This window comes from Ideonella benzenivorans (assembly GCF_020387415.1).
GTDB lineage: Bacteria > Pseudomonadota > Gammaproteobacteria > Burkholderiales > Burkholderiaceae_C > Ideonella > Ideonella benzenivorans.
Genome location: NZ_JAGWCB010000008.1, coordinates 196,272 through 250,922 on the forward strand (window position 1 = coordinate 196,272; position 54,651 = coordinate 250,922).

50 protein-coding genes and 1 pseudogene (2 of these 51 running past the window's edge) are annotated in these 54,651 nt (G+C 70.6%); 26 read left to right on the forward strand and 25 right to left on the reverse strand.

What is annotated here, in order from left to right:
- The 3 genes in view from KGA65_RS06630 to KGA65_RS06640 are tightly spaced (each overlapping or abutting the next) and all read left to right on the forward strand, a layout consistent with a single transcriptional unit that may run on beyond the window.
- Positions 1 to 2,035, forward strand: partial view of a circularly permuted type 2 ATP-grasp protein gene (locus KGA65_RS06630; RefSeq protein WP_225862357.1) — the 3' portion only. The gene continues 599 nt to the left of window position 1, outside the view; the window shows 2,035 of its 2,634 coding nt (coding positions 600-2,634); its start codon lies off the left edge, out of view; it ends in the stop codon at positions 2,033 to 2,035.
- Positions 2,032 to 3,024 (forward strand): transglutaminase family protein, encoded by a 993-nt coding sequence (locus KGA65_RS06635; protein WP_225862358.1) that lies wholly within the window; start codon positions 2,032 to 2,034, stop codon positions 3,022 to 3,024. Before KGA65_RS06630 ends, KGA65_RS06635 begins: the two co-directional genes overlap by 4 nt.
- Complete coding sequence (locus KGA65_RS06640; RefSeq protein ID WP_225862359.1) at positions 3,021 to 3,665, forward strand: hypothetical protein; 645 nt, start codon at positions 3,021 to 3,023, stop codon at positions 3,663 to 3,665. The genes KGA65_RS06635 and KGA65_RS06640 overlap by 4 nt, the downstream gene beginning before the upstream one ends.
- A 16-nt stretch (positions 3,666 to 3,681) precedes the next feature.
- Here KGA65_RS06640 and KGA65_RS06645 read toward each other — a convergent pair whose 3' ends face one another.
- Positions 3,682 to 4,668 carry a helix-turn-helix domain-containing protein gene (locus tag KGA65_RS06645; RefSeq protein ID WP_225862360.1) on the reverse strand — a complete coding sequence of 329 codons (987 nt, stop codon included), beginning with the start codon at positions 4,666 to 4,668 and terminating at the stop codon, positions 3,682 to 3,684.
- A 163-nt stretch (positions 4,669 to 4,831) separates the two neighbouring features.
- Between KGA65_RS06645 and eat the strand changes: the two genes are divergently transcribed.
- Genes eat through eutC form a run of 3 tightly spaced genes read left to right on the forward strand, consistent with a single transcriptional unit; the run spans position 4,832 to position 8,403 of the window.
- Complete coding sequence (gene eat / locus KGA65_RS06650; protein ID WP_255650466.1) at positions 4,832 to 6,226, forward strand: ethanolamine permease; 1,395 nt, start codon at positions 4,832 to 4,834, stop codon at positions 6,224 to 6,226.
- A 16-nt stretch (positions 6,227 to 6,242) separates the two neighbouring features.
- Entirely contained in the window at positions 6,243 to 7,634 is a 1,392-nt protein-coding gene (locus tag KGA65_RS06655) for an ethanolamine ammonia-lyase subunit EutB (RefSeq protein WP_225862361.1), read from the forward strand.
- A 1-nt stretch (position 7,635) separates the two neighbouring features.
- Positions 7,636 to 8,403 (forward strand): ethanolamine ammonia-lyase subunit EutC, encoded by a 768-nt coding sequence (gene eutC / locus KGA65_RS06660; RefSeq protein WP_225862362.1) that lies wholly within the window; start codon positions 7,636 to 7,638, stop codon positions 8,401 to 8,403.
- 6 nt (positions 8,404 to 8,409) lie between these two features.
- On the opposite strand, the gene KGA65_RS06665 is transcribed toward eutC, so the two are convergent.
- The 4 genes from KGA65_RS06665 to KGA65_RS06680 form a co-directional block, all read right to left on the reverse strand.
- On the reverse strand, positions 8,410 to 8,997 hold the full coding sequence (locus KGA65_RS06665) for a GNAT family N-acetyltransferase (protein WP_225862363.1): 588 nt from the start codon (positions 8,995 to 8,997) through the stop codon (positions 8,410 to 8,412).
- 29 nt (positions 8,998 to 9,026) lie between these two features.
- Positions 9,027 to 9,401 (reverse strand): hypothetical protein, encoded by a 375-nt coding sequence (locus KGA65_RS06670; RefSeq protein WP_225862364.1) that lies wholly within the window; start codon positions 9,399 to 9,401, stop codon positions 9,027 to 9,029.
- An 8-nt stretch (positions 9,402 to 9,409) separates the two neighbouring features.
- Positions 9,410 to 11,536, reverse strand: coding sequence for an FUSC family protein (locus KGA65_RS06675; protein WP_225862365.1), 2,127 nt, complete (start codon positions 11,534 to 11,536; stop codon positions 9,410 to 9,412).
- 63 nt (positions 11,537 to 11,599) lie between these two features.
- On the reverse strand, positions 11,600 to 13,282 hold the full coding sequence (locus KGA65_RS06680) for an electron transfer flavoprotein-ubiquinone oxidoreductase (protein WP_225862366.1): 1,683 nt from the start codon (positions 13,280 to 13,282) through the stop codon (positions 11,600 to 11,602).
- A gap of 304 nt (positions 13,283 to 13,586) precedes the next feature.
- Between KGA65_RS06680 and KGA65_RS06685 the strand changes: the two genes are divergently transcribed.
- From KGA65_RS06685 to KGA65_RS06695, 3 genes are read left to right on the forward strand one after another with little or no spacing between them, the layout of a single operon-like run.
- Positions 13,587 to 14,369 carry an SDR family oxidoreductase gene (locus KGA65_RS06685; protein WP_225862367.1) on the forward strand — a complete coding sequence of 261 codons (783 nt, stop codon included), beginning with the start codon at positions 13,587 to 13,589 and terminating at the stop codon, positions 14,367 to 14,369.
- Positions 14,353 to 15,042 carry a YceH family protein gene (locus KGA65_RS06690; RefSeq protein WP_225862368.1) on the forward strand — a complete coding sequence of 230 codons (690 nt, stop codon included), beginning with the start codon at positions 14,353 to 14,355 and terminating at the stop codon, positions 15,040 to 15,042. Before KGA65_RS06685 ends, KGA65_RS06690 begins: the two co-directional genes overlap by 17 nt.
- A 12-nt stretch (positions 15,043 to 15,054) precedes the next feature.
- Positions 15,055 to 15,486, forward strand: a complete 432-nt coding sequence (locus KGA65_RS06695; protein WP_225862369.1) for an acyl-CoA thioesterase — start codon at positions 15,055 to 15,057, stop codon at positions 15,484 to 15,486.
- Positions 15,487 to 15,517: 31 nt separating this feature from the next.
- On the opposite strand, the gene KGA65_RS06700 is transcribed toward KGA65_RS06695, so the two are convergent.
- Positions 15,518 to 16,069, reverse strand: a complete 552-nt coding sequence (locus KGA65_RS06700; RefSeq protein ID WP_225862370.1) for a PAS and helix-turn-helix domain-containing protein — start codon at positions 16,067 to 16,069, stop codon at positions 15,518 to 15,520.
- A 111-nt stretch (positions 16,070 to 16,180) separates the two neighbouring features.
- On the opposite strand from KGA65_RS06700, the gene KGA65_RS06705 reads away from it, so the two are divergent.
- The 4 genes from KGA65_RS06705 to KGA65_RS06720 all read left to right on the forward strand — a co-directional run bounded on the left by KGA65_RS06705 (position 16,181) and on the right by KGA65_RS06720 (position 19,307).
- Complete coding sequence (locus KGA65_RS06705) at positions 16,181 to 16,879, forward strand: CoA transferase subunit A (protein ID WP_225862371.1); 699 nt, start codon at positions 16,181 to 16,183, stop codon at positions 16,877 to 16,879.
- A gap of 19 nt (positions 16,880 to 16,898) precedes the next feature.
- On the forward strand, positions 16,899 to 17,537 hold the full coding sequence (locus tag KGA65_RS06710) for a CoA transferase subunit B (RefSeq protein WP_225862372.1): 639 nt from the start codon (positions 16,899 to 16,901) through the stop codon (positions 17,535 to 17,537).
- Positions 17,538 to 17,717: 180 nt separating this feature from the next.
- Complete coding sequence (locus KGA65_RS06715; RefSeq protein WP_225862373.1) at positions 17,718 to 18,146, forward strand: Hsp20/alpha crystallin family protein; 429 nt, start codon at positions 17,718 to 17,720, stop codon at positions 18,144 to 18,146.
- A 75-nt stretch (positions 18,147 to 18,221) separates the two neighbouring features.
- Positions 18,222 to 19,307 (forward strand): S1C family serine protease, encoded by a 1,086-nt coding sequence (locus KGA65_RS06720; RefSeq protein ID WP_225862374.1) that lies wholly within the window; start codon positions 18,222 to 18,224, stop codon positions 19,305 to 19,307.
- A gap of 19 nt (positions 19,308 to 19,326) precedes the next feature.
- Here KGA65_RS06720 and KGA65_RS06725 read toward each other — a convergent pair whose 3' ends face one another.
- From KGA65_RS06725 to KGA65_RS06735, 3 genes are all read right to left on the reverse strand, one after another.
- On the reverse strand, positions 19,327 to 19,764 hold the full coding sequence (locus KGA65_RS06725; protein WP_225862375.1) for a hypothetical protein: 438 nt from the start codon (positions 19,762 to 19,764) through the stop codon (positions 19,327 to 19,329).
- Between the two features lie 80 nt (positions 19,765 to 19,844).
- Positions 19,845 to 20,300 carry a LapA family protein gene (locus tag KGA65_RS06730; RefSeq protein WP_225862376.1) on the reverse strand — a complete coding sequence of 152 codons (456 nt, stop codon included), beginning with the start codon at positions 20,298 to 20,300 and terminating at the stop codon, positions 19,845 to 19,847.
- Between the two features lie 80 nt (positions 20,301 to 20,380).
- Complete coding sequence (locus KGA65_RS06735) at positions 20,381 to 21,595, reverse strand: YbfB/YjiJ family MFS transporter (protein WP_225862377.1); 1,215 nt, start codon at positions 21,593 to 21,595, stop codon at positions 20,381 to 20,383.
- A 61-nt stretch (positions 21,596 to 21,656) separates the two neighbouring features.
- Here KGA65_RS06735 and KGA65_RS06740 point away from each other — a divergent pair, with 61 nt between their 5' ends.
- A complete protein-coding gene (locus KGA65_RS06740) occupies positions 21,657 to 22,493 on the forward strand; it encodes an AraC family transcriptional regulator (protein ID WP_225862378.1) in 837 nt (278 codons plus the stop codon).
- 15 nt (positions 22,494 to 22,508) lie between these two features.
- Here KGA65_RS06740 and KGA65_RS06745 read toward each other — a convergent pair whose 3' ends face one another.
- The 4 genes from KGA65_RS06745 to KGA65_RS06760 all read right to left on the reverse strand — a co-directional run bounded on the left by KGA65_RS06745 (position 22,509) and on the right by KGA65_RS06760 (position 27,462).
- Positions 22,509 to 23,060, reverse strand: a complete 552-nt coding sequence (locus KGA65_RS06745; RefSeq protein ID WP_225862379.1) for an NADPH-dependent FMN reductase — start codon at positions 23,058 to 23,060, stop codon at positions 22,509 to 22,511.
- Between the two features lie 74 nt (positions 23,061 to 23,134).
- Positions 23,135 to 24,346, reverse strand: coding sequence for an efflux RND transporter periplasmic adaptor subunit (locus KGA65_RS06750; protein ID WP_225862380.1), 1,212 nt, complete (start codon positions 24,344 to 24,346; stop codon positions 23,135 to 23,137).
- Positions 24,347 to 24,351: 5 nt separating this feature from the next.
- Positions 24,352 to 26,733, reverse strand: a complete 2,382-nt coding sequence (locus tag KGA65_RS06755; protein ID WP_225862381.1) for an ABC transporter permease — start codon at positions 26,731 to 26,733, stop codon at positions 24,352 to 24,354.
- 6 nt (positions 26,734 to 26,739) lie between these two features.
- Positions 26,740 to 27,462, reverse strand: a complete 723-nt coding sequence (locus KGA65_RS06760; RefSeq protein ID WP_225862382.1) for an ABC transporter ATP-binding protein — start codon at positions 27,460 to 27,462, stop codon at positions 26,740 to 26,742.
- Between the two features lie 118 nt (positions 27,463 to 27,580).
- Between KGA65_RS06760 and KGA65_RS06765 the strand changes: the two genes are divergently transcribed.
- From KGA65_RS06765 to mtlD, 7 genes are all read left to right on the forward strand, one after another.
- Entirely contained in the window at positions 27,581 to 29,440 is a 1,860-nt protein-coding gene (locus tag KGA65_RS06765) for a gamma-glutamyltransferase family protein (protein ID WP_225862383.1), read from the forward strand.
- A 259-nt stretch (positions 29,441 to 29,699) separates the two neighbouring features.
- The gene (locus KGA65_RS06770; RefSeq protein ID WP_225862384.1) at positions 29,700 to 29,885 is read left to right on the forward strand and encodes a hypothetical protein; all 186 of its coding nucleotides are present in this window, start codon (positions 29,700 to 29,702) and stop codon (positions 29,883 to 29,885) included.
- A gap of 77 nt (positions 29,886 to 29,962) precedes the next feature.
- Positions 29,963 to 30,361 (forward strand): hypothetical protein, encoded by a 399-nt coding sequence (locus tag KGA65_RS06775; RefSeq protein ID WP_225862385.1) that lies wholly within the window; start codon positions 29,963 to 29,965, stop codon positions 30,359 to 30,361.
- A gap of 169 nt (positions 30,362 to 30,530) precedes the next feature.
- Positions 30,531 to 30,830, forward strand: coding sequence for a helix-hairpin-helix domain-containing protein (locus KGA65_RS06780; protein ID WP_225862386.1), 300 nt, complete (start codon positions 30,531 to 30,533; stop codon positions 30,828 to 30,830).
- On the forward strand, positions 30,827 to 31,012 hold the full coding sequence (locus KGA65_RS06785) for a VOC family protein (protein WP_225862387.1): 186 nt from the start codon (positions 30,827 to 30,829) through the stop codon (positions 31,010 to 31,012). Before KGA65_RS06780 ends, KGA65_RS06785 begins: the two co-directional genes overlap by 4 nt.
- 42 nt (positions 31,013 to 31,054) lie before the next feature.
- A complete protein-coding gene (locus KGA65_RS06790) occupies positions 31,055 to 31,330 on the forward strand; it encodes a hypothetical protein (RefSeq protein ID WP_225862388.1) in 276 nt (91 codons plus the stop codon).
- Positions 31,331 to 31,448: 118 nt separating this feature from the next.
- Positions 31,449 to 33,608, forward strand: a complete 2,160-nt coding sequence (gene mtlD / locus KGA65_RS06795; RefSeq protein WP_225862389.1) for a bifunctional mannitol-1-phosphate dehydrogenase/phosphatase — start codon at positions 31,449 to 31,451, stop codon at positions 33,606 to 33,608.
- A gap of 15 nt (positions 33,609 to 33,623) precedes the next feature.
- On the opposite strand, the gene KGA65_RS06800 is transcribed toward mtlD, so the two are convergent.
- The 4 genes and pseudogenes from KGA65_RS06800 to KGA65_RS06815 form a co-directional block, all read right to left on the reverse strand.
- Positions 33,624 to 33,986, reverse strand: coding sequence for an FKBP-type peptidyl-prolyl cis-trans isomerase (locus KGA65_RS06800; RefSeq protein ID WP_375142615.1), 363 nt, complete (start codon positions 33,984 to 33,986; stop codon positions 33,624 to 33,626).
- Positions 33,981 to 34,328, reverse strand: a pseudogene (locus KGA65_RS06805) (FKBP-type peptidyl-prolyl cis-trans isomerase); the annotation flags it as partial. The gene KGA65_RS06800 and the pseudogene KGA65_RS06805, both read right to left, overlap by 6 nt.
- A gap of 93 nt (positions 34,329 to 34,421) precedes the next feature.
- Positions 34,422 to 35,339 (reverse strand): tRNA glutamyl-Q(34) synthetase GluQRS, encoded by a 918-nt coding sequence (gene gluQRS / locus KGA65_RS06810; protein ID WP_225862390.1) that lies wholly within the window; start codon positions 35,337 to 35,339, stop codon positions 34,422 to 34,424.
- On the reverse strand, positions 35,329 to 36,351 hold the full coding sequence (locus KGA65_RS06815) for a LysR substrate-binding domain-containing protein (protein WP_225862391.1): 1,023 nt from the start codon (positions 36,349 to 36,351) through the stop codon (positions 35,329 to 35,331). Before KGA65_RS06815 ends, gluQRS begins: the two co-directional genes overlap by 11 nt.
- Positions 36,352 to 36,465: 114 nt before the next feature.
- Here KGA65_RS06815 and KGA65_RS06820 point away from each other — a divergent pair, with 114 nt between their 5' ends.
- On the forward strand, positions 36,466 to 37,167 hold the full coding sequence (locus KGA65_RS06820; protein ID WP_225862392.1) for a pirin family protein: 702 nt from the start codon (positions 36,466 to 36,468) through the stop codon (positions 37,165 to 37,167).
- Between the two features lie 76 nt (positions 37,168 to 37,243).
- Entirely contained in the window at positions 37,244 to 38,491 is a 1,248-nt protein-coding gene (locus KGA65_RS06825) for an HD-GYP domain-containing protein (RefSeq protein WP_225862393.1), read from the forward strand.
- A gap of 13 nt (positions 38,492 to 38,504) precedes the next feature.
- On the opposite strand, the gene bcsG is transcribed toward KGA65_RS06825, so the two are convergent.
- From bcsG to KGA65_RS06865, 8 genes are all read right to left on the reverse strand, one after another.
- On the reverse strand, positions 38,505 to 40,073 hold the full coding sequence (bcsG, locus tag KGA65_RS06830) for a cellulose biosynthesis protein BcsG (RefSeq protein WP_225862394.1): 1,569 nt from the start codon (positions 40,071 to 40,073) through the stop codon (positions 38,505 to 38,507).
- Positions 40,070 to 42,703: a UDP-forming cellulose synthase catalytic subunit gene (gene bcsA, locus KGA65_RS06835; RefSeq protein WP_225862395.1), complete on the reverse strand. Its 2,634-nt coding sequence runs from the start codon at positions 42,701 to 42,703 to the stop codon at positions 40,070 to 40,072. Before bcsA ends, bcsG begins: the two co-directional genes overlap by 4 nt.
- Complete coding sequence (gene bcsQ / locus KGA65_RS06840) at positions 42,700 to 43,479, reverse strand: cellulose biosynthesis protein BcsQ (protein ID WP_225862396.1); 780 nt, start codon at positions 43,477 to 43,479, stop codon at positions 42,700 to 42,702. The genes bcsA and bcsQ overlap by 4 nt, the downstream gene beginning before the upstream one ends.
- Positions 43,476 to 43,667 carry a hypothetical protein gene (locus KGA65_RS06845; RefSeq protein ID WP_225862397.1) on the reverse strand — a complete coding sequence of 64 codons (192 nt, stop codon included), beginning with the start codon at positions 43,665 to 43,667 and terminating at the stop codon, positions 43,476 to 43,478. Before KGA65_RS06845 ends, bcsQ begins: the two co-directional genes overlap by 4 nt.
- Positions 43,657 to 45,471 (reverse strand): BcsE family c-di-GMP-binding protein, encoded by a 1,815-nt coding sequence (locus tag KGA65_RS06850; protein ID WP_225862398.1) that lies wholly within the window; start codon positions 45,469 to 45,471, stop codon positions 43,657 to 43,659. Before KGA65_RS06850 ends, KGA65_RS06845 begins: the two co-directional genes overlap by 11 nt.
- A 23-nt stretch (positions 45,472 to 45,494) precedes the next feature.
- Positions 45,495 to 48,572: a cellulose biosynthesis protein BcsC gene (locus tag KGA65_RS06855; protein WP_225862399.1), complete on the reverse strand. Its 3,078-nt coding sequence runs from the start codon at positions 48,570 to 48,572 to the stop codon at positions 45,495 to 45,497.
- Between the two features lie 2 nt (positions 48,573 to 48,574).
- Positions 48,575 to 50,896, reverse strand: a complete 2,322-nt coding sequence (gene bcsB / locus KGA65_RS06860) for a cellulose biosynthesis cyclic di-GMP-binding regulatory protein BcsB (protein ID WP_225862400.1) — start codon at positions 50,894 to 50,896, stop codon at positions 48,575 to 48,577.
- 255 nt (positions 50,897 to 51,151) lie between these two features.
- On the reverse strand, positions 51,152 to 51,859 hold the full coding sequence (locus KGA65_RS06865; protein ID WP_225862401.1) for a TetR/AcrR family transcriptional regulator: 708 nt from the start codon (positions 51,857 to 51,859) through the stop codon (positions 51,152 to 51,154).
- Positions 51,860 to 51,983: 124 nt separating this feature from the next.
- Between KGA65_RS06865 and KGA65_RS06870 the strand changes: the two genes are divergently transcribed.
- From KGA65_RS06870 to KGA65_RS06880, 3 genes are all read left to right on the forward strand, one after another.
- On the forward strand, positions 51,984 to 53,312 hold the full coding sequence (locus tag KGA65_RS06870) for an aspartate aminotransferase family protein (protein ID WP_225862402.1): 1,329 nt from the start codon (positions 51,984 to 51,986) through the stop codon (positions 53,310 to 53,312).
- Positions 53,313 to 53,455: 143 nt separating this feature from the next.
- Positions 53,456 to 54,196 carry a c-type cytochrome gene (locus KGA65_RS06875; protein WP_225862403.1) on the forward strand — a complete coding sequence of 247 codons (741 nt, stop codon included), beginning with the start codon at positions 53,456 to 53,458 and terminating at the stop codon, positions 54,194 to 54,196.
- A 29-nt stretch (positions 54,197 to 54,225) separates the two neighbouring features.
- On the forward strand, positions 54,226 to 54,651 hold the beginning of the coding sequence (locus KGA65_RS06880; RefSeq protein WP_225862404.1) for a c-type cytochrome. The gene runs 513 nt beyond the window's last position; only the first 426 of its 939 coding nucleotides appear in the window; its start codon is at positions 54,226 to 54,228; the stop codon falls past the right edge of the window.

Sequence of the window (54,651 nt, forward strand, 5' to 3'; positions counted from 1 at the left end):
GTCGCAGCGCACCCAGGCCCCTTCCGGGCTGGGTTACCTGATCGAGAACCGGCTGATCGTCTCGCAGCAGTTCCCGGAGGCCTTCCGCGACCTGCATGTGCAGCGCCTGGCGGCCAGCTTCCAGATGCTGATGGAGGGGCTGATGCGGCTGTCGCCGGCGGGGGCGACCTCGCGCGCGGTGCTGCTCACCCCGGGGCCCCACAACGAGACCTACTTCGAGCATGTCTTCCTGGCCCGCTACCTGGGTCTGACACTGGTCGAGGGCGGTGACCTGACCGTGCGTGCCAACCGGCTCTACCTGAAGACCCTGCGCGGCTTGGAGCGGGTCCACATCGTGCTGCGCCGGGTGGATGACGAGTACCTGGACCCGCTGGAGCTGCGACCCGATTCGGCGCTGGGCGTGCCCGGCCTGGTGCAGGCCATCCGGGCCGGCGAGGTGGTGGTGGCCAACGCCCCCGGGGCGGGCTGGCTGGAAAGCCCGGGCCTGGCCGCCTTCTGGCCAGGCGTGGCCCGCCACCTGCTGGGCGAGGAGCTGCTGCTGCCCGGGGCCACAAGCTGGTGGTGTGGCGAGAAGACCGTCTGGGACAGGCACAAGAGCCGGCTGGAGGAGTTCGTCGTGGCGCCGACCTTCCCGGCCAGCGACACCACCCGCAGCTTCGCGCCCGTGCTGGCCGCGACCCAGGCGCCCAGCGCCCGGGCCGGGTTGGCAGCGCGCATCGAGGCCGAGCCGGCCGCGCACACGCTGCAGTCCCGCACCCGGCCGTCGGAGATGCCGGTCTGGCACGAGGGGCGGCTGGAGCCGCGCCCGGCTGTGGTCCGCGTGTTCGCCATTTCGGACGGGCAGGGCGGCTGGTCGGTGCTGCCGGGCGGCATGACCCGGGTGGCCACCCGGCGCGAGGCCATGCACGACCCCTGGCTGTCCATGCAGCGCGGCAGCGCCAGCGCCGACACCTGGGTGCTGACCCATGGCCCGGTGGACCCGACCTCGCTGCTGCCCAAGCCGCTCAGTGCGGCCGATCTGGCGCAGATGCACCGCAGCGTCACCAGCCGCTCGGCCGAGAACCTGTTCTGGCTCGGCCGCTACACCGAACGGGCCGAGAACTCGGTGCGCCTGGCGCGGCTGGCGCTGGAGTCGCTGTCCGGCGCCGCCCTGCATGAAGCCTCGCCGGCCGTGCTGACGGTGCTGGACCTGCTGACCCGCCGACACGGGCTGGTGGGCGGCAGCGTGCCCTCGCCGCTGCAGTCGCAGCGGGTGTTCGAGCGTTCGCTGGTGCATGCGCTGGGCGATGCCCGCGGCAGCGCCAGCGTGGCCTTCAACCTGCAGGCGCTGGCGGGCTGCGCCCAGGCCCTGCGCGAGCGCCTGTCCCAGGACCACTGGCAGCTCATCCGCGAGGCCAGTGAACAGTTCCAGGCCCAGCTCTCGGCGGTGTTCGAGTCCGGCTCGGCCGATCCACTCACCGAGGTCATTGGCGTGCTGACCCAGGCTGACAATGCGCTGGCCGCGATCACCGGTGGTCAGACCGACCGGATGACCCGGGACGACGGCTGGCGCCTGCTCAGCGTGGGCCGCCAGATCGAACGTTTGGACTTCCTCTCCCATGCACTGGCCTGCTGTTTCGAACACGGGTTGCAGGAGCGCGACGACGGTTTCGCGCTGATGCTGGGTCTGTTCGATTCCACCATCACCTACCGGGCCCATTTTCAGGCCCGGCGCGAGGCGGCCCCTCTGCTGCACCTGCTGGTGTTCGACACCGACAACCCCCGCTCGCTGGCCTGGGTGGGGCGCACGCTGCGCGACCGGCTGGTCAAGCTGGCCCGGCACCAGCAGGCCTGGGCGCAGGAGGTGGTGGCCGGCCTGCCGCGGCCGGAGCAGTGGTCGCTGGAACAGCTGTCGGCCGAAGGCACGGACTCCGGGCACCCGCTGCTGATCGCCTCGCTGCAGGCCTGCAGCGTCCAGGCCCAGGCCGTGTCGGATGCGATCGGCCGCAAGCTGTTCTCGCACGTGGGGGCGACCGACCGGATGGTGTGGCAATGACGACCCTGCGCTGGCTGCGCGTGCAGCATGAAACCCGCTACGACTACGACGCACCGGTCGAGCTGGCCCACCACGTGGCCTACCTGAGTCCGCGTGCCACCGATTCCCAGCGGGTGCGCGACTGGACGCTGACCATCGACCCCACGCCGGACGAATGGCTGGAACTGCACGACGGCGTGTCCGGCCCCGACCTGGCAGCCTCCGCGCTGGTGGTGCCGACGGCCCAGTCCAGCGTCGACAGCTGGGGCAACCGGCGCATGGCCTTCAGCCATTCCCGGGTGCACGAGCAGCTGACGGTCATCTCCACCTTCGAGGCAGGACTGACCACGCCCGAGCTGCCCGATGTCTCGCGCAGCCCGGCCTGGGAGGACGTGGCGGAATCGCTGCGCTACCACGCGGGGGCGGTGCATTCGGAGGCGGTCGAGTTCACGTTGCCGTCGCCTTTCGTGCCGCACTCGCCGCAGCTGGCGGCCTTTGGCCGGCTGGCCTTCACGCCCGGGCGCAGCGTGGTGGACGGTGCGCTGGCGCTGATGTCGCTGGTGCACGAGCGCTTCGAGTACCAACCGCTGGCCACCTCGGTCAACACCCGCGCCACCGAGGCCCTGAGCCTGTCGCGGGGGGTCTGCCAGGATTTCGCCCATGTGATGATCGGCGCCTGCCGCTCGCTGGGCTTGGCGGCGCGCTATGTCAGCGGTTACCTGTTGACCCAGCCCCCGCCCGGTCAAGCGCGCCTGGTGGGCGCTGACGCCTCCCATGCCTGGGCCGTGGTCTGGTGCCCGGAGAACGGCTGGCTGGCGCTGGACCCGACCAATGATGTGCCGGTGGGGCTGGACCATGTCACCCTGGCCTGGGGGCGCGATTATGGGGATGTGGCGCCGCTGCGCGGCGTGATCCGCGGGGGCGGCCGGGCCGTGCCGCGCGTGGCCGTGACCGTGGAGCCGCTGGAGGAGCCGCCCGCGGTCCGGCCGGTGGTGAAGGGGAAGTCATGAGACAGAACAGCGCGCGGCGCAGCTGGTTGAAGCAGGTCAGCGGCTGGAGTCTGGCCTGGTGTGCCAAGGCGGCCACCGCCGGCACGGCCCCGGCTGGTCTGAAGCCGCTGGGCCAATGGGATTTCGCGCAACCGCAGGCCGGTCGCGCTTGGCGTTTCACCGCCAAGCCAGCGGCCGCCACCAAGGCCGGCGTGCTGCAGGCCCAGCTGGCGCTGGATGCGCAGCTCTACGAGCCCACGCCGGGGCACCCGGCCTGTCCGCTGGCGGCGGCCGAGCTGCCGCTGACGGACGCCCGTTGGCGCCAAGGGCGGTTCCAGCGGCTGCTGATCGAGCTGGACGTGAGCCGCTGGGCCCTGGGCCTGGGCCGTTTCGACGACGACGTGCCCCGGCTGGAGCTGGTCTACCGCGGCCAGCGCCATCAGCTGGGCCTGTCCGGCTTCAAGAAGATGCCCGGCACGGTGCAGGTGAGCTGGACGGCGGCCGACGGTCTGCAGGCCCGTTATGACGGCGTGGCCAGTGGACGGCGCTCGCGCAGCACGGCCGATGCGGGAGCTCCGTCGCTGCGGCTGTGGATCGATGGCTGCTCCGAGGCTGGCGCCCAGTCGCTGCGCATCGACCGGCTGACGCTCTGGGGGGCCTGAGCCGCTCGGCGGGGCGTCAGTGCAGCGCCGGGCCGTGCAGGCGGCGCCAGGTCAGCGAGGGCAGCTCACCATAAAGCTCGCGGTAATCCTGGGCGAACAGGCTCAGGTGCCAGAAGCCCCATTGGGTGGCGGCCTCGGCCACCGAGCGGGCCTCGCGCAGCGCGCGGCGCGCGCCGGCCAGCCGCACGGTACGCAAAAAGGCGGCCGGCGCCAGCCCCGTCACCTGTTGGAAGGCGGCCTGCAGGGTGCGCCGGCTGACGCCCAGGGCCTGGCACAGCGTGGCCACCGTGTGCGGGGTTTCCGGGTCGGCCCGCACGAAGGCCTGGGCCTGGGCCACCAACTGGGCGGCCCGGTGCGGCGCCGGTGACGCCGGATGGGCGTCGCTGCCCGGCAGCAGCGCCAGCACGTTGGACATCAGGGCCTGTTGCAGCCGTTCGCAGGCGGCACCATCGGCCAGCCGGCCGGGCAGGGCGTTCATCAGCTGCAGTGCCTGGGCCAGTTGTTCGCGCAAGGCGTTCAGCCGGGCGGGATCGGCCTGGTGCAGGCCGGCCTGACCGGCCAGACGCCGCAGGGCCGGGCGCTCGTCCTCATCCGCCAGGGCCAGCAACGGGGCCAGCGGCAGGTCCACCCCGGCCATGGACAGGCCCTCGGGGGTCATGAACTCGAAGCCATCGCGGCCGCTGAAGCAGCAGAACAGGGCGTCACGCATCGGCCCTTGCCAATCGGTGCGGCCGCAGAAGCTCACCGCGCCCTGGCCCAGCGACATCGGCACGCCCAGGGCCAGCCGCTCGGCCGGCCGTGCACCACGCTGCAGCAGGCGCCGGCTGGTGTCTTCCACAAACAGGTGCATCGACGCCGAGCGTGCCTCGATCACCTGGCCGCAGAACGGCCCGGCGGACAGCTGCACATAGTCTTGTTGCCAGCCCTGCAGCAAGGTCGCCTGCTCGTCCACATCCGAGGACGAACGGTGATGCACCAGGGGGGCGGCGGAGGGCAGGCTCATGGCATGAGGCTTGGGGGAATGCCGTGTCCACGCAAACCACGTGCCATGCCTGGCGCCGGCGCGCCCCAAGGGCCCGACAGAACCCTGGTTGCCAATTTGCGATAGACCCCGACCGCCGCGGTGCGGACCATCACGCCATTGCATCGAGCGAGGAGTGAACGCAATGAGTCAACCTGGGCAACTGAAGCCGGCGCTCAACGCCTGGCACCTGTGGGGCCTGGCCGTCGGCCTGGTCATCTCCGGCGAGTACTTCGGCTGGAGCTACGGCTGGGCCAGCGCCGGCACGCTGGGCTTCCTGGTGGCCACCATCCTGGTGGCGGCCATGTACACGACCTTCATCTTCAGCTTCACCGAGCTGACCACCGCCATCCCGCACGCGGGCGGCCCGTTCGCCTATGCGCAGCGCGCCTTCGGCCCCACCGGCGGCTTCATCGCCGGCTTTGCCACGCTGGTGGAATTCGTCTTCGCGCCGCCGGCCATCGCGCTGGCCATCGGCGCCTACCTGAACGTGCAGTTCCCGGCGCTGGACCCGAAGTGGGTGGCGGTGGGGGCCTACCTGGTCTTCATGGCGCTCAACATCGTCGGCGTGAAGACGGCGGCCACCTTCGAGCTCTTCGTCACCATCCTGGCCATCTTCGAGCTGCTGGTCTTCATGGGCGTGGTGTCGCCGGGCTTTTCGATGGCCAACTTCGTGGCCAAGGGCTGGGCCGGTTCGGACACCTTCAGCCCCGCCGCCTGGTCGGGCATTTTCGCGGCCATCCCGTTTGCGATCTGGTTCTTCCTGGCCATCGAAGGCGTGGCCATGGCCGCCGAGGAGGCCAAGGACCCGCACCGCACCATTCCCCGCGCCTACATCGGCGGCATCCTGACCCTGCTGGTGCTGGCCCTGGGCGTGATGTTCCTGGCCGGCGGTGCCGGCGACTGGACCAAGCTCTCCAACATCAACGACCCGCTGCCCCAGGCCATGAAGATGATCGTGGGCGAGCACAGTGGCTGGCTGCACATGCTGGTCTGGATCGGCCTGTTCGGCCTGATCGCTTCCTTCCACGGCATCATCCTGGGCTACTCGCGTCAGATCTTCGCGCTGGCCCGTTCGGGCTACCTGCCGGGCTTCCTGGCGGCGGTGCACCCGCGCTTTGGCACGCCCTGGGTGGGCGTGCTGGCCGGCGGCGTCGTGGGCATCCTGGCCATCTTCAGCGACCAGTGGATCGTCATCGGCGGCCAGCCGCTGACGGCCAACATCGTCACCATGTCGGTGCTGGGGGCCATCGTCATGTACATCATGTCCATGGCCAGCCTGTTCGCGCTGCGCCGCAAGGAGCCGGGCCTGGCCCGTCCCTTCCCGGCCATCGGCTACCCGGTGCTGCCGGCCATCGCCCTGGTGCTGGCGGTGGGCTGCCTGATCACCATGGTCTGGTTCAACACGCTGCTGAGCGCCATCTTCCTGGGTGCCATGGCCGTGGCCTGGGTGTACTTCCACTTCTTCACCGCCCAGCGGCGCGCCGCAGTGGCCGAGCTGACCGTGGTCAGCGTCGAGGTGGTGCAGACCCAGGGCTGAGTGGATACTGGCTGGCATGGCATACACCCACACCCTGGGCGGGCAGGTCTGGTCCTTTGCGGATCTGAAAACCCTGCTCGCCAAGGCCAGCCCACTGCGCTCGGGCGATGTGCTGGCCGGCCTGGCGGCCAGCAGCGCGGCCGAGCGCATGGCGGCCCGCATGGCGCTGGCGGATCTGCCGCTGCGCACCTTTCTGAACGAGGCGCTGATCCCCTACGAGGCCGATGAGGTCACGCGCCTGATCCTGGACCGCCACGACGAGGCCGCCTTCGCCGAGATCGCCCACCTCACCGTGGGCGACTTCCGCGACTGGCTGCTGATCCAGGCGGTGGCGCCGGACGGCGAAGCGGCGCTGACCCGGGTGCGGGCCGGCATCACGCCCGAGATGGCGGCGGCCGTCAGCAAGCTGATGCGCAACCAGGACCTGATCCTGGTCGCTCAACGCTGCCGGGTCATCACCCGCTTTCGCAACACCCTGGGCCTGCCGGGCCGCATGGCCATGCGCCTGCAGCCCAACCACCCGACCGACGACGCCCGCGGCATCGCCATCTCCACGCTGGATGGGCTGCTCTACGGCGTGGGCGATGCGGTCATCGGCATCAACCCGGCCGGCGACGGCCTGGGCCCCTTGACCGGGCTGATGCAGCTGATGGACGAGGTGATCCAGCGCTTCGAGATCCCGACCCAGTCCTGTGTGCTGACCCACGTCACCAACCAGATCCAGGCCATGGAGCAGGGCGCGCCCGTGGACCTGGTGTTCCAGTCCATCGCCGGCACCGAAGCGGCCAACCGCAGCTTTGGCATCGACCTGGCGGTGCTGCGCGAGGCGCGCGAGGCGGCGCTGAGTCTGAAGCGCGGCACGCTGGGCGACAACGTCATGTACTTCGAGACGGGGCAGGGCTCAGCCCTGTCCGCCAATGCCCACCATGGCGTGGACCAGCAGACCTGCGAGGCCCGCGCCTACGGCGTGGCCCGCGCCTTCGAGCCGATGATCTGCAACACCGTGGTCGGCTTCATCGGGCCGGAGTACCTCTACGACGGCAAGCAGATCATCCGCGCCGGGCTGGAGGACCATTTCTGCGGCAAGCTGCTGGGCCTGCCGATTGGCTGCGACGTTTGCTACACCAACCACGCCGAGGCCGACTCGGACGACATGGACACGCTGATGACCCTGCTGGGCGCGGCGGGCGTGACCTTCCTGATCGGTGTGCCGGGGGCGGACGACGTGATGCTCAACTACCAGAGCACCTCCTTCCACGACGCGCTGATGCTGCGCCAGGTGCTGGGTCTGAAGCGGGCCCCGGAATTCGAGGCCTGGCTGCAGCGCATGGGGCTGACCGACGAAGCAGGTCAGTTGCTGCCGGTGACGCCGGCGCACCCGCTGCTGCAGCACTTCGGAGGGTATTGAGATGGCCAGCGATCTCGTCCGCCCCGACCCCTGGGCCGGTTTGCGGGCCCAGACCCCCGCGCGGGTGGGGCTGGGCCGCGTGGGCGGCAGCCTGCCCACACGCGAGCTGCTGGCTTTTGGCGCCGCCCACGCCCAGGCGCGCGATGCCGTGCACCTGCCCCTGGACGTGCCGGCGTTGACGGCGCGCCTGGCTGCCTTGGGCGACCCCGAGGTGCTGGCGGTGCAGAGCGCGGCACCCGACCGGGCTACCTATTTGCTGCGGCCGGACCTGGGGCGCCGGCTGTCGGCGGCCAGCGCCCAGATGCTGGACGGCCGAGCGGCCGTGCCCTGCGACCTGCTGCTGGTGATCGGGGACGGCCTCTCGGCCGCCGCCATCGAGCGCCAGGCGGTGCCGCTGGTCGAGGAACTGCTGGCCCTGCAGCCCGAGGGCTGGACGCTGGGCCCGCTGGTGGTGGCCACCCAGGCCCGCGTGGCCTTGGGCGATGACATCGGCGCGCGCCTGGGCGCGGCCCAGGTGGCGATGTTGATCGGCGAGCGGCCGGGGCTCAGCTCGCCCGACAGCCTGGGCATCTACCTGACCCACGCCCCCCGGGTGGGCCGCAGCGACGCGGAGCGCAATTGCCTGTCCAACGTCCGGCCCGAAGGCCTGCCCCCGGCCGAGGCGGCCCGCAAGCTGTGGTGGCTGGCCCAGGCGGCGCGGCGGCTGCAGCTGACGGGGGTGGGCTTGAAGGACCGCAGCGACGAACGGGCGCTGGCCGGCGAAGGCTGAGCGGCTTCAGACCGGTGTCAGCCGCACCACCGGCCGTTCCGGCTTGCGCCGGGCCACTTCGGTGAAACCGGCTTCGGTGTAGAGCGAGGCCGGGCCGAACCACAGGGTGTCATCCTCCAGCGGGCCGGGCTTGTCGACCGGGTAGGCCTCCAGCGTGACACCGCGTTGGCGGGCTTCCTGCACGGCTGCGGCCAGCAGGGCCCGGGCCACGCCACGGCCCCGGTGCGTGGGGCGCACCACGAAGCAGATCAGCGACCAGACGGGCAGATCGTCGACCGGTTTCATGACCGGCGAGCGTGCCAGCTTGGCGAAATCCTCGCGCGGGCCGAAGGACAGCCACCCGACCGGTAGCGAGCCTTCGTAGGCCAGCAGGCCGGTGAAGTGACTGGTGTCGACCAGGGCCTGGAAGGCGTCGTGGTTCAGGTCGGCCCGGCGCTGTCCGGCCGGGACGACCGGCTCACCGCTGCGCCGGTAGTACATGCACCAGCAGGTGCGTGCCTGGGCGCAGCCCCGGGCCAGGAACAGGTCTTCCAGGTCCGGCCAGCGGGCCGGAGTCAGGGGCGCGGTGCGCAGCGGGGGCAAAGGGGTTGGCATTAGCCGCCATGCTGCCACGCCCGCGGCGCTCAGGCCAGTGGAGGCTTGCCGGCACCCAGCTGGATGGCCTTGAGCAGGGCGCTGGCCGCCATCTCGGCGTTGAGCGAACGCTCCAACGGGGCGCGGCACAGGCCCGCCTGCTCGTAGTGCAGGTTCTCGTAGACCATTGAGGCCGCCGGGAAGGCCTGCAACAGCTTGTCGAGCGCGTCGTCCATGGCCACATCGGCCAGCTGGCGCTGCAGCTGTTGCACCACCAGCCGGTACTGGGCCGGGCTGACCTGCAGCGGTTGCGCCTCCAGCCGCTGCAGCAATGCAGCGCTCTCAGCCACCGCCTTCAGGCGTTGAGGAAGAACAAGCACATGCGAGGTGTCCATGCCACCCCAGCTGGGGGCACCGCGCGGCATTTCAAGGCTCAAGGTGTGCGGTGGAGGGCATGCGCCGCCCGTGTCAGCTCATGGTCGGCATGGGCGACGCGGCAGGCGGCCAGGCTGGCCAGGGTCAGGCGGCGCAGCAGCCACTCGTCGAGGGTGCCGGCCACCTCGGGTTCGATCGGCGCGGGCCAGGCTGCGGGCAGGTCTTCATCGTGCCGGCTGCTCAAGCACTGGGCGATTTCGGCGGCTCGGGCCTGCAGGGCCGGCTCCAGCCGGGCCCGGTCCAGCTCGGTTTGACGATGGCTGAGCAGGCGCCGCACACCGGAGAGCTGGGCCAGCAGCACATGGCTTTGGACCAGCAGGCCAGCCAGGGTGCGCAGCGGCAGTTGCGCCGAAGCGGGTTCCACCGCGGTGCGGCGCGCGGCCAGGGCCAGTGCGCCGATGGCGTCATAGGCCTGCCGGCGCGCCAGCCGCAGCGGCAGGTCCGATTGCGTTGGGTCGGGCCAGCGCAGCACCTGTGCGGTGAGTGCCGCCAGGGCCCGGCGCGCCCGGGCGGTCAGCATGGGCAGGCTGCGGTATTCCCACCAGGGCCACAGGTAGCTGGCCCCCCAGGCCAGCGCTGCGCCCAGCACGGTGTCCCCCAGCCGTTCGCTGACACCAAAGCCGCTGTCGGGCGCCATCAGGTGGGCCTGCAGCAAGGCCATCACCGTGGCCGCTGCGGCCGTGACCAGGTAGCGTCGATTGACGAAGGCGTGGGCCGTTCCCGCGGCCAGCAGGAAGATCACGTCGCTCAGCACGGTGATGTGGGTGATGGCCAGGGCCAGCACCAGCAGGCAGCCCAACACGGTCCCCAGGATGCGGGCATCCCGGCGCGACAGGGTTTGCTCCAGGTTGCCGCGCAGCACCACCGCCACGCTCAGCACCAGCCAGTTCGGGTGCGAGGCCCAGGGCAGCCACAGCGCCAGGCTGTAGGCTGCCGTCAGGGCCAGCGCACTGCGCAAGGCATGGCGCAGCACCGGTGAACGCCAGTGCAGCTGAGAGGCCAGCGAGGCCCACGGCCAGCCCTCCGGGGTGACGAAGCGCAGCAGCTCGTGGCGCGGCGGCAGCGGCTGGCCGGAGCCCTGCACCAATGCGTTGTGCAAGTTGTCCAGGTCCTGCAGCAGGTGTTCGCCCCGGTCCAGCAGGATCTGGCCCAGGCGGTTCAAGGCCTGGCCGTCCTCCCCGGCCAGGCTGCCACGCAATCGGTTGTGCAGGGCTTGCTGCGGCAGGGGCGGTGGCGGTGCGGCGCCTTCCAGGGCCTGTGCCTGGTGGTCCAGGGCATCGCCCAGGGCCCCCAGCCACTGGCCCAGGGCCTGACGGGTGTGCTGTGCGGCGGGGTCGTGCCCCAGGGCCCCCAGGTCCAGCTCACTGACCATCAGCGCATCGCGCAGTTCGATGGCCTGCAGCAGCGCGTCGGTCAGGCGCAGTGCGGCGGGGACATCCTGGGCTTCGAACAGCAGGTCCCGTGCCGCCTGGATGTGTTCATCCAACGTGGCCTGGTGGGTGATCCAGTGGGCCAGCGCGCTCTGGGCGTCAGCCGTGTCGGTGGCGGGCAGGGCCAGCAGATGGCCACGCGCCCGCAGCAGCGCTCCCAGAGAGTGAAAGGCCGAGGCCACGGCCAGTTCGCGCAGGCGCGGCTGCAGCCGGCGGGACACCTGCCAGGCCCAGAACCAGTACAGGGCGGCGCCGGTCACCGTCCACAGCGTGTGGCGGGCGATTTCACTGCCGTCGGCGGTGGGCGCATGGGCCAGCGTGAACACCAGCGCCAGAATGGGCACGAAACTCAGCGGCCCGGCGCGGGGCCCCCAGGCCATGGCCATGGCCGAGGCCGCGCCAACCAGGGCGACCAAACCCGCCAGGGCGACCGGATGGGTGCTGCAGCTGAGCGCGAGCACGCTGGAGAGCGTGCCGATCACCGCGCCCGTGGCCACCCGCAACCGGGTGCGCGCCGGCGCCAGCGGCGTGTCGGGCAGGCTGGTGAAGATGGCACCCGACACGGCGGCCAGGGCGGCGGTGTTCGCCCCCAGGGCCCAGCCCAGCAGGTGCACGAGACCGAGCCCGACAAGCACGGTCAGACCGTTGAGGCCGTGAGCGGGGAGGGCCAGGCTCCAGCGACGCAGAAACGACATGGCGCGCATTCTCACCGAGTGCGCGCCATGTCGGGAGCCGGCCACAGGCAGCCGGCAGGGGCGTCACATGCCCGCGTAGTTCGGGCCGCCGCCGCCTTCCGGGGTGACCCAGACGATGTTCTGCGTCGGGTCCTTGATGTCGCAGGTCTTGCAGTGCACGCAGTTCTGCGCGTTGATCACCAGCTGGTCCGCGCCGTCCTTGTTGACGAACTCGTACACCCCGGCCGGGCAGTAGCGGCTCTCGGGCCCCGCGTACTTGGCCAGGTTGATGCGCACCGGGACCGTCGCGTCCTTGAGCGTCAGGTGCGCCGGCTGGTTCTCCTCATGGTTGGTGTTGCTGATGAACACCGAGGAGAGACGATCGAAGGTCAGCTTGCCATCGGGCTTGGGGTAGTCGATCTTCGGGCACTCGGCTGCCGGGCGCAGGTAAACGTTGTCCGGCTGGGTGGCGTGCAGGGTCCAGGGCGGGGTCTGAACGCCCAGCTTGGGCAGCAGCCACTGCTCGATGCCCGTCATCATCTGACCGACGAGCTTCCCCTTCTTGAACCAGAGCTTGAAGTTGCGGGTCTGGTGCAGTTCCTCGGCCAGCCAGCTGGCCTCGAAGGCGCTCGGGTAGGCCGAGAGCTCATCCTGGGCGCGGCCCGCCTGCACGGCGTCAAACGCGGCTTCGGCGGCCAGCATGCCGCTCTTGATCGCAGCATGGCTGCCCTTGATGCGTGCCGCATTCAGGTAGCCGGCGTCGCAACCCACCAGGGCGCCGCCCGGGAACACCGTCTTGGGCAGGGCCTGCGGCGTGCCATTGTTGATGGCGCGCGCGCCGTAGCCGAGGCGCTTGCCGCCTTCCAGGTGGGCGCGGATGGCGGGATGGGTCTTCCAGCGCTGCATTTCCTCGAAGGGGCTCAGGTACGGGTTCTGGTAATCCAGGCCGATCACGAAGCCCAGGGTCACCTTGTTGCCTTCGAGGTGGTAGAGGAAGCCGCCGCCAAACGTGGAATCGGTCATCGGCCAGCCGGCGGTGTGCACCACCAGGCCGGGCTTGGCCTTCTCGGCCGGGATCTCCCACAGTTCCTTGATGCCGATCGCATAGCTTTGCGGATCCTTGCCGGCGTCGAGCTTGTACTTGGCAATCAGCTGCTTGCCCAGATGGCCGCGGGCACCTTCGGCGAAGATGGTGTACTTGCCCAGCAGTTCCATGCCGAGCTGGAAGTTCTCGGTGGGCTCGCCGTCCTTGCCGATCCCAACGTTGCCGGTGGCAATGCCCTTGACGCGGCCTTGCTCGTCATAGAGCACCTCGGCGGCGGCAAAGCCCGGGAAGATCTCCACGCCCAGCGCCTCGGCCTGTTCGCCCAGCCACTTGGTGACCGCACCCAGGCTGATCACATAGTTGCCGTGGTTGTGGAAATTGCGCGGCACCAGCCAGTCGGGTGTGCGGGTGCTGTCGGTCTCGGACAGGAACAACACGTCGTCGCCGGTGACCGGCTGGTTCAGCGGCGCGCCCCGCTCCTTCCAGTCCGGGAAGAGCTCTTGGATGGCGCGGGGGTCCATCACCGCCCCCGACAGGATGTGCGCGCCGGGCTCGGAGCCCTTTTCCAGCACCACCACATTGACCTCGGAGCCCTTCTCGGCCGCCAACTGCTTCAGGCGGATCGCGGTCGACAGCCCGGCCGGGCCACCGCCGACGATCACCACGTCGTATTCCATGGATTCGCGGGGGCCGTATTGGGCGAGAAGCTCGGCGGGGGTCATGGTCTGTCCTTGGGTGGGATATGAATCGTTGTTGCAACCCCGGTGTGTCTGGTGGCCACGACCAGTCCAGACAGGCGGGGAGGTTGTCAGCGCAGGGATTCTAGCGATCTGTACGTAAAAATAGCACGATCGTTCGTTTTTTGGAATGCTGAGATGTCCCGAGACCCCGTGACGGCGGCACCCGGGAACGTGCGTGCTATTGTTTCTGCAGCTGGCGGGGCGTGTGCTCTGCCATTTGGCGGCCTCGGGTGCATTGCCCTGGGGACGCCCTCCGACACTACAAGGGCTCCGTGCCCGCAACGCCATGAGCTACAACATCGATCTTTCGGGCCGCGTGGCCCTCGTCACCGGCGCCTCCAGCGGCCTGGGCGCCCAGTTTGGCAAGACCCTGGCCCGGGCCGGCGCCGCCGTGGTGCTGGCCGGCCGCCGTCTGGACCGCCTGAAGGCCTTGCGGGCCGAGATCGAGGGCGACGGGGGCGACGCCCATGTGGTCGAGCTCGACGTGACCGACCCGGACAGCATCAAGTCGGCCGTGGCCCATGCCGAGACCGAGACTGGCACGATCGACATCCTGGTCAACAACTCCGGCGTGAGCACCACGCAGAAGCTCACCGAGGTCACGCCCGAGGACTACGACTTCGTGATGAACACCAACGCGCGCGGCGCCTTCTTCGTGGCGCAGGAAGTGGGCAAGCGCATGATCGCCCGCTCGCGCGGCGCGGCGCCAGGCACCTTCACCGGCGGGCGCATCGTCAACATCGCCTCGATGGCCGGCCTGCGGCCGCTCAGCCAGATCGGCGTCTATGCGATGAGCAAGGCGGCCGTGGTGCACATGACCAAGGTGATGGCGCTGGAGTGGGGCCGTTACGGCATCAACGTCAACGCCATCTGCCCGGGCTACATCGACACCGAGATCAACCACCGCCACTGGAGCACCGACGCGGGGCAGAAGCTGATCCAGATGCTGCCGCGCAAGCGCGTGGGCCAGGCGCAGGATCTGGATGCGGTGCTGATGATGCTGTGCGCCAACGAGAGCCATTTCATCAACGGCGCCGTGGTGCAGGCCGACGATGGATTCGGACTTTGAACCGCTGAGCGCGCTGCAGGCGCGCGTGCTGGGCGTGCTGGTCGAAAAACAGCACACGGTGCCCGACACCTACCCGCTGTCGCTCAACGCGCTGGTGGCCGGCTGCAACCAGAAGACGGCCCGCCTGCCGGTGATGGAGGCCACCGAGTCGGAGGTGCTGGCGGTGCTGGACGAGCTCAGGCGCCGCAGCCTGGTGGTGGAGGTCAGCGGCAACCGGGTGCCGCGCTTCGAGCACAACCTGGCCCGTGGGTTGAATGTGCCGGGGCAGGGCGTGGCCCTGCTGGCGGTGCTGATGCTGCGCGGCCCGCAGACCGCGGCCGAGCTGCGCCTGAACAGCGAGCGCCTGCACCGGTTTGCCGACATCTCCTCGGTCGAGGCCTTCCTGGACGAACTGGCCGCCAAGACCCCTGCGCGGGTGCTGCGGCTGCCGCGCGCGCCCGGGGAGCGCGAAGCCCGCTGGGCCCATCTGCTGTGCGGTGAGCCGGTGGTGGTGGCAGGCAGTGCCGCAGCACCGGCACCCCCGGCCACCGAGAGCGAGCAGGTGGCCGAGTTGCGGGCCGAGCTGGCCCGGCAGGCCGCTGAGCTGGTCGAACTGCGCGTGCAGCTGAACCAGCTGCGCGCGCAATTGCAGTCTGTGCAGTCTGAACTGGGGCTGAGCGCCCCCACCCCTTGAGAAGAGTCTCCGATGCGATTTGAACTGCCCGCCGAAAAGACCCAGGTCTTCGACCTGGTGCTGCCGATGCGCTGGGGCGACATGGACGCCTACGGCCACATCAACAACACGGTCTACTTCCGCTACTTCGAGAGCCTGCGGGTGGACTGGCTGCTGAGCCTGGGCCGCCCCCTGCAGGATGGCGGCAGCGGGCCGGTGGTGGTCAACGCCTTCTGCAGCTACCTGCGCCAGGTGACCTACCCGGGCGAGCTGCGGGCGCGGCTCTATGTCGGCCAGCAGGGCCGCAGCAGCATGGAAACCTTCTTCACGCTGGAGCGCGCCGACGAGCCGGGCGTGACCTGTGCCGAAGGGGGCGCGACCATGGTCTGGATGGACTTCGCCACCGGCCGTTCCGTGCCCATGCCGGACTGGCTGCGGCAGGCCGCCTGTCCGGCCGCGGACTGAGCCGCCCGCCGTCTCAGCGGCGGGCGCGGCCTCAGTGCTCGCCCGCCAGCAGCCGGTGCACCAGCTCGGCGGTGGTGCCGGCGCTCATCTTGCGCATCAGTCGCGCGCGGTAGACATCCACCGTGCGCGGGCTGATGTCCAGCTTGCGGCCGATCTCCTTGCTGGTCAGCCCATCGACCAGCAGCGCGGCGATCTCGCGCTCGCGGCCGGTGAAGTCCACCTTCAGCACCCGCCGGGCGGACAGGTCCTGGAAGCTCCAGATGCCTGCGGCGTGCGGGTCTTCAGCGTCCAGCGCGCGGCCGGCCACGTGGCACCAGAACAGCTCGCCGTTGGCCCGCTTCATGACCCGGTCGTCGGCATAGCGGCCTTGCTCGTCGAGCGCAGCCAGAATGCGGTCGCCGGTGCGCTCGAACTCGGCCGTGCTGGGGTAGAGCACCTCGAAGGACTGGCCAAGCAGCTGTTCGCGCCGCGCATCGAAGATCGTCAGCAGCTGGCGGTTGCAGTCCACGATCAGTCGGTTGCGGGACAGGACCATCCCAATCGGGGCCATGTCGAAGGCGGTGCGGTAATCCAGTTCCAGCATGACGGCGAAGCTTAAGGGGGGGACCCTTAGGGAATTTTGCGTAACGACTACTTAATGCCTTACGTAGTACGCTGGCGGGATTCCAGACCGAAACGACCGGAGGCATTCCCGATGAACAAGATCTACCCGAGTGCCGAGGCTGCGCTCGAAGGCATCATCCACGACGGCCAGTTGCTGGCCGTGGGCGGCTTCGGATTGTGCGGCATCCCTGAAGCGCTGATCGACGCACTGCAGGCCACCGGCAAGAAGGACTTCACCGTGGTCTCCAACAACGCGGGGGTGGACGGCTTCGGTCTGGGCAAGCTGCTGGCCACCCGGCAGATCAAGAAGATGATCTCCAGCTACGTGGGCGAGAACAAGGAGTTCGAGCGCCAGTACCTGAGCGGCGAGCTGGAGCTGGAGTTCACGCCGCAGGGCACGCTGGCCGAGCGCCTGCGCGCCGGTGGCGCCGGCATCCCGGCCTTCTTCACCCGCACCGGCGTGGGCACCGTGGTGGCCGAGAACAAGCCGACGCAGGAGTTCGACGGCAAGACCTATGTGATGGAGCGCGGCATCGTGCCCGAGGTCTCGCTTGTGAAGGCCCACATGGCCGACACCAGCGGCAACCTGCGCTTTCGCCGCACCGCGCGCAACTTCAACCCCAATGTCGCGATGGCCGGCAAGATCACCGTGGTCGAGGTGGAAAAGATCGTCGACAAGGGCGCGATGGACCCGGACGACGTGCATCTGCCAGGCATCTTCGTGCACCGCATCGTGCTGAATGCCACCCCCGAGAAGCGCATCGAGCAGCGCACCACCCGCAAAGCCTGAGCCGCGAAGGAGAACGACCATGGCATGGACCCGTGACGAGATGGCGGCCCGCGCGGCCAAGGAGCTGCAGGACGGCTACTACGTGAACCTGGGCATCGGCCTGCCCACGCTGGTGGCTAACCACGTGCCGGCGGGCATGGAGGTGTGGCTGCAGAGCGAGAACGGCCTGCTGGGCATCGGCCCCTTCCCGACGGAAGAGGAGGTGGATGCCGACATGATCAACGCCGGCAAGCAGACGGTGACCACGCTGCCGGGCTCGTCGATCTTCAGCAGCGCCGACAGCTTCGGCATGATCCGCGGCGGCAAGATCAACCTGGCCATCCTGGGCGCGATGCAGGTCAGCGAGAAGGGCGACCTGGCCAACTGGATGATCCCCGGCAAGATGGTCAAGGGCATGGGCGGCGCGATGGACCTGGTGGCCGGCGTGAAGAACGTCGTCGTGCTGATGGAGCACGTGGCCACCAAGAAGGATGGCAGCACCGACATGAAGATCCTGCCGGCCTGCACCCTGCCGCTGACCGGCCTGGGCGTGGTGGACCGCATCATCACCGACCTGTGCGTGCTGGACGTGACGCCGCACGGTCTGAAGGTGGTGGAACTGGCGCCTGGCGTCACCTTCGAGGAGGTGCAGACCAAGACGGGGGTGCCGGTGCATTGAGGGCGTCCATCGGCGTTCGACACCGGGAAGGGGGCCATGTGGCCCCTTTTTTTCATGCCCACGGATCTTGATGCAGCACAAGTTGCTCCTATGTAGGCTTCAGGATGATTTCGGCGGTTCCGGGTGGCGTCACCCGCCGTCCGGGATCATGTTCATGTGAACCGAGGGAAAGGAAAAACCATGGCCAATCTGCCTGTCAGCCGTACCAATCTGTTCGATGAATTCTTCCGCGACATGGCGCCCGGCTTCTTCGTCCGTCCGCTGCATGGCGAAGGCCTGCCGCAGCAGATCAAGGTGGACGTCAAGGAAGACGCCGAGAACTATGTCGTCCACGCCGAGATGCCCGGGGTGTCCAAGGACGACATCCACGTCACCATCGACGGCCCGGTGGTCTCGCTGAGCGCCGAGATCAAGCAGACCGACGAGAAGAAGGACGGCGAGCGCGTGCTGCGCAGCGAGCGTTATTTCGGCTCCGTCTCCCGCAGCTTCCAGCTGCCGATGGACATCGACGAGGCGCGTGCTGCGGCCAAGTACGATGCGGGTGTGCTGACACTCACGCTGCCGAAGAAGGCGGCCGGCGCGGGCGCACGCCGTCTGCAGATCGACTGAGCCGCCGGGGCCGCCTGCCGGCCCCGACCCCTCCGTGACACCTCACGCGGGCTTCGGCCCGCGTTGTCGTTGCCCATGCGCACCTTTCTGACAATCTCCCTGCTGGCCTTGGCGATGACGGGCCTGGTGCCCGCTGCCGAGGCCGCCCGGCCGGCCGCCGTGCCGCGGGCCGTGACCCCGCGGGCCCCGCTGGATGCCGAGGAACAGAACAACATCGCGGTCTTCCGCACGGTGTCACCCTCGGTGGTCAACATCACCGCGCTGGGGCTGGAGCGGGACTTCTTCTCGCTCAACGTTCAACAGGTGCCGCAGGGCACCGGCACCGGTTTCGTGTGGGACACGGCCGGCCATGTGGTCACCAATTTCCACGTCATCCAGGGCGCCAACGCGGCGCGGGTGACGCTGGCCGACCAGTCCAGCTACAAAGCCGAACTGGTGGGGGCCTTTCCCGACCGGGACCTGGCGGTGCTGCGCATCGCCGCTCTGGCCGCTCAGCTCAAGCCGGTGCCGCTGGGCACCAGCCGCGATCTGCAGGTCGGGCAGAAGGTCTATGCCATCGGCAACCCGTTCGGCCTGGACCAGACGCTGACCACCGGCATCATCAGCGCGCTGAACCGGGAGATCGAGTCCGTCACCCGCCGGCCGATCAAAGGCGCCATTCAGACCGACGCGGCGATCAACCCCGGCAATTCCGGCGGGCCCTTGCTGGATTCCGCCGGCCGGCTGGTGGGGGTCAACACGGCGATCTACAGCCCGACCGGCGCCAGCGCCGGCATCGGCTTCGCCATCCCGGTGGATGAGGTGAACCGGATCGTGCCGCGGCTGATCCGCGATGGCCGGATGGTGCGACCTGCCCTGGGCGTGACGACTGCCCCGCCCGAGTGGAACCGCACCCTGGGTCTGCCCCGCGGCGTGGCCATCGTGCGCGTGCAGGCGCAGGGCCCGGCGGCCAAGGCCGGCCTGAAGCCCTTTGCCCGCGGCGAGGGCCGCGTCATCCCCGGCGATGTGATCACCGCCATCAACGGCCAGCCGGTGGCCACGCTCGACGACATGCTGACCGCCCTGGAGCGGCTGCAGCCAGGCGATGGCTGTGTGCTGACCCTGTGGCGCGCCGGCCAGACCCGGCAGCAGCGGGTCACGCTGGCCGAGTCCGACGACTGAGGCGGTGGGGTGCGCCGGTTCAGCCAGCCTGGAACAGGCTGCTGATCGGCCGCACCGAGGCGCGCGCCATCTGGGCGCCTTCGACCGCCTTCAGGCGCAGCACCTGGTGCGGGGCGGCGTGGGCGGCCTTGGCGGGCAGCTGCAGACCGTCGTGGGTGCAGCGGATGGTGTCCGGGGCCACGCCCAGGGCCACCAGGTGCTCGGTCAGCACGTCCAGGGCCTGGGCCCGCTGTTCGCTGGAATCCGGGGCACAGGAGCCCAGCACCAGGTAATGCCGGCGGTCGGCACGCAAGGTGTCGGCCAACCAGTCCCGCAGCGCGGTGAGATCGGCCTCGGGCAGTTCGGGGCTGGGGCTGCTCACAGTGAGGATGAACTCGTCATCCTGCGGGACCGAGGGGGCCGGGGTGGCAGCAGAAGCGGAGCGGGGCGCCTGGGGCGCGACGGCGTTTCTGGTCATCGTGCAGTCTCCTTGTGTCGGCTTGAAGCGGGGTGATTATAAATTTGCACCAATGCATTGCCGACGCGGCCCCCCAGATTTCAGGAGGCCGGACCCTGCAGGCTGCGGTCGAGCTTGTCCTCCATTTCCGCCAGGTGGGCGGACAGTTCCCGCACGGCTTCCTCGGTGCGGGCCAGCAGGCGCTGCTCGCCCGCCTGGCGGGCCGTTTCCTGCTGCTGCACCAGGGCTTCCAGCCGGCTCTGCAGGGCGGTGAAGCGCGAGGCCTCGGCCTGATCGGCCAGCTCGCGTTGCGACTGCAGTTCCTTGGTGAAGCGGCGGGTTTCGACCAGCAAATGGGCCTGTTGGAACACGATGTAGAAGAGGAACAGGCCGGAAATCAACACCGTGGCCCCCAGCAGGATCAGCCCCAGCGGGGCCTGGATCTGCATCAGGCCCAGGGAGAGGGCGGTCGGTGCACTCAGGGCCTGCCAGTTCAGTGCTGCAAACAAGCCCAGCAGCAACCAGACGGCGAGCAGGGTGAGGGTACGGATCTTCATGCGGTCCTTTCGCGTGCGGCCCCGGGCCGTCCCGGGCTGCCGATCCCGCTGAGTATGCGCGCCGTCGGCGGCGGGGCGGCTCAGGCCGGCTGCAGACGTGCCAGGCGCTGCTGCTGGCGGTCCAGGGCCAGCAGCAGGCCCATGCCGATCAGCATCACCGCCGCGGCCAGCCACAAGGCGCCTTGGTAGCTGCCGGTGCGTTGGGCGATCTGGCCGGCCAGCGCTGGCGCCAGGATCTGGCCCGCGCCGTAGCTCAGTGTCAGACGGGCCATGGCCCGGGCCGGGTTGGCGGGCTCGTGGCGGCCAACATAGGCCAGCGTCAGGCCGACGATGCCGATGAAGGTGGCGCCGTACAGCACCGCGCCCACCAGCGCGGCGGCCAGGCCATCGACCGCCAGCGGCAGCAGGAAGGACACGATCTGCACCGCATAGGCGGCCAGCAGGGCCCGCACATCGCCTGCCCTTCGGGCCAGCCGGTCCCACCAGAGCACCGCGGGGGCGGCGGCCAGGCCCACCACCACCCAGGTCAGGTTGCCCCCGCCGGCCATGCCGGGCTGGCGCACGATGATGGCCACCAGAAAGGTGGCGCTGATCACATAGCCCACCCCGGCACAGAAATAGGCCGCCGGCAGCAGCAGGCTGCCGCGCGGCGCGGTGGGCGCGGGCGGTGGGGCCGTGGGCGCCGCGTCGGCCGGCCGCGCCGCCGGGGCCGGCATCCAGTGCCAGGCCGGCACGGCCAGCAGCACGGTCAGCCCGCCCAGGGCCAGCCACTGCTGGGCCCAGTCCAGGTGCCCGGCCATCAGCATGGCGGCCACGCCCGACACCGCCAGCCCCAGGCCCAGGCCGATGAAATGGATGCCCAGTTCCGGCCGCCGCCCGTGGGCAACCAGCCAGGCCAGCACCATGCCTGAGCCCAGCAGCATGCCGCCCACCGCCGCCACCCCGGCGATGAAGCGCAACACGCCCCACAGCAGCAGCGACTGGGTCAGCCCCATGCCGGCGGTGCCCACCACGCCGGCCACCAGGCACAGCCGGTAGGCGGCAAAGCGCCAGCGCGGGGCGTGCAACTGGGTGGCGACCCAGCAGCCCGCCATGTAGCCGGCGTAATTCCAGGACGCCAGCCAACCGCCGGCGGCGGCGCTCAGGCCGGCCTGGTCCTGCATCACCGGCAGCAACGGGGTGTAGGCAAAGCGGGCCAGGCCCACGGTGAGCAGCAGGGCACAGACCCCGGCGGCCAGCACCTGCCAGGGCTGCAGCGTGGACGGGGCGGTGGGCGTGGAAACGGGGGTGGCCATGTGGCCGATTCTGGAAAGCCCGGGGCCTGTCTGTCTGTCGATGGGCAGACAATGACTGTCGATGAAACGACAACCCGGCCCGCCGATGCCCTGGCAGCCGCTGCGTCTGCCGGAGGACCAGGCCCCGCCGCGGCCGCTGGCCGTGCGGGTGCAGTCGCTGCCGGCCCACCACCATTTCCCGGAGCACCGCCACCCCTGGCACCAGTTCGTCTACGCCAGCAGTGGCGTGTTGACCGTGACCGCCGCCGGGCAGTGTTTCGTGATCGCGCCGCAGCAGGCGGTCTGGGTGCCGGCCGGGCTGCCGCACCGCACCGCCTCGCTGCTGGGCGCGGAATTCCGCAGCCTGTATGTGGATGCCCAGGCGCTGGCCGGCCCCCAGGGGCAGTGCACGCTGCTGGCGGTCACGCCTTTTCTGCGGGCGTTGATCCTGGAGGCGGGCGAACTGCTGCCAGCCGATCCGGCCGGGCCCCCGACCCCGGCGGCGACGGACGAAGAAGCCCGCCATCTGACGGCGCTGATCCTGGCCCGGCTGGCCCGCCTGCAGCCGCTGCCGGCCTCCTTGCCCTGGCCGCAGGCCGCCGGTCTGGGGGAGATGTGCGAGGCGCTCTATGCCAACCCCACCGATGAGCGCGATCTGGCCGCCTGGGCGGCGCAGCTGCACCAGAGCGGCCGCACGCTGAGCCGCCATTTCCAGCGCGAGACCGGCATGACCCTGCGCGCCTGGCGCCAGCGGCTGCGCCTGTTCAAGGCGGTGGAGCTGCTGGCCGGTGGGCAGGACGTGACGCAGGTGGCGTTGGCGCTGGGTTACGCCAGCCCCTCGGCCTTCACCGCGATGTTCCGGCAGACGATGGGGCAGCGCCCCAGCGCCTACCGTCAGCAGATGCGCGAGATGCGCTGAGCCGCTTCCGCTGCTTTAGCCGTGCGCGGCCGCCACGGCGGCGCTCAGGGCCTTCATCTGCTCGCCGACCAGGCCCTTGAGTTTCTCGTCGACCAGGTTGCCCTCGCTGTCGAAGGCGCCGGCAAAGGCATTGGCAAAGACCTCGGGCTTGTTGAGCGGCCGCAGGTCCAGGAACACGCAGACCTGGCGCAGGTGGTATTGGGCCCGCGAGGTGCCCATGCCGCCGCCCGCGCCCATCAGGGCCACGTGCTTGCCCGCCAGCAGGCCGTTGTTGGGCTCGCGCGAGGCCCAGTCCAGGATGTTCTTCAGCGCCGGGGCCAGCGAGTAGTTGTACTCGGTGCAGGCCAGCACCAAGGCGTCCGCCTGGGCCAACTGGGCGAAGACGCGCTGCACGCTGGCCGGCTTCTCGGTGATGTCGGCGTTGTAGAAGGGGATGTCGTTCAGATCGGCGATCTCCATCGTGGTGCCGGCCGGCAGGGCCGCCTGGGCCGCGCGCAGCAGGCCGCGGTTGGTGGAGGCGCGGCGCAGGCTGCCGGCGATGCCGAGAAACCGAAGGGATGAGCTCATGTCTGTTCCTGTGAAGGTCCGCAAACGGCGGACGACGCCCCCATTCTGGGCCGCTGCGGCTGGCCCCGTGGTGCTCAGGGTTGGCGCGGGGCCACGCGCGCACCATCGCGCACCGTGTCGGGCGGGTAGATGATCACCTGCGTGCCCTCGCGCAGGGTCTCGCCCACCCAGGCCTGCTGGGCGTTGCGGGCCTTCAGGCTCACCGGCTGCAGCCGGGCCTGGCCGCCATCCACCACGAACACACCCCAGCCGGCCGCCGCGCCGCCCTGGCTGGCCGGCAGCGGAAACAGCGCGCCCACGGGCACCGTCAGCGCATGGGCCTGCTGGCGGGTGAGGATGCGCACGCCCACGCGGTAGCCGTCGCCCAGGGCCGCCCACTGCGCGGGCGGGCTGGTCAGGTCCATCAGCACGTTCACCCGCTGCTCCTCCACCCCCAGGGCGGACACCTTGGTGAAGCCGCCGGGCTCGATCAGCCGCACCCGGGCCTGCAGGGGCTGCGGCCTGCCCCAGCCCTCGATGCGCACCGGGCTGCCGGGATGCACCTGCAGCGCATCGGTGGTCAGCAGCTCGGCCAGCACCTCCAGGCGCCGGGTGTCGCCCAGTTCCAGCAGCGGCGTGCCCAGCGCCACGGTGGTCTCGCTCGTCTGGTTCACCTTCAGCACGCGGCCGCTGATGGGCGCGTGCACGGCAAAGGGCTCGCCCGGGGTGGCCCGGCTGGCGGCCTGCAGCGCGGCCTGGGCCTGTTGTTGCTGGAAGCGGGCCGTTTCCTCGGCCGCGCGGGCGGCCTCGTGTTCGGCCCGGGCCTGGTCGGCGGCCAGGGCATCGCTGTCGCGCTTGCTGGCCGAGACAAAGCCCTGGCGGGCCAAGGCCTCGCTGTGGCGCAAGTCGTTCTCGGTCTGGGCCAGATGGGCCTGGGCGGCCCGGGCCTGGTGACGGGCCGTCTGCAGCGTGGCCTGGGCGGCCGACAGCGCAGCCTGCAACTGGGCCCGATCCCGTGCGCCCAACAGCGGGCTGAGCGTGGGCTGCAGTGTGGCCAGCACCTGGCCGGCTTGCACGCTGTCGCCCTCGCGCCAGGCGATGCGCTGCAACTGCCCGGCCAGCGGTGCAGCCACCACGAAGCGATCGCGCAACCGGGTGCGGCCGTCCTCGTCCACCGTGGTCTCGAAGTCGGCAAAGCGGGCCGGCGCCACCTCCACCTCAACGGGGCGGGGCCGGAAGGCCCAGGCCAGCAACAGGACGGCGGCCGTGGCCGCCAGGCTCAGGGTGATCCAGGAGCGTCGTGTCATGGGGTTCACTCGCGGGTTTTGAGGGCGCCGACGATGTCGAGCCGGTCGATGCGCCGGCGCACCACCAGCGCACTGGCCAGCCCGGCCGCGGCCACGCACAGGGCCGCCCAGGCGTAGCTGCGGGGCTGCAGGGCCACCGGGAAATGGAATTGGTCGCTCTTGAGCAGTTCGGTCACGGCGTGCACCAAGCCGCTGCCCAGCAGCATGCCCAGCGGCAGCGCCACCGCGATCGACAGGCCCAGCTCGCCCAGCAGCAGGGCCGAGACCTCGCCCCGGGTGAAGCCCAGCACCCGCAGGCTGGCCAGCTCCCAGGCGCGCTCGGCCAGCGCGATGCGGGCGTTGTTGTAGACCACCCCCACCGCGATCACCGCCGCGAAGGCCGTCAGCACCGCGCCCATGATGCGCACGTTGCGGGCGCTGACCTCCTGCATGTTGCGCAGCATGCTGGCCTTGCTGAACGCGCCCGCCACCTGCGGCAGGGCGCGGGTGGCGGCCAGGAAGGCGTCCTCCTGCCCGCGCGCCACCTGCACCAGGTAGGCGTTGGCCAGGTCGTCGTCGCCCAGCAGGCGGTTGAGGGTGTGCAGGTCCATGTAGGCGTTCAGACCCATCATCTCGTCCACCACCGCGTCCACCGGCAATTGCAGCACCCGGCCGCGGCCTTCCAGCACCTCCACCTGCACTGTGTCACCCACGCGCAGGCCCAGCTTGGTGGCCAGCCGGTCAGTCAGCAGCAGGCCCTGGCCCGGCACCGTGTGCACGCGGTCGTCCAGGTCCACCGCGCGCAGCAGCTGCGGGTCCGGCGGCTGGCCCAGGATGCCGGCACGCTCGCGGTGGTGGCCGTTGACCAGCGTCACCGCCACCTGGCGGGCCGGCTCCACCGCCAGCACGCCGGGCAGGCGGGCCAGCTCCAGGCCGGCCCGTTGCGGGCCTGGTTCATAGAGCCAGACCTGCACATCGGCCCGCATGCGCACATGGAACTGCATGTCCACGATGCGGTCCATCGCGTCGCGGAAGAAGCTGCCCATCACCACGATGGCCACCGCCGCCGCCACCCCGCCGATGGACAGCGCGGTGCGCAGCGGCCGGCGCTCCATCTGGCGCAGGATCATGCGCAGCGTGGTGTTCATGCGGGCCAGGCCCAGCCGTTCCACCAGGGTGCGGCGGTAGTGGCCCGGGGCCGGCGGGCGCATGGCCTCGGCCGGGGCCAGCCGCACCGTGGCCGCGATGGCGTTGAGCGTGCCCGCCACCGCGGTCAGCAGCGCGGTGCCCACGCTCAACAGCACCAGCCAGGCCGGCAGCACATGCTCGAAGCGGGGAAAGCGGAAGAACTCGGCGTACAGACCGGTGAGCATGCGCCCCAGCGCACTGCCCAACCCCAGGCCCAGCAGGCAGCCCAGCGCGACGATGGCCAGCACCAACTTCAGGTAGTGCGCGCCGATGCTGCTGTTGGGGTAGCCCAGGGCCTTGAGGGTGGCGATCTGCTCGCGCTGGGTGGCCACCAGGCGCGAGACCACCACGTTCAGCAGAAAGCTGGCCACGCCCAGGAAGATGGCCGGCAGCACGCTGCCCAGCACATGCTGCTCCTTGATCTCGTTGTCCAGCATGGCGTGGGAGGTCTGGTCCTCGCGGGCGATGGCCTCGCGCCCACCGTAGCGGGCCAGCCGGCGCTGCAGCGCATCGCGCACGGCCGGCAGGTCCGCCCCGGGGGCCAGCTTCACCGCCACGTGGTTGAAGGCGTCGGCCATGTCGTAGGCCGCGGCCAGGGCCTCGCCATCGACCCAGAACACGCCGAAGCCGCGCTGGTCGGGGATGCCGAACGGCCCCGCGAAGATGTACTCGGGCGACAGGGCGGTGCCGGTCACCTCCAGCGTGCGTTCGCGGCCGTTGATCAGCGCGGTGAGGTGGCTGCCGGGCCGCAGCCCACGGGCCTCGGCGAAGGCTTCGGAGACCCAGACGGGCAGGGTGCCGTCGGTGCGCGGCCGGCCGGGGTGGTCGGCGGCGTCGCCCGCGTGCGGCCCCCGCAGCGTGGTCAGGTTCAGGCGCGGTGGGCGGCGCACGTCCAGGCCGATCAGGTGGCCGATGATCGGGTCGCTCTGCCCTTCGATCTGCACCCGCACATCGGCCTCCACCGTGGTCTGCACATCGGCCACGCCCGGCAGGGCCCGCAGGGTGTCGGCCAGCGACAGCGGCGCGCGTTTGAGGCTGACGAACACATCGGCGAAGTGGCCCTGGGCGTAGAACGCATCGCGCGCCCGCGCCAGCGAATCGACCGCCGACAGCGTGGTGATGAAGCCGCCCACACCGCTGGCCACCACCAGCGCGATGGTCAGCGCCTGGCTCCACATCAGGCGCAGGTCGCGCAGCAGCTTGAGGTTCAGGGCCTTCATCGCGGGCTACCAGGCCAGTTCCGACGGCGACAGCTTGTGGCTGTTCTCGACGATCTTCTGGATGCGCCCATCGCCCAGGTAGACCACCCGGTCGGCCATGCCGGCAATGGCGGCGTTGTGCGTGATCACCACCGCCGTGGTGCCCAGCTCGGCGTTGATGCGGGCGATGACCTCCAGCACCAGCTTGCCGGTCTGGTAGTCCAGTGCGCCGGTGGGTTCGTCGCACAGCAGCACGTCCGGCCGCTTGACGATGGCGCGGGCGATGGCCACGCGCTGCTGCTCGCCGCCGGAGAGCTGGGCCGGGAAGTGGTCCCGGCGCGGGCTCAGCCCGACCCGGTCGATGGCTTCGTCGATGTCCATCGGCGCGGCCACGATGTCCGTCACCAGCGCGACGTTCTCGCGCACCGTCAGGCTGGGGATGAGGTTGTAGAACTGGAACACGAAGCCCACGTGCTCGCGCCGGTAGCGGGTGAGGGCGGCCTCGTCGGCATGCGCCAGGTCGTGGTCGGCAAAGCGCACCTCGCCCTGGCTGGGCGTGTCCAGCCCGCCCAGGATGTTGAGCAGCGTGCTTTTGCCACTGCCCGAGGCGCCCAGCAGCACCAGAAACTCCCCCCGGCGGATGTCCAGCGAGACATCGCGCAAAGCCGTCACCGCCACGGCACCGCTGCCATAAACCTTGGCGAGGTGGTGGATCTGGAAGACGACCGGGGCCGGGGTGGGAGGCGTCATGGGCAGGGGATGGGCAGCGTTGCGGCCATTCTTGGCGGCGGGGGCGGTGTGACGCTTGACTGACATCAAGCCAGGCCGGCGCTAGCATGGGCCGGTCCTCCAGCTTCCGGGTGCTCCGATGAACGGTCTTTCCCCTGTGCTTCTGCGGTCTGGTGCCCACGGTCGGTGGGGGCGCCTGCGTTGGGGGGGCGCGCTGCTGGCGCTCAGCCTGGCGGCCTGTCAGACGGCGGTGCCGGTGGCGCCCGCACCGGCCAGTGTGGCGCCAGAGCTGGCCACCGGCTGGCAAGCCAAGCCCGGCTGGTGGTTCGACCACCAGGCCGTGGCCGCGGCCAACCCGCTGGCCGCGGCGGCTGGGGCTGAAATGCTGCGCGCAGGCGGCTCGGCCGTGGACGCCGCGGTGGCCGTGCAGATGGTGCTGGCCCTGGTGGAGCCCCAATCCAGCGGCATTGGCGGCGGTGGCTTTCTGCTGCTGTGGGATGGTCAGGCCCTGGAGGCCTGGGACGGCCGCGAGACCGCGCCCGCCGCCGCCACCGAACGCCTGTTCCTCAAGCCCGACGGCCAGCCCATGGCCTTTGCCGACGCGGTGCAGGGCGGCCGGGCGGTGGGCGTGCCCGGCGCCGTGGCCATGCTCGAAGCCGTGCACCGCGCCCATGGCCGACTGCCCTGGGCCCGGCTGTTCCAGCCCGCCATCCGCCTGGCCGACGCCGGCTTTGCCATCAGCCCGCGCCTGTACAGCCTGCTGCAGGACAGCAAGGTGCTGAAGGCCGACCCGGCCGCCCGGGCCTATTACTACCAGCCCGAGGTGGCCGGCCAAGCCCTGCAACCCTGGCCGGTGGGCCATGTGCTGCGCAACCCCGCACTGGCCGAGGTGCTGCGCCGCATCGCCCAGCAGGGCAGCCGCGCGCTGCTGACCGGCCCGGTGGCCGCCAGCATCGTGGCCAAGGTGCGCAGCCACCCCGGCAACCCCGGCCTGCTGACCGAGGCCGATTTGGCCGCCTACCGGCCGGCGAAGCGCGCGGCCCTGTGCGCCGACTGGCGCGCCCTGCGCGTCTGCGGCATGCCGCCGCCCTCGTCGGGCGAGATCGCCATCGCCCAGATCCTGACCCTGCTGGACGCGCTGCCCCCGGCCAGCGGCCCCGCGCTGAAGGACGGCCACCCCACGGTGGAGACGCTGCACCGCTACACCGAGGCCGCCAACCTGGCCTTTGCCGACCGCGCCCTCTACGTGGGCGACCCCGCCTTCGTGAAGCCGCCGGCCGGCCGCTGGGCCAGCCTGCTGGACCCGGCCTACCTGCACCAGCGCGCCACGCTCATCGGCCCACGCGCCATGGGCAGTGCCACCGCCGGCGTGCCGCCCGGCGCCACCGTGGCCTACGGGCCCGCCGCCCCGCAGCCCGAGCACGGCACCAGCCACATCAGCATCGTCGACGCGCAAGGCCAGGCCATTGCCTTCACCACCACGGTGGAAAGCGCCTTCGGCACCGGCCTGCTGGTGGATGGCGGCACCGGCCTGCCCGGCGGCTTCCTGCTCAACAACCAGCTGACCGACTTCAACTTTGCCCCTGACGACGCCCAGGGCCGGCCCACCGCCAACCGGGTGCAGCCCGGCAAGCGCCCCCGCTCCAGCATGAGCCCCACGCTGGTCTTCCAGCGCGACAACGGCCAGTTGCGGATGACCCTGGGCTCCCCCGGCGGCGCGGCCATCATTCATTACGTGACCAAACTGCTGCTGGGCACCCAGGTGTGGGGCCTGGACGCCCAACAGGCCGCCAACCTGCCCAATTTCGGGAGTTTCAACGGCCCCACCGTGTTGGAGGCGGGTCAATTCGGCCCCGACACCACCGCCGGCCTGAAAACCCTGGGCCACGAGGTGCGCGAAATGGAACTCAACAGCGGCGCCCAACTGCTGCAGCGGCGCGACGGCTGCTGGTTTGGCGCGGCCGACCCGCGGCGGGAGGGGGCGGTGGAGGGGAATTGAGTGGCGGGTGTCTGGCTGCAAATTGTTTCTGTACGAAGCCAAAGCCGGTATGGCGGGAGAAATCCATCGTTTTGTGGATGGCCGGTGGCCGACCTGTTGCAGCGACCCTTTTGTCGCTCTGTTGTGAAATGATATTATGATAGGGGCTTCTCAAATCAAATCGATCCCAGCATTTGTAGAAATACTGGCGTCAGGATGTTCTTCTGGTTCATCAAGGTTGTTCATGGCGAGAAGTGGGGTCGATAGATGATTGGGCGGCATGGCATTATTTGTGGAGAGCAAAAGTTGGGGTTTTCATTGTTTTCCCAACCGCCAAGAATCTCTCAGATTCCATGGCCAGTACCTGGATCGCCATCTTGTTTCTGATTGTGGTCTGATGGCTCAGAGGGGAGCCTCCGCGCTGGCGCTGGGGTATTTGATTTCAACTGAAATTAATTCAAGATGAGCAAGATTTGTTTTTGATTAATTTCCGTGATTTTCTGAAAATTTCTGTCGAAATTATTTCGCCACCCGGGGGTATTGATGCTGGAGTTCATGGTTATCGGTTTGGTGATTTTCATTGCTCTATTCGTCGCGGCAACGAAAAAGGGTATATCTTCCTTGGGGGTGCGAACCAAGAGAATGCTTTCCGTTGCCGCGAAAGGCTCCCAGGAGTCTGTTCTGAAATCCGTCATAAGGTTTGCACAACAGTCGGGCTACAAGGTTGTTGCACTTGATGAAAAAAGAGGTCACCTGGTTCTGGAAGAACCGGCGTCTCTTTTCAGCTGGGGCTTTTTCTTTCCTGTATTCGTCTCGGCACAACAGGATGGCTCAAGCTTGATCGAGGTTGGCATTAAAAGTAAATTCTCTCAATGTGGCCCTGTTGTGTCCCGTTCACACGAGAGATTCGTGACAGGCCTTAAGGCCGCCCTGTTTGAATGAGCTCATCAGAACCTGCTTGCGCAGGCCCGCTGTCGGTTCAGATTGTCAAATATTAACTGCAGAGCAGGCGTGGCTCTATATCTGCCGCTTCTGTCGTCGGTTTCACTGTGGGTCCAACTCGGACGCCAATGCTTCACATCGTCGTTGGGTAACCTGAGCGCTGGTCACTATGAGTCCAAACAAAGTCGATCGCACCAAGGTGAGAAAACTCACCGACCTGCCCAACGTCGGGAAAGCCATGGCCGAAGATCTTCGGTTGCTTGGTTTTTCTTCGCCAGAACAGATCGCAGGGGCATGCCCGTTTGAGATGTATCACCGCCTCGGTGTGATCACGGCCATGCGTCACGATCCATGCGTCATGGATGTGTTCATGTCCATCACGACGTTCTTGAACGGCGGTCCCTCCCGTCCGTGGTGGGAGTTCACCGAAGCGCGAAAGGCCGCTGGCCTTGGAACGGTGGAGAAATGAAGTTCGGCTGCACCATGGTGTATGTCTCTTCGGTCCCTGATGCCCTGTCCTTCTATGAGAAGGCCTTCGGGTTTCAGGTTCGCTTTCTCCATGAATCCGAGCAGTACGGTGGATTGGAATCGGGCTCGACCATCCGGGCCGTTGCGTCCCTGACGGCGCTGTGCTCGCTGTTGGCCGGTTGACCTGTCAGCAGGGACGGGAAGGTTCTTGAGGGGCAGCGCCAGATGAAGCGCGCCAGTGGCGAATCCTTGGTCGCGCTGGAGGCGCTGCTGCGCGAACTCCGCTCCTTGGCAGGGGTGACCGAGCGGAAGCCGGGGATCTTCTATCGCCAGGGCGGGGCGTTCCTTCACTTTCACGAAGATCCGGCCGGGCCGTTCGCCGACGTCAAGCTTGACGGCGCCGCGTTCAGCCGTTGGCCCGTCAACACCGAGGACGAGCGGGCACTGTTGCTGACCCAGGTGCGGTGGGCCTTGGTGGCGGGTAGGCGCGGAGGCCTGTGAGGGGGATCCGTCCGCATCCCAAACGCCCGATCGCGGAAACGGGTAAAATTACATTTCGACAAATGTAATTTGGGTTCGCAGCCTGCCTGTGGACCCTTGAGAAGGGACCCCCCGCCGGATGCTCAAGTTCAAGGACCAGACCCTCGAAAGCGCCATCTTTGACATGGATGGAACGATGTTCGACACCGAACGTCTGCGGTTCCAAACGCTCTCCCAGGCGGCCGAAGAGTTGTTCGGTCAGCCGTTCACGGAGGCGGTGCTGATGGGGTCTCTGGGCCTGAGCGCCACCAAGGCGGAAGCGCTGGCCAAGCAGCATTACGGGGATGACTTCCCCTACGCCGCCATCCGCCGGCGGGCCGATGCGCTGGAGCTGCAGCATGTGCGCAGCCAGGGCGTGCCGATCAAGCCGGGTCTGCTGCCGGTGCTGGAGCGGCTGCGCCGCGCCGGGTTGAAGATGGCGGTGGCCACCTCCAGCCGCCGGGCGATCGCCGAGGAATACCTGATCAATGCCAACGTGTTCAAGTATTTCGACCTGCTGGTCTGCGGCGACGAGGTGCAGCAGGGCAAGCCGCACCCGGAGATCTTTCTGCGGGCGGCGCAGGCGCTGAACAGCGCGCCGGCCGATTGCCTGATGTTCGAGGATTCGGAGAACGGCCTGCGGGCCGCGGCGGATGCCGGCGGGCGCGCGATCCTGGTGGAAGACATCAAGCCGCCGCGGCCCGAGGTGGCGGCGCGTGCCTTCGCCCGTTATCCCTCGCTGCGAGCCTTCCTGCTGGAGCTGGCGGCTTGCACGCCCAAGCTGCCGATGCCCGCGCTGACCGAGCCCTTTCCCCAGGCCGTCAACCTGTTGAAGGCCGGCGTCCATGGCTTCGGGGCGATGGGGGGCGGCTATCTGGCGCAGGTGTTCTCGCACTGGGATGGCTACACCCGCCCGCACGAGATCATGGCCTCCACCGGCAACGCGCTGCTGCGCGAGGCGGTCAACGCCTTTGGCAAGTACAGCGTGCGCTACGGCAGCCTGGCCTTTGACCAGACCATCGCGCGCATGCGCATGGTCGATGCGGCGGACACGGCGGCCATCGCCAGCATGTACCGCGACTGCGAGATCGTCGGCCTGTGCCTGCCGGAGCAGGCGGTGGCCGCGCAGGCTGGCACCATTGCCCAGGGCTTGGCCGAGCGTTTTCGCAGCCACGGCCAGAGCCTGACGGTGCTGGTGGTGCTCAACAAGGTGGGCGGCGCGCAGTTCGTGCGGGACCGGGTGGGCGAGGCCTTGCGCACCCAGGTGTCCGCACGCGAGGCGCGGCAGATCCTGGCCCGCACCGAATTCACCGAGACGGTGGTGACGCGCATCGTCTCCAAGCTGGGCGAGGAGGCGCTGCTGCGCCAGCTGCGCATCAAGCACGACCTGTATGCGCAGAACGTGGCCCAGGTGCGCGAGACGCCGGTGGACACCCAGGCGATGGTGGCCGCGGTCAGCGCCGAGCATGCCGACGCATTGGCGCCCATCGTCAGCTCACTGCGCGACGCGGCCGAGCCAGCCAGCGCGATGGCGCCGCTGCACCTGGTGCTGTTCCACAGCGAGCCGGACATGGCGCTCTACGTCCAGCAGGGCAGCGAGTTGCTGGAGCACCTGCGCCAGGTGGACACCGTGCCGGACATCCGCGAGATCCAGACGCTGAAGAACCGGCTGTGGAACGGCCCGCACGCCATCATCGCCTGGTATGCGGCGCTGCTGGGGCACGCCACCATCGGCCATGCGATGGGCGACACCCGGGTGCAGGCGCTGCTGGACCATCTGTTGGATGCCGAACTGCAGCCGGCGCTGGCGGCGCTGTACCCGGCCCAGCGTCAGCGCATGGCCGATCTGGCCAAGACCTTCCGCACGCGCAGCGCCCATGCCTTCAAGGACCCCTGCGAGCGGGTCGGCCGGGACCCCTTGCGCAAGCTGCAGCGCGAAGAGCGGGTGCTGGGCAGCCTGGCGATGGTGCAGGCCCAGGGCGGCAGCGGCAGCGGCCTGGCCCTGGGGGCGGCGCTGGCCATCTGGTATGCCTTGCATCACCCGGGCGCCGCCGAGGAGGCGGAATGCGCTACCCTGCGCGCGCTGTACGCGCCGCGCCAATCCCTGGCGGATGTGCTGACTTGGCAGGGCGATTACCACGGCCGGCCGTATCCCGGCCTGCAGGCCGAGCGGGATGCCGAGCTGCTGGCGGCGGTCCAGGGGCATCTGGACCGCCTGCAGGCCGAGGGCCTGCGCTATCTGGACCAGCCGGTCCTGTAGAACCGGCGGCGGAGCTCAGGCGCCCAGCAGTTCCACTTCGAACAGCAGGGTGGCGTTGGGGGGGATGACGCCACCGGCGCCGCGCGGGCCGTAGCCCAGGTGCGGCGGGATCACCAGCACGCGGGTGCCGCCCACCTTCATGCCCTGCACGCCGTCGTCCCAGCCGCGGATGACCATGCCGCGACCCAGGTGGAAGCGGAAGGGCTCGTCGCGGTCCTTGCTGGAGTCGAACTTGGCGCCACGGCCTTCCGGGGCGCTGGGGTCGTACAGCCAGCCGGTGTAGTGCACCGTCACCTGGCGGCCGGCGCGGGCTTTGTCGCCGCTGCCTTCGGTCACGTCGGTGATCTGCAGCTGCGGGCGCTCCGGCGTGGGCAGCAGTTCCACTTCGAACACCAGGGTGGCGTTGGGGGGGATGACGCCGCCGGCACCACGGGCGCCGTAGCCCAGCTCGGGGGCGATGGTCAGCACGCGCTTGCCGCCCACCTTCATGCCTTGCACGCCCAGGTCCCAGCCCGGGATGACCATGCCGGCGCCCAGATCGAACTCGAAGGGCTCGTCGCGGTCCAGGCTGGAGTCGAACTTGCGGCCACGCTGCTTGTCGGCGGCCGGGTCGTGCAGCCAGCCGGTGTAGTGCACGGTCACGCTCTGGCCGGCCTGGGCTTCGGGGCCGTTGCCGGTCACCAGGTCGTCGATCTGCAGGCCTTCGGGGAGGGAGCTCATGGGAGGTCTCTTTCTGGGTATCGCTGAAAAAAGGGGATGATGCCATCGTCCGCCCTGGCCCGGCCAGGGCAGGGCGATCGACCTCGGGGGCGTTCAATCCGCCGGCACCGGCCAGCGTTGGGCCCAGGCCCGAATGGCTGCGGCCAGCCAGTCGCCCAGGGTGGTGCCGGGCAGGCCGGCCGGCAGGCCCAGGGCCTGGCCGGCGCGCTGCAGCGCGGCCAGTGGGGCGCGCAGGTCCAGCGGGGTGGCGCCGTTCTGCTTGGAGAGCTTCTGGCCATCGGCGGCCAGCACCAGCGGGGTGTGCAGGTAGCGCGGCGTGGGCAGCCCCAGCAGGCGCTGCAGGTGGATCTGGCGCGGGGTGTTGTCGGCCAGGTCCTCGCCGCGCACCACGTCAGTGATGCCCTGGTCGGCGTCGTCCACCACCACCGCCAGCTGGTAGGCCCACAGGCCGTCGGCCCGCTTGAGCACGAAGTCGCCCACGGCCTGGGTCAGGTTCTGGGTCAGCGGGCCCAGGCGGCGGTCGCACCAATCGATGTGCAGGTCGCCGCCGTCGGGCGCGTCGGTGCGCAGGCGCCAGGCGCGGGCGGCTTTGCCGTGCAGGCCGTGGCGGCAGGTGCCGGGGTAAACCAGCTCGCCATGCCGTTCATGGCCGTGGCCCAGGGCGGCCTGGGCCTGGGCGATTTCCTTGCGGCTGCAGCCACAGGGGTAGGCCTGGCCGGCATCCACCAGGCGCTGCAGGGCGGCGGCATAAGCCTCGCCCCGGCGGGATTGCCACCACACTTTGCCGTCGGGCTGCAGGCCGCAGCGGGCCAGTTGGCGCAGGATCTCGTCGCCCGCGCCGGGCACGCAGCGCGGGGTGTCCACGTCTTCGATGCGCACCCGCCACAGGCCGCCCTGGGCGCGGGCGTCCAGCCAGCTGGCCAGGGCCGCCACCAGCGAGCCGGCGTGCAGCAGGCCGGTGGGCGAGGGGGCGAAGCGGCCGATGCGGGGCGTGGAGGCCTCAGGTGTCATGGGGCAGGGCGCCCTCGGCCCCGGGCAGGCCACCCGGTAGACCACTCGGTAGGCTGATCAGCGCCTGGCGGGTGGTGGGGCTGGCCAGCTGCTGCAGCCACCATTGCAGGGCCAGGCCCTGGGGCGCTTTGCGGGGCTGGCCCACGGCGGCGCTGCGCCAGGCATAGGCCAGGGTGGTCTCGCGCAGGGCGCGGCGCACCTCGCGCTGCACCAGATGGCCCAGCGCCAGATGGTGGCGCACCATGGGTTCAGGCACAAAGCCGCAGCCCAGGCAGCGCAGCAGGGCGTCGATCTTCAGCTGCATCGTGGGCACGGTCAGCACGTCCTGGCCGGGCAGCAGGTTGACCGTCAGGGGCGACACCCGCTGGGCCGAATCGGCCACCGCAATGGCGCGGTGGTGCAGCAGCTCCGCATCGGTCAGCGGCTCCGTGCCCATCGCCAGCGGGTGGTGCGGCGCCATCACGAACAGGAATTCCACCCGGCCCAGCGGCTGGGTCTCGTAGCCGGGCGGCAGCACCGCGTCCAGCGGCACGCCGATGGCCAGATCGGCCTGGCCCGACACCAGTGCCTCCCAGGTACCGGCCAGCACCTCGGAGCGCAAGCGCAGGCGGGTGCCGGTGCCTTCGTCACCGCCTTGCGGGCGGATGGTGTAGAAGGCCTCGCACAGTTCCAGCAGGGTGCGGCGTGACAGCACGTCGTCGGCGGCGATGGTGAGCTGGGTTTCCCAGCCGGTGGCCACGCGGCGCACCCGGTTGGCCACCGCGTCCATCTGGGCCAGCAGGCGGCGGCCCTCCTGCAGCAGCTCCTCGCCCGCGGCGGTCAGCTTGGCCTGGCGCGAGCGGCGGTCGAACAGCAGCACGTCCAGCGCCTCTTCCAGCTGGCGCACGCTGTAGGTGAGGGCCGAGGGTACCTTGCCAAGCTCCCGCGCGGCGGCGGCAAAGCTGCCGGTGCGGGCGATGGTGTCCATCATGGCAAGGGCGTCGGGCGTGAGGGCGTGGCGGCGGTCGGGCATGGAAGCTTCATGTTATTTGAAAGATCGCTTCAAGCGCGATGGGATGGCCGGCGGCAGGGGCGGACCTACATTGGCTGAACGTGCCCTGGCGCACCGTCAACCTGGAGGACCGTCATGCTCACCTTGCGCAAGTCCGCTGAACGGGGGCTGGCCGACCACGGCTGGCTTCGCAGCTTCCACACCTTTTCGTTTGCCGATTACTACGACCCGGCGCACATGGGTTTTGGCAACCTGCGGGTGATCAACGAGGACCGGGTGGCACCAGGCACCGGCTTCGGCACCCATGGCCACCGCGACATGGAGATCGTCAGCTATGTGCTCGATGGCGAGCTGGCCCACCAGGACAGCATGGGCAATGGGGCCGCCATCCGGCCGGGCGAGGTGCAGCGCATGACCGCCGGCACCGGGGTGCGCCACAGCGAGTTCAACCATGCCGAAGGGCAAAGCACGCACTTCCTGCAGATCTGGCTGCTGCCCGACCAGCTCGGCCGCGAGCCCGGGTATGAGCAGAAGGCGTTCCCTGCCGAGGACAAGCGCGGCCGGCTGCGGCTGGTGGCCTCGCCCGATGGCCGCGAGGGCTCGGTGACGCTGCATGCCGATGCGAGCTTGCGCGCCGGGCTGTTCGACGGGGCCGAAACGGCCGAGCTGACGCTGGACCCGGCCCGCAAGACCTGGGTGCACCTGGCCCGCGGCAGCCTGAGCGTCAACGGGCAGCCGTTGCAGGCGGGCGACGCGCTGGGCCTGAGCGGCGAGCCGCGTCTGGTGCTCTCCGGCGGCCAGGGCGCCGAGGTGCTGGTGTTCGACCTGGCGGCCTGAACCCGGGCCGGGCGATGGCCCGAAGCTGCGCCGTTCAGCGCCGCTGTTTGGCGTTTTGGACGGCGCAGACCGTGGCATGCTCGCGTCCGTGCTGAAAACCATCCGCCCTGACCAACTGCGCTTGGGGATGTTCGTCCACCAGCTCTCGGGTTCGTGGATCTCGCATCCTTTCTGGCGCAGCCGCTTTCTGCTGCGCGATGCCCGGGACCTGGCCAAGATCCAGGAACTGGGCCTGTCCTCGCTGGTCATCGACACCGACAAAGGCATCGACGTCGATGCCGAGGCGACCGATGAGGACCGGGCCAGCGGGCCGGTCGACGCGCCGCCGCCGGCGGCGTTCGACGAGCCCATCGTGCTGCCGCTGCCTGAGGCCCATCCGGCCCTGGCGCTGGCCGGCCCGATCTACCAGGACGCCGCCGCCCTGAGCCGCACCGCGGTGCGGCAGGTCATCGACCTCTACGGCGCCGCCCGCCTGGGCCGCACGCTGGACCAGGACGCCTGCCGCAGCGTGGTGGAGGACGTGGTGGTCTCGGTGGCGCGCATGCCGCATGCGCTGGTCAGCATCGCGCGGCTGAAGTCGGTGTCCGATTACACCTATCTGCATGCGGTGGCCGTGTGCGCGCTGATGGCCGGCCTGGCCCGCCAGATGGGCTGGCCCGAGGCGGATGTGCGCCAGGCCGCCCTGGCCGGCCTGCTGCTGGACGTGGGCAAGGCCACGCTGCCGGACGACCTGGTGCAACGGGCCGGCCGGCTCAATGACGAGGAGCGCACGCTGCTGCGCACCCATGCGCAGCGCGGCCATGAGCTGCTGGCGTCCGAGGGCGGCTACGACCCCCTGGTGCTGCAGGCGGTGCTGTCGCACCATGAACGGCTCAATGGCAGCGGCTATCCGCAGGCGCTGCAGGGCGATGCCATTCCGCTGATCGCCCGCATGGCGGCGCTGTGTGATGTCTATGACGCGGTCACCTCGCGCCGGCCGTACCGGGCCCCCTGGGACCCGGCCGAGGCCATGCGCCAGCTGGCGCGCTCCAAGGGCCTGTACGACACGGTCGTGTTCCAGCACCTGGTCAAGACCGTGGGCATCTACCCGGTGGGGGCGCTGGTGCGGCTGAAGTCGGAGCAGCTGGCCGTGGTGCTGGAGCCTCACGGCGGCAGCCTGCTGACCCCCAAGGTGCGGGTGTTCTACAGCGTGGCCGAGCGGCACCGCGTCGAGCCCTTTGTGCTCGACCTGGCCCGGCCGGGCTGCACCGACCGCATCGCCGACCTGGAGTCCCCCGAGGGCTGGCGCTTTTCCGATTTGGACACGCTCTGGCTCAAGGGCTGAGCAGCCCCGGCGCTCAGCGCGTGTCGTAATCGGTCCAGGGCGTTTCGCCGGACTTCATCACATAGCGCCCATCGGGCAGGCGCATCACGACCATGTCGGCGTTCTCGGCCACGTAGTCGGTGCCGGCCATGGTGTCCAGGCGCTGCGCCAGCGGCTTGGCGCCGGGGGCGAACGGGTTGTCGGCCAGCAGGTTGGACAGCAGGCTGTAGAGGTCGAAGTAGCTGACAGGCTTGTCGACCACCGTCGCCGTGCCGGTGCCGGGGTGCGGCAGGCCGATCAGCTTGATGGCGGCCGGCACCAGCGTGATGCGCGGGCCGGGGATCTCGCGCATGCCGGAGATCTGCAGCTTGTCGCCCCGCAGCGAGGCGCCGTGCTCGGGCACCAGCATCAGCACCACCGGACGGCCGCTGGCCTCCAGTTCGCTGACGAAGTGGTCCAGGTCGGCCAGCAGCTTGGTCACGCGCGGCTTGTAGGTGTCCAGGCTGCTGCGGGAGCTGTAACCGGGCACCCGGTTGCCGTCGTGCAGGCTGATGGTGTTGTAGTAGAGCGCCACCGGGGCGCCGCCCTGGGTCTGGCGCTGCTTCCACCATTGGCTGAGCAGCACGCCGTCGTCGCGCACGGGCGAGCCATCGAAGCTCTGCATCGCCGCTGGCGCCGCCGCGTTGGGCTGCATCTTGCCGGCCAGGCCGCCGCTTTGCTCGACGGTCTGCAGGAAACCGTCGTAGTGGCCATCATGGTTGAGCAAGCCCTCGGTCTTGAAACCGGCCTTCTCCAGGGCCGGGAAGGTGAGGCAGCCCGGGTCCGTGGCGTCGTACATCTGCGTGTGGTTGCGCTGGCCACAGTTGCCATGCAGCACCCGGATGGCAGCCGGCCCGCTGTAGCTGGCCGCGCTGTTGAACTGCTTGAACACCAGGTCGAAGCGCTGCAGCACCGCCGGCTGGCTCTGGCCGACGAAGTCCAGGTCGTCCCAGGCCAGCGAGCAGACGTGGATCACGATCAGGTCGAACGGTGGCGTGCCCTGGGCCGGGAAGCTGAGCCGGCGCTGCTGCTCATGGGCGTAGAAGCGGCTCAGCAGGGCATCGGGCGAATCCGCCGCGGCCGTGGCGGCGCTGCTGCCGGCCGCCGGGCTGCCGGTGGCCGCGGCCAGGGCCGTGCCGCCGAAGTGCTCCGGCTTCTGGACCAGCTGGCTGAGCGGCACGCTCAGGATCGCCAGCACGGCCAGCGTGGAGAAGCGCAGCCAGCGCGACAGCACCGCATAGGCCGCGAAGGCCAGCACCGCAGCCAGCAGCCAGGCCGGCTGCACGGCGCGCGTCAGCAGCTCGAACAGGTAGCCCGCGCTGAAGCCGGCCAGGCCCTTGATCTGGCCGAGCAGCCGATCGGGCGAACCCAGCAGCGAATCCTGGTAGAGCAGGGCGATCGCCACCGGCCAGGCCAGCCAGGCGCGCACGCGGCGGGCCCGGCCTTCGGGCAGCGGCCACAGCAGGGCCAGGGCAAAGACCAGGTTGGGCAGCCAGTGCAGGCGCAGCGTGCCGGCAAAGTGCAGGCCGACCTTGGCAAGAAAGTAGAGACTCCAGGCGTTCATCGCAGGGGCAGGACAGGAAGAGAGGGGGCCACGCGGCGCTGCTGGCGGGCATCGCGCCAGGCCTGCAGGCGCTCGCGCAGGGTGTGGGCCAGCTTGCGGTAGCCATCCAGGCCGAGCAGGGTGATTTCCTTCAGGCCGCGCATCGGGTGGTCCTGCTCATGGGTCAGGTGCCAGCCCTGCCAGGCCTGGGGCCGGGCGAAGGTGCATTGCACCAGTTCGACCTGCTGGGCCAGCGAGAGGTGGTCCAGGCGCACCCCGGCCATGCCTTGGTGCAGGTTGCTGATCTCGCCGGGGAAGACGCATTCGCGGCCGTCGCGCCAGAGCCCGACCTGCACCGTCTCACCGCGCTGCAGGGACAGTGCCCCCAGGCCCGAGAGGCCCAGGCCGCTCATCGCGTAGTCGGTGCACTCGCAGCGCAGCACCCGGCCGTCGGGCAGGTACAGCGTGGCGGGCAGCCGGGTGTTGACCCGTTGGTAATGGCGCACCTGGCGCGATTCCGAGGCCACGCCGATTGCGGCGCCCAGCATCAGCAGGCTGTAGAGCGTCCAGACCAGGTTCAGCACCACTGTGGCCGGTTCCGGGCTGCTGAACACGGTCAGCCGCAGCAGCCCGGTGATGGCCGCGGCCAGGTTCAGGCCCACCAGCACGATGTAGGGCGTGGAGATGCTCCAGTCGAAGTAGGGCTTCTCCACCAGCCCGCCCTTGGCGGTGACGTTGAACTTGCCGTGCTGCGGGGCCAGCAGCGCCACCGTGGTGGGCAGCACGATGTACCAGGCCAGCACTGTCTCGTAGACCTCGGCCCAGAACGAATGCCGGTGCTCGCCCTGCACATGGGCGTTGGCGATGGTCGCCAGCAGCATGTAGGGCACCACGTAGAGCGCCACCATCAGGGAGCTGGCGTGGATGATGTGCCAGTCGAAGAACAGGTAGGCCATCGGCGCGGTGAGGAACACCAGCCGCGGCAGCCCGAACAGGAAGTGCAGCATCGCGTTGACGTAGCACAGCCGCTGCCAGAGGCTCAGGCCCTTGCCGAGCAGGGGGTTGTCCACGCGCAGGATCTGGGCCATGCCGCGGGCCCAGCGGATGCGCTGGCCGACGTGGGCCGACAGGCTTTCGGTGGCCAGGCCGGCCGCCTGGGTCTGGTGGATGTAGGCGGTGCTGTAGCCATGCCGGTGCAGCTTGAGCGCGGTGTGGGCGTCCTCGGTCACCGTCTCGACCGCGATGCCGCCCACTTCCATCAGCGGGGCCCGGCGCAGCAGCGCGCAGGAGCCGCAGAAGAAGGTCGCGTTCCAGAAGTCGTTGCCGTCCTGCACCAGGCCGTAGAACAGCGAGCCCTCGTTGGGCACGCGGCGGAAGGTGCCCAGGTTGCGCTCGAACGGGTCGGGCGAGAAGAAGTGGTGCGGGGTCTGCACCATCGCGCACTTCGGGTCCTTCAGGAACCAGCCCACGCTGGACTTCAGGAAGGAGCGGGTGGGAATGTGGTCGGCGTCGAACACGGCCACCAGTTCCCCGTGGCTGAACTGCAGCGCATGGTTCAGGTTGCCGGCCTTGGCATGACGGTTGTCCGGCCGGCTCAGGTACTGCACGCCCAGCCGTTCGGCCAGCGCGCGCATCTCCTCGCGCCGGCCGTCGTCCAGCAGGTAGATCTTGAGCTTGTCGGCCGGCCAGTCCATCGACAGCGCGGCCAGCAGCGTTGGCTGCACCACGCTGGTGGGCTCGTTGAAGGTGGGGATGAACACATCCACCGTGGGCCAGAGATGGCGGTCCTCCGGCAGCGGCGCGGGCTGGCGCTGCAGCGGGTAGATCGTCTGGATGAAGCCCAGCAGGAAGATCAGCCAGGTGTAGACCTCGGCCGTCAGCAGGCCGTAGCCGAGCAGGGCCTCCACGGTGGAGTCGAACTGCAGCGTGGTGGTCAGGCGCCACCAGGCGTAGCGGCCCATGGCCAGCAGGCCGATGGTGGCCAGCGCGATGGCCGGGTAGCGGCCCGGCAGGCGGCGCAGCAGCAGGGCCAGGGCCCAGCACAGCAGCAGGAACAGGAACTGGCCCAGCCCGTTGAAGGGCGTGGTCACCACCGACACCAGCGCCACGCCGGCCAGGACCAGCAGCACCGTGCTGATGCCGCGCTGACGCAGCACCGGGCTCAGGCCCCGCGCCAGGGCCGGGCCCAGGCCCGAATGGTCGATCGTGGCGGCCGCCCGGTCGAAGCCGCGCAGCAGCCAGCGCCCGGGCAGCACCAGCGCCGTCCCCATCAGCTGCAGCGCGCCGCCCAGCACCCGCCCCAACCCCCAGGCCAGGGCCCGGGCCAGCGGTGACAGGACCGTGGCCAGCCAGGCCAGCGACTGCCGGGCCCGCCGCCAGCCGGCCGCGCGGCGCAGGGCTACCGCCGCCCGGGCCGCCGCCGGCAGCACCAGACTGGCCAGCAGCCAGCGCCAGAGCGCGGCTGGCCGGCTCAGCCCCAGCTGCCGGGCCAGCCCGTCCAGCGGGTCGGGCACCTGGTCCAGGCTCAGCTCGACCGCCGCGCGGCCGGCCGGCGGGCGCACGAACAGGCGCCAGAGCCAGCACGACAGCTGCGCCGGCCGCTCCACCTGCAGCAGCGTGGCCCCGATCCACAACAGGCGCTGCAGGCTCATGGCGTCACGGCTCCTGCGGGGTGGCGGGCGCGGGCCTGCAGCCAGCGCAGCACGCCGTTGAAGTCATGTGCCGACTGGGCCTGCTCGGCCGCGGCGCAGACGCAGGCGGCCTGCTCCAGGGCGTTGGCGCAGGCCTCGTCCTCGTGCACCAGGTGCGGCGCCAGCCGCGAACCCCACTGGTGCTCCAGCAGCGTCAGGCAGCGGCCGTGGGAGGGGCGGCGCGGGTCGAAGCGGTTCAACACCAGGCCCAGTTGAGCCTGCGCCGGGATCGCGTGCGTCAGGCGATCGACCGGACCGGCCAGGTGCAGGGCGCGGGCCGAGGCCTCCAGCCCGACCACCAGCTGGTCGGCGCAGCGCAGGGCCTGGATGAGCCAGGGCGAAGGGGCTGCGGCATCGATCAGGACCCAGGATTCGGCCGGCAGGTCCAGGCGCTGCAGCTGTTCGGCCAGCCAGTCCGGCTGGTCGTGCAGGCGCTGCAGGGCCTGGCCGACGGCCGGTGGCAGGGGGCCGAACGGCAGGCAGCGCACCCCGGCGTCGTTGGCCAGCACCGCGTCGCCGATCCAGCTGCCGGCCACGAAGCGGCCGTACCAGCCCTTGGAGGGCGGCTGCTCGGCGCCCAGGTGCAGCGCCAGGCTGTTCTGGGCATTCCATTCGAGTGCCAGGCAGGGCACGCCCTCGCTGGCCAGCAGGTGGGCCAGGTTGGCCACCAGCGTGGTCTGGCCCACGCCACCCAGCAGGCCGGCGAAGACGACGGTGTGGTACGGGGGACGGGTCATGGGGCGTCGTGGGGAGCCGAGAGGGCATCGGCCGCGCGTTCAACCGCGCGTTCGGCCGGACGGCGGTAGGGCCGCAGCGTGCGCAGGGTGCGCTGCCAGTTCAGGCCGGGCAGTTGGCGCAGACCGCGGGCCAGGAAGGGGGCCAGCGCCAGGCCGGCCAGCATCCAGAGCAGGGCTTCAAGCAGCATGCCAGGCCCCTTCTTCGTGCGGCGCGGGACGGGGGCCGCGGGCCGGCATCGGGGCCGGACGCAGCCGCGGCAGGCGGGGCCGCACGGTCGGCATGGGGTTGGGCTGCTCGCGGGGCAGCAGGGCGGGGGCCAGGGCGGGCCGCGGGGGCGCCGCCGGTTGGGGGCTGGCGGTGACCGGTGCCGGGGTCGCCGCGGGGGCGGCATCGTCCGGCCGCAGGGTGGCCAGGGCCAGGCTGTGGTCGGTCAGACGGCCCAGGCGGGCGGCCTGGGCCACCGGCTCCAGCAGGTTCAGCATGCCGTCCGGCGTGGTGTCGATCACCGAGCTGGCGAACAGCTCGGTCAGCGGCAGCGCGAAGACGCGCTCCAGCGTGGCCTCGGCCGTGGTGGGGGCGCAGCCGTACAGGAAGACCCAGAGCGAGCGCTCGTCGGCGGTGACCACATCGCCGTCGCGCTGGGTGCGCACGGCGCGCAGGGCGTCCAGGTGCGGCACGTGGTTTTGCAGCAGCAGCCGCACCAGCACATGGCTCAGGCCGGTGGCCGCGCTGCGCTGCAGGGTGTGGCGCACCTGGGTGCAGAAGGCCTGCGGCGGCAGGTAGCCGCGCACCGGGTCGGGCTGGAACGGGGCCAGCGCCTCGGCCAGCGTGGCCGGCAGCGGCTGCGGGTAGACGGCGCTGCGCAAGCCGTCGATCTGGCGCTCCAGCCGGGACAGTTCCAGCTCGCGGTAGATCACCCGGTTGGCACCGGCTGCGCCCAGCGCCAGTTCGGCGTGGGCGCGCAGCTTGTCGTGGGTTTCCCGCACCAGGATCTTCAGCAGCCGGGGGTGCTGCTGGCGCAGGGTGTAGACGGTCTCGGCCAGGGCCGGGAAGTCGCTGGCCGCGCCGGCGTGCAGCAGCACGGTGGCAGCCTGGCAATCGTGGGCAGCCGCCACCGCGGCGGACCAGTCGGCCACCATCTGCCAGCCCGGGGGCAGGCCGCGCAGGCCGCCCAGGGCCTCCTCGGTGGCGATGACGCGCAGGGCGTCCGGGGCGGACATCAGGGTCAGGTCCTGGCCTTGCACCTCCAGCCCGTTGTAGGCCAGCGCGCCCTCGGCGTCGGCCTGCAGCCCGTAGCGGTGCTGCAGCACCGGGCCCGTGGCGGTGTTCCAGCGGTCCACCCACCACAGCAGCTGGCCGGCATCCAGGCCCAGGCCGGCAATGTGCTCAAAGGTGTCGCCCAGGCCGTGCAGCGCCGCCAGCAGCGGGCCGACCCCGTCCGGCGCCGGGTGGCCGAAGATCACCGGTGCGTTCCGTTGGGCGCACCAGCGCTGCAGCGCCGCGCCCTGGCGCAGGCAGGCCTGTACTGTCGGTGCCCGCAGCAGCGGCTGCGGCGAGACCAGGAACAGCGCCTGGCCTTCCTCCCAGCCCGCCAGGGGCAGCTCATCCAGCAGCTCGGGCAGGGCCACATCCGGCCGGGCCAGCAGCCAGACCTTCAGACGGCCCTGTTCGCGGGCGGCCTCCAACCCGGAGTCGCCCAGCAGCGTGTCCACCCAGCCGGCGTCGTGGGCGACCAGCATCACCGGCTGGCGTTCCAGCAGCGTGAGCAGCAGCCGGGTCAGCCAGCGCTGGGCCGCTGCCATCGGCGGCCAGCACAGCGCCACCGGCTGCCCCACGGGCAGTTGGTCCACCCCGTCGGGCAGCTGGGCCAGGCCCAGCGGCACCGGTGCGGCCACCGGGGGGCGGGCCAGACCCAGGCGGACGCCCAGACGCCGCAGCGGCGGCATGGCGTGCGAAGCGGGGAACAGGGGCAGGGCAGAGGTGGGGCTCATGATGGACATTTCGGTCAGCGGCCTCAGAAACTGGAGTAGGGCTCCACCGGACGCGGGCGCTCCGGGTGGGGGGCCACCACCGGTGAGAACAGGTAGCGCAGGTAGACGGTGAGCTGGGTCGGGGCGTAGCCGTCGGAGCGGTCCACGTCGAGCGCGGCGCCCACGGCCCAGTGCGGCGTGGCGGCGTATTCGAGGGCGGCGCGCAGCGAGCGGCCCACGCCCTGGCTGGTGCCACCGGCGTACAGGATGTTGTGCACCGTCTGCAGCGTGGGGTCGGTCGGGAAGGTGGGCGAGGCGGTGCTGCGGGTGTGCGAATAGGACAGGGTGGCGCGTGCCTTCCAGGACCAGGGGCCTTCGCGCCCATCCCAGGTGAGCGGCAGCGCGACGGACTGGTACTGGCCTGGGCTGTAATAGCCGCCCTGGCCCCAGGAATACTCCGACAGCGTGCGCGCGTGGTGCCAGACCGACAGCGCCAGGCCCAGGTTCAGGCCCTGGTTGGGGGTGCGCCAGAGGTCGCGGTCCACCGCGGCGCGCAGGCGCACCCGGCTGTTGCTTTGCACCCGCAGGCCGGTCAGCCGGGCGGCATCGCCGCTCAGCGAGACGCTGTACGGGCCCCAGTCGGTGGCAATGCGCCCCTCCGCGCCGGTGGCGACGACACCGCCCCAGACCTGGCCCGAGACCGGATCGCGTTGGCCCAGGTAGGACAGCAGGCTGCCGGTCAGCGGCCGGCGTGACAGGCCCAGCGCATAGCTGACCTGGTCCTGCAGGCCGAGGTTGCCCTGCCAACGCACGCCGCCCACCCAGTGCGGCACCAGGGTGTTGGCGCCGATCACGCCCAGGTCGGCGCGCCAGTCGTCGGTCTGGTAGCCCACGCCCACGTTGGCGCCGTTGGCGGTCTGGGCCACGGGGCCCGTCAGGGGCGCATGGGGGGCCGGCAGCTGGCCCAGGTCGGTGTTGGCGGGGTCCAGCGTGCCGGCGCTCAGGTGCAGCGGGTCCAGGTGCAGGAACCAGCGGCCCTGCAGATCCTGCGGCCACCACAGCACGACCGGCTGCTCCAGCCCGCGCAGGCTGGAGACGCCCTCGGTGGCGTTCTTGTGCAGCCACTGGGTGCCCGTCTCGATCCAGGCTTGGCCGCGGGCCTGCAGCGCGGCGATGTCGCGCTCCAGCTTGGCGTCCGCCGCGGCTCCAGGGGCCGGGCGGGCCTGGGTGAACAGGGCCAGGGCCTGGTCGTACTGGCCGCGCGAGCGGGCCAGCCGGGCGGCGTGGCTCAGCACGTCGGCATCGGTGGGGTGTTGGGCCCGCAGCGTGGCCGACAAGGCCTGGGCCTCGTCGGTTTGGCCGGCGCGCTGCCACAGGCGCAGCAGGGCCAGTTGGTCGTCCAGGGCCTGCGGGCTCAGGTGGCCGGCCAGCCAGCGGGCCTGCTCGCTTGCGCGGTCGGCATCGCCCAGACGGGCCCAGGCGTTGCCCAGCGCCAGGTGCAGCGCGGTGTCGTCCGGGGCGGTGGCCAGCGCGGCCTGCAGCAGCGGCACGGCCGCGGCGGCATCGCCGGCGGCCATCCGCCAGCGGGCCTGGGTGCGGCGGGCCTGCGCCGGATCCGCGTCGTGCGGCGGGGTCTGGGCCAGGGCCTCGGCCTGGGCGGTGTCGCCCTGCAGGGCCAGCTGCTCGATCTGGCGCTCGACGTGGTCGGCCTCCAGCGCGGCCAGCTGGCGGGCTTCGTCGGCCGGCCAGTCGCTCTGCGCCAGCAGGCCGGGCAGGGCCTGGGCCACCGCGGCATCGTCGCCCGCGCGGTGCTGTACCCGGGCCAGCGCCAGGCGCTGGGCGGGTGGCACGCTCTGGCCAGCGGCGCTGCGGCGGTCCAGGGCGCGCTGCTGCACCGCGACGGCGGCGGCCGGTTGGCCGGTGCGGAACCAGCCTTCGCTGACGGCGTCCAGCAGGCCCGCGTCGTCGCCGGCCAGATGTTCGGCCTCACCCAGCCGGCCCTGGGCCACGGCCTGGTGCACGCGCACCCGCTGTTCCAGGGCCTGCATGCCGGCCGAGCGCTGCGCGGGCGGGACCATGGCCAGGTCGTCCAGCGCGCCGGCATCGTCGTCCAGCGCCTCGCGGATCAGGCCACGGGCAAAGCGCATGTCCTCGTCGTGGGGGGCCAGGGCCACGCCCTCGTCCATCACGCGGTGGGCGGCTTCCGGCTGTTGCAGGCGCAGCTGCAGCCGGGCCAGCTGGTGGCGCAGCCAGGGGTCCCGGGGTGCCAGGTCCAGCGCCGGGGTCAGGGTGGCCAGCGCCTGGGCGACCTGGCCGTGCTCGCTCAGCGCCGTGGCCTGGGCCCGCAAGGTCTCGACCGGGTCGGCGGCGGGGGCGGCGGGGGCCGGCGCGGCGACGGCGGTCGGCGGCGGGGCCGCCGGCCGGGTGGCGACTCGGGGGGCCGTGGTGGCGCGGCGCGCCCGTGCCCCTGTGCGTGCGGCCGGGGGCGTGGCTGGTGCCGAGACGCTGGCCCCGGCAGCGGCGCTGCCAGTCGCCAGCCGGATCGCGGGGGTGGTGGGCGCAGGGCCCAGCAGCATGGGCGGGCGCTCGCCCAGCAGGGCGGCCACTTCCAGGCCCAGGCTGCCGACGGCCGGCGCACCGGCCGGGAAGAGCTGCCGGGCCAGGGCCGCGGCCTCGGCCTTGCGGCCGGCTCGCGCCATCAGCCGCATCTGGGACAGGCGGCCGGCGTCGGGGCCGTAGGCCTGGATCATCTGCGCCAGGGCCTGCGTGGCCGGGGCCTGCGGATGCTGTTGGCGCAGCACGGCGTAGCGCTGCTGCGCCCGTTCGGGGTGGCGCTCGCGCAGGTCCAGCTCACCCAGCAGGGCCAGCGCCACCGGGTCGTCGGCCTGCAGGGCCAGGGCCTTGTCGAGCAGCGGCCGGGCCAGGTCGTTGCGGTTCTTGCCGCTCCACAGCATGGCGGCGGCGATCAGCTCCTCCTGCGGCGTGCGGGCCACCCAGGGGGCGGCTGCAGCGGGCCAGGCCAGGCTCAGCGCCACGGCCAGGGCCGCCCAGCGCGGGGCGACGGAACCGGCGGCGACCTTCTGGTGCCGGGGCCCCGCCGCAGGGACGCGGCGTGCGGGCATGCTCAGGCTCCCAGGCCGAGTCGGCGGCGGGCCCGCACCCGCAGGGCCACGTAAAGCGCGAAGGCGAGGAACAGGCCGGTGACGATGCCGACCAGGGCCAGCAGCACCGGGTGCTGGTGCAGCGCGAACCAGGCCCGGCGCCACCAGGGCAGGTCACCGACGTACTGGACTTCGTTGATGCGGAAGCTCTCGATCGCATTGCCGCGCAGCAGCGCCAGATCGCCGCGCATCTGGCTGATCTTGTAGGTGTCGTTGAGGGCCCGGGCCAGCGCGCGCTGGGCCTCGGCATCGGTGCCGATCAGCGCCACCGCGTGGTGGTCGCCGTCCAGCGGCGAGCGGAAGCCGGTCACCGCGGCCAGTGCACCCTGGCCGCTCAGCACGGCGCTGCCGTCCCCTTCATGGGCCAGGTGCTCGGGTTCCAGGCGGAACAGGTCGCTCAGCAGGTCCAGCGAACGGTCCAGCGGCCGCAGGGAACGCTTGCCTTCCTCGATCAGGGCCGGCAGATCGCGCTGCCAGCCCGTCAACAGGCGGTCCCGGCCGTGGCCGATGATCAGCAGGTCCGAATCCTTGGCCTGGGCCACTTGCGAGGCCGGCAGCAGGTTGAAGCGGGTGCCGGCGTAGCCGGTGGCGACGCCCATGCGGGCCAGCGCCGTCAGATAGAGCTCCAGATCGGCCGGGGTGGGCGCATCCGGCAGGATGACGGTGGTGCGGGCCAGGTCGGCGTACTTGGTGAACGGGAAGCCGCTGTTCGCGAAGGCCGCCAGGTTGGGCATGGCCAGGTAGTGGTAGAAGCCCGACAGGTCGATGGTGGACTGCGGGTCGATCGCGGCGCGCAGCTCTGGTGACGGGGTGGACTGGCACTTGCCAAAGTCCGACGGCGGGATCTTGAAGGCGAACTGCAGCTGGTTCTCGCCACCGATCAGGAAGGCCGGGTAGCGGAAGTCCGAGCGGGCCTGGTATTCACCGTTGCTCAGCAGCGGCAGCAGCATCTTGCGCACGCCGGAGGATTCGTCCTGTGCGGCCTGCAGCGGGTAGGAGCGGATGAACTGGTCGTTGATGCCCAGGTCCAGCGAGCCACGGTCCGACAGGTTGGTGGGCGTGTAGCGGTAGTACAGGTCCATCGGCACACCCTGGCTGTGCCAGGTGAACAGGTCCGGTGCCATGCGGGTGTTGATCCGCACCACGCTGTCCAGCACGATGCCGCGCAGCTGCAGCTCCTGGTTGGACTGGATCAGCTCGGCCAGCTGCACCGGCCGCTGGGTGTTGATCCAGCGCGGCGCGTCATAGGCCTGGCGCAGCGGCGGCAGCTTCAGCTGGTCCACTGTCAGGCTGTTGCCGGACAGGGCCGGCTTGGCCACCGTCAGCGCCTGGGCGGCCTGCTGCACCTGGGCGTCATCCCGGCCCAGCAGCAGCAGCAGCTTGTAGGCGGGGGCCTTCGGGTTGGCGATCAAGCGCAGCGTGGGCTGCTGCACCGGCGGCAGGTCCTTCAGGAAGGCCGGCCGGTCGGCATTGGTGGCCAGCACGACGGCATGGCGGTCGGTGGGCAGGGCGTCCTGCAGCACCTGGAAGTGGTTGCCGCGGTAGGCGGCCAGCGTGCCCAGCCAGCTGGCCAGCGCGCCGGAGGCCTTCAGCACGCCAGGCGCCGGGCGGGGGCTGGTGACCACGGTCACGTCCACCGGGCGGTTGTCGCGCGGGTCGAAGAAGGGGGCGGGCAGCAGCGCCAAGTCGTCGCGCAGCGGCAGCTGGCGCAGCTTCAGGTCCAGGTAGCTGTCGTTGCTGATGCTGGCCCACAGGCTGCTGTGGGTCGGGAACTCGCACTCCAGCGTGTAGTGGCCGATCAGCTTGAAGCGCAGCCGGTTGTAGTCGGTGAAATAGCGCGGGTCCAGCGGCAGCTCGATGGACTGCGGCTTGCCGGCCAGCGTCTTGTCCACCGGCACCGTCTGCAGCACCTCGTCGTTGAGCAGCACCTCCAGATGGGACAGGTCGGGCAGCAGGGCGGGCGAGAAGGTGAAGGTCAGGTGCAGCGTGGCCGCTTCGACCAGCTCATCCAGGCGGATGCCCATGTCCAGGCTGCCACTGCCCTCGGTGCCACGCAGCGTGAAGGGCGTGGCCACGCCCAGATCCTTGAAACGCACGCGGGCGGTGCGCGCCGGCAGGTCGGCCAGGCTGGCCGGCAGGGCGGCGGCCTGGCCGGCTGCGACCGGAACCGGCAGCAAGGGCTGGGGCAGGGGCGCCCCTTGTGCGGCCACCGGGGCCGGCAAGGCCAGGCTGTAGGTGGCCGCCAGGCTGGCAGCGCACAGGGCGAGAGAACGGTATGCGGTCATCAGGGTCAGGTCGCGGTAAGGCCACTGCCGGCGGACCCATCCGCCGGACCTTCCCGGTGCACCTGGCGGCATCACGGCCCCTGGGACCGCAACGGTCGGGTGCGCCGTGGATTCCCCCTGTATCGACAGGGTGGAATTCAGTCTATAGGCCGAACTAACCGTTCTGTTGACAGCGATGGGTTCACGCTATCGAAATATGGCGGTTGTGTGACAAATTGCTTCAGGTGGAAGCATGTCGCGCCTTCAAAAAGACGCTCAATGGCCGAGCTTCGCCACGGCCTTCAGGCCTTCGATCAGCACCGTCACCCAGGTGGCGAAGTCCTCGTCGAGCGGCTGTTCCTGGCCGTTGCTCCAGCGCAGGATGAAGGCCTGGTTGGCCAGCGCCGGCAGGTGGCGCGCCAGGGTGGGGCCCTGGTCGGGGGCGAGCCGAGCCAGGCGCTCGCGCTGTGCCTGCGACCAGCCGGTCGGGTCGTCGTCGGGCAGGGGTGCCAGCTCCAGCGTGACGAAGCCCACCAGCCCGGCGATCACCGTGTTGTAGGCCCGGCGCAGCCCGCTGCCCTGGAAGCCTGCACCTTCCAGCAGGGCCAGCAGGCGGTCCACCAGGGCCAGGTTGGCCCCCTCGTTGGAGACGAGTTGCGCCCCCAGCACCGGGGCGATGTGGGGGTGGCGGCGCACGGCCGTGCGGTAGTGGGTCAGCAGTTGGCGCAGCTCGGCCGTCCATTCGCCCGTCGGGTTGGGCAGCGGCAGGTCGGCCAGGGCCAGCGCCACCGCGCCGGCCACCAGCGCATTGCGGCTGGGCACGTACCAGTACAGCGCCGTCGGGTAGACCTGCAGCGACCGGGCCAGGTCGCGCACGCTGAAGCGCTCCACCCCGTGCGCGTCGATCAAGGCCAGGGCCGCGGCCAGGATGCGCTCGCGGCTCAGGCCGGGGACGGTGGCGTCAGTGCGGGGGCGGCGGGGCATGGGCAGGCGAGGGTGGCGCGGAACAGGAGCGCATTGTGCGTGCACGGCCGGCGGGGCGGAACGGGCCGTGCGCAGCCGGCCAAAGCGGCCTAGAATTTAGTTGTACACCGTACAGGAGCATCCGATGTCCTCGTTCTCTCCCGCCGAACGCTCGGTCGCGCTGGACCAGGCGCTGGCCGCCGAAACCGGCGCCTATGCCGCGCGCAACCCGCGCAGCGCCGCGGCCCTGGCCACGGCCTGCGCCGCACTGCCGGGGGGCAACACCCGCAGCGTGCTGTTCCACCCGCCGTTTCCGCTGTCGATGGCGCGTGGCGAAGGCTGCCGGCTGTGGGACGAGGACGGTCATGTCTACCTGGATGCGCTGGGCGAATTCACTGCCGGCCTGTATGGCCACTCGCACCCGGTGATCCGCGAGGCCATCACCCAGGCGCTCGATGGCGGCATCAACCTGTCCTCGCACACCGCCCGCGAAGGCCTGCTGGCGCGCGAGATCCAGCGCCGCTTTCCGGCCATGGAGCTGCTGCGCTTCACCAACTCCGGCACCGAGGCCAACCTGCTGGCCATCGCCACCGCCAAGGCCCACACCGGGCGGGAGCGGGTGCTGGTGTTCCGTGGCGCCTACCACGGCGGGGTGCTGAGCTTTGGGGGCGGTGGCTCGCCGATGAACGTGCCGCATGCCTGGCTGCTGGCGCGCTACAACGACCTGGCCAGCGCCCAGGCCCTGGTGGCCGAGCACGGCGCCCAGCTGGCGGCCATCGTGGTCGAGCCGATGCTGGGCTCGGGCGGCTGCATCCCGGGCGAGCCGGCCTTTCTGCACGGGCTGCGCGCGCTGGCCACCCAGTGCGGCGCGCTGCTGATCCTGGACGAGGTGATGACCTCGCGCCTGTCCTATGGCGGTCGGCAGGCGCTGCTGGGCCTGCGCCCCGACCTGACCACGGCCGGCAAGTACCTGGGCGGCGGTCTGTCGTTTGGCGTGTTCGGCGGCCGGGCCGAGGTGATGGCGGGCTTCGACCCGCGCCGGGCCGATGCCTGGGCCCATGCCGGCACCTTCAACAACAATGTGCTGACGCTGGCCGCCGGCCACGCCGGCCTGAGCCGCGTGCTGGATGCCGGGGCGCTGCAGGCGCTCAACGCCCGGGGCGACGCCCTGCGAGAACGGCTCAACCAGGTGCTGCAGCAGCAGGGGGTGGCCATGCAGTACACCGGGCTGGGTTCGCTGATGAGCCTGCACGCCACCGCGGCGCCGGTGCAGTCGCCCGAAGACCTGGCCGGCACCGATGCCCGCGCCAAGGACCTGCTGTTCTTCGCCCTGCTGGCGCGCGGCGTCTTCACCGCGCGGCGCGGCATGATCGCGCTCAGCCTGCCTTTCGATGAGGCCGAGTGCGAAGCCCTGACGCAGGCCTTCGAGGACGCGGTGCGGGCCCACCGGGCGGTGCTGCCGGCGCGGGGCTGAGCCTTCGCGGCGCGGGCGCGCTGTCAGGAATCACTCACGGAAAAACCCGGTCGGCCTCCCCCTGGCCGGGGACGCAGCCAGGGTCTAGCATGCCCGCCGGCCGCTCGACCCACCGGCCGGATCATCATTCCAAGGATTCCTTCATGCACGTTTCATCCCCCTCGAAATGGTTCAGGCATGTGGGGCCGTTGCTCCTGCTGACGAGCCTGGCCAGCCACGCCGCCACCGATGGCGAGTCCATCATGCAGAAAGGCGGCGCCAACCCGGCCGCCATGCCCTGCATCAGCTGCCACGCGCCGGACGGCAAGGGCATGGCCGCGGCGGGCTTTCCGCGCCTGGCCGGCCTGCCGGCGGCCTATATCGCCAAGCAGTTGCACGACTTCAAGGCCGGCCTGCGCCTGAACCCGGTGATGCAGCCCATCGCCAGCGCGCTGACCGCGGAAGAGGTGGATGCGGTGGCCGCGGCCTACGCGGCCCGCCCGCGGGTGAATGTGGCGCCGCAGCCGGTGGGCACGCCGGCCGAAGGCAGTGGCGCCTGGATCGCGCTGCGCGGCGCCTGGGACCGCAGCATCCCGGAATGCACGCTGTGCCACGGCCCCTCGGGGATCGGCATGGACCCGTCGTTCCCGCCACTGGCCGGCCAGGGCGCGGTCTACCTGGAAAACCAGCTCAAGGCCTGGGCCGGCGCACCGGCCGTGAAGGCCAAGGGCAAGACCAAGGCGGTGGCCGCCGTGGCGCCGACCCGCCGCAATGACCCGAATGGGCTGATGCAGCACATTGCCGCCAGCCTGACGGCGACCGAGATGAAGGCCGTGGCCGAGTACTTCGGCAGCCTGGGTGATTCCAGCGAGCCTTTCGACGACACCCAGCACCGCCTGCGCTGAGCCCCGCCACCCCTTCGACACGACACGCCATGACGCAATCCCATTCTTTCCGCCGCGGGGCGGTGGCCCTGCTGCCGCTGGTGATGGCCAGCAGCGTGCTGGCCGCCAGCCCGCGCACCGAGGACCAGACCCAGCTGCCCAAGGCCCCGGCCAAGGCGGCCAGCAGCCCCTGGTTCCAGCCGCCGGCCGAGAGCGAGCTGCCCAACAACGCCTTCGGCGCGCTGGTGCGCCAGGGGCAGGCCATCTTCATGAACACCAAGGCGCTGGCGCCGCAGTACGTCGGCAACGAGATGGCCTGCGTGAACTGCCACCTGGACCGGGGCCGCAAGGCGAACTCGGCGCCGCTGTGGGCGGCCTACACCATGTACCCGGCCTACCGGAAGAAGAACAACAAGGTCAACAGCTTCGCCGAGCGCATGCAGGGCTGCTTCCAGTTCAGCATGAACGGCAAGGCG

Excerpts from the sequence above, each read along its gene's own strand:
- KGA65_RS06635 (WP_225862358.1), top strand. The coding sequence starts at position 2,032 with ATGACGACCCTGCGCTGGCTGCGCGTGCAGCATGAAACCCGCTACGAC.
- KGA65_RS06640 (WP_225862359.1), top strand. The coding sequence starts at position 3,021 with ATGAGACAGAACAGCGCGCGGCGCAGCTGGTTGAAGCAGGTCAGCGGC.
- KGA65_RS06645 (WP_225862360.1), bottom strand. The coding sequence starts at position 4,668 with ATGAGCCTGCCCTCCGCCGCCCCCCTGGTGCATCACCGTTCGTCCTCG.
- eat (WP_255650466.1), top strand. The coding sequence starts at position 4,832 with ATGAGTCAACCTGGGCAACTGAAGCCGGCGCTCAACGCCTGGCACCTG.
- KGA65_RS06655 (WP_225862361.1), top strand. The coding sequence starts at position 6,243 with ATGGCATACACCCACACCCTGGGCGGGCAGGTCTGGTCCTTTGCGGAT.
- eutC (WP_225862362.1), top strand. The coding sequence starts at position 7,636 with ATGGCCAGCGATCTCGTCCGCCCCGACCCCTGGGCCGGTTTGCGGGCC.
- KGA65_RS06665 (WP_225862363.1), bottom strand. The coding sequence starts at position 8,997 with ATGCCAACCCCTTTGCCCCCGCTGCGCACCGCGCCCCTGACTCCGGCC.
- KGA65_RS06670 (WP_225862364.1), bottom strand. The coding sequence starts at position 9,401 with ATGCCGCGCGGTGCCCCCAGCTGGGGTGGCATGGACACCTCGCATGTG.
- KGA65_RS06675 (WP_225862365.1), bottom strand. The coding sequence starts at position 11,536 with ATGTCGTTTCTGCGTCGCTGGAGCCTGGCCCTCCCCGCTCACGGCCTC.
- KGA65_RS06680 (WP_225862366.1), bottom strand. The coding sequence starts at position 13,282 with ATGACCCCCGCCGAGCTTCTCGCCCAATACGGCCCCCGCGAATCCATG.
- KGA65_RS06685 (WP_225862367.1), top strand. The coding sequence starts at position 13,587 with ATGAGCTACAACATCGATCTTTCGGGCCGCGTGGCCCTCGTCACCGGC.
- KGA65_RS06690 (WP_225862368.1), top strand. The coding sequence starts at position 14,353 with ATGGATTCGGACTTTGAACCGCTGAGCGCGCTGCAGGCGCGCGTGCTG.
- KGA65_RS06695 (WP_225862369.1), top strand. The coding sequence starts at position 15,055 with ATGCGATTTGAACTGCCCGCCGAAAAGACCCAGGTCTTCGACCTGGTG.
- KGA65_RS06700 (WP_225862370.1), bottom strand. The coding sequence starts at position 16,069 with ATGCTGGAACTGGATTACCGCACCGCCTTCGACATGGCCCCGATTGGG.
- KGA65_RS06705 (WP_225862371.1), top strand. The coding sequence starts at position 16,181 with ATGAACAAGATCTACCCGAGTGCCGAGGCTGCGCTCGAAGGCATCATC.
- KGA65_RS06710 (WP_225862372.1), top strand. The coding sequence starts at position 16,899 with ATGGCATGGACCCGTGACGAGATGGCGGCCCGCGCGGCCAAGGAGCTG.
- KGA65_RS06715 (WP_225862373.1), top strand. The coding sequence starts at position 17,718 with ATGGCCAATCTGCCTGTCAGCCGTACCAATCTGTTCGATGAATTCTTC.
- KGA65_RS06720 (WP_225862374.1), top strand. The coding sequence starts at position 18,222 with ATGCGCACCTTTCTGACAATCTCCCTGCTGGCCTTGGCGATGACGGGC.
- KGA65_RS06725 (WP_225862375.1), bottom strand. The coding sequence starts at position 19,764 with ATGACCAGAAACGCCGTCGCGCCCCAGGCGCCCCGCTCCGCTTCTGCT.
- KGA65_RS06730 (WP_225862376.1), bottom strand. The coding sequence starts at position 20,300 with ATGAAGATCCGTACCCTCACCCTGCTCGCCGTCTGGTTGCTGCTGGGC.
- KGA65_RS06735 (WP_225862377.1), bottom strand. The coding sequence starts at position 21,595 with ATGGCCACCCCCGTTTCCACGCCCACCGCCCCGTCCACGCTGCAGCCC.
- KGA65_RS06740 (WP_225862378.1), top strand. The coding sequence starts at position 21,657 with ATGAAACGACAACCCGGCCCGCCGATGCCCTGGCAGCCGCTGCGTCTG.
- KGA65_RS06745 (WP_225862379.1), bottom strand. The coding sequence starts at position 23,060 with ATGAGCTCATCCCTTCGGTTTCTCGGCATCGCCGGCAGCCTGCGCCGC.
- KGA65_RS06750 (WP_225862380.1), bottom strand. The coding sequence starts at position 24,346 with ATGACACGACGCTCCTGGATCACCCTGAGCCTGGCGGCCACGGCCGCC.
- KGA65_RS06755 (WP_225862381.1), bottom strand. The coding sequence starts at position 26,733 with ATGAAGGCCCTGAACCTCAAGCTGCTGCGCGACCTGCGCCTGATGTGG.
- KGA65_RS06760 (WP_225862382.1), bottom strand. The coding sequence starts at position 27,462 with ATGACGCCTCCCACCCCGGCCCCGGTCGTCTTCCAGATCCACCACCTC.
- KGA65_RS06765 (WP_225862383.1), top strand. The coding sequence starts at position 27,581 with ATGAACGGTCTTTCCCCTGTGCTTCTGCGGTCTGGTGCCCACGGTCGG.
- KGA65_RS06770 (WP_225862384.1), top strand. The coding sequence starts at position 29,700 with ATGGCATTATTTGTGGAGAGCAAAAGTTGGGGTTTTCATTGTTTTCCC.
- KGA65_RS06775 (WP_225862385.1), top strand. The coding sequence starts at position 29,963 with ATGCTGGAGTTCATGGTTATCGGTTTGGTGATTTTCATTGCTCTATTC.
- KGA65_RS06780 (WP_225862386.1), top strand. The coding sequence starts at position 30,531 with ATGAGTCCAAACAAAGTCGATCGCACCAAGGTGAGAAAACTCACCGAC.
- KGA65_RS06785 (WP_225862387.1), top strand. The coding sequence starts at position 30,827 with ATGAAGTTCGGCTGCACCATGGTGTATGTCTCTTCGGTCCCTGATGCC.
- KGA65_RS06790 (WP_225862388.1), top strand. The coding sequence starts at position 31,055 with ATGAAGCGCGCCAGTGGCGAATCCTTGGTCGCGCTGGAGGCGCTGCTG.
- mtlD (WP_225862389.1), top strand. The coding sequence starts at position 31,449 with ATGCTCAAGTTCAAGGACCAGACCCTCGAAAGCGCCATCTTTGACATG.
- gluQRS (WP_225862390.1), bottom strand. The coding sequence starts at position 35,339 with ATGACACCTGAGGCCTCCACGCCCCGCATCGGCCGCTTCGCCCCCTCG.
- KGA65_RS06815 (WP_225862391.1), bottom strand. The coding sequence starts at position 36,351 with ATGCCCGACCGCCGCCACGCCCTCACGCCCGACGCCCTTGCCATGATG.
- KGA65_RS06820 (WP_225862392.1), top strand. The coding sequence starts at position 36,466 with ATGCTCACCTTGCGCAAGTCCGCTGAACGGGGGCTGGCCGACCACGGC.
- KGA65_RS06825 (WP_225862393.1), top strand. The coding sequence starts at position 37,244 with ATGCTCGCGTCCGTGCTGAAAACCATCCGCCCTGACCAACTGCGCTTG.
- bcsG (WP_225862394.1), bottom strand. The coding sequence starts at position 40,073 with ATGAACGCCTGGAGTCTCTACTTTCTTGCCAAGGTCGGCCTGCACTTT.
- bcsA (WP_225862395.1), bottom strand. The coding sequence starts at position 42,703 with ATGAGCCTGCAGCGCCTGTTGTGGATCGGGGCCACGCTGCTGCAGGTG.
- bcsQ (WP_225862396.1), bottom strand. The coding sequence starts at position 43,479 with ATGACCCGTCCCCCGTACCACACCGTCGTCTTCGCCGGCCTGCTGGGT.
- KGA65_RS06845 (WP_225862397.1), bottom strand. The coding sequence starts at position 43,667 with ATGCTGCTTGAAGCCCTGCTCTGGATGCTGGCCGGCCTGGCGCTGGCC.
- KGA65_RS06850 (WP_225862398.1), bottom strand. The coding sequence starts at position 45,471 with ATGAGCCCCACCTCTGCCCTGCCCCTGTTCCCCGCTTCGCACGCCATG.
- KGA65_RS06855 (WP_225862399.1), bottom strand. The coding sequence starts at position 48,572 with ATGCCCGCACGCCGCGTCCCTGCGGCGGGGCCCCGGCACCAGAAGGTC.
- bcsB (WP_225862400.1), bottom strand. The coding sequence starts at position 50,896 with ATGACCGCATACCGTTCTCTCGCCCTGTGCGCTGCCAGCCTGGCGGCC.
- KGA65_RS06865 (WP_225862401.1), bottom strand. The coding sequence starts at position 51,859 with ATGCCCCGCCGCCCCCGCACTGACGCCACCGTCCCCGGCCTGAGCCGC.
- KGA65_RS06870 (WP_225862402.1), top strand. The coding sequence starts at position 51,984 with ATGTCCTCGTTCTCTCCCGCCGAACGCTCGGTCGCGCTGGACCAGGCG.
- KGA65_RS06875 (WP_225862403.1), top strand. The coding sequence starts at position 53,456 with ATGCACGTTTCATCCCCCTCGAAATGGTTCAGGCATGTGGGGCCGTTG.